Genomic DNA, 55188 nt, shown 5'->3' with positions numbered 1-55188 from the left:
CCCTGGCGGCCGGCGCGGGCGACGTCGCCCTTGCCGGTGTACGAGATCTGCGCGTCGGCGACCCGCGTCGACAGCACGCGGTTGTTCGCGTCGACGTCGGCGGTGCGGACCAGGCCCTTGATCTTGAGGAACTCGTCGCCGCGGTTGAGCGTGACGCGCTTCTGGCCCTGCACCAGCATCGTCCCGTTGGGATAGACTTGCGCCACCGTGACGCTGACTTCACCCGACAGCGAGTTGGTCTGGTCGGCCGCGCCTGTGCCGTTGAAACTACGCCCGCCGCTGAGCGTCGCGTCGCTCTTGTTGAACAGGTTGAGGAAGCCGGTGGTCGGCGGCGTGATGCTGCCCGAGCCATTGCTGTCGAGTTTCGACCCCGACGACTTCGACGCGGCGGTGCGCTCGACCAGCACGATCGTCAGCGGATCGCCGACTTTACGCGCGCGCCAGCCTTCGTACAGCGCGGCATAGCCGTCCTGCGCCTGGAAGATCGAGCCCGTCGCGACGACCGGCACCGGCTGGACCGGCAAGGGCCGCGCGACCGAGAAATCCTCGGGCGGCGCCTTCTTGCCGAACAGGCTGGCATCCACTGGGGACGCGCCGAGCCCGGCGATGAGAAGCGTGCCGACGAGCGCGGCGATAGGGGCGTTACGCATCACAGGTTCTGGTTGACGTATTTGAGCATGTCGTCGGTCGCCGAGATCATCTTCGAATTGACCTCGTACGCGCGCTGCGTCTCGATCATGTCGACCAGTTCCTCGACGACGTTGACGTTCGACGCCTCGAGCATGCCCTGCTTGATGCCGCCGCGCCCGTCCTGGCCGGCGACGCCGACGTTCGCCGCGCCGCTGGCCGCAGTCTCGACGAGGTAATTGTCGCCGGTCGCCTGGAGCCCTGCCCCGTTCGGGAAGCTGGCGACCTGGATCTGGCCGATCTGCGACGCCTCGGTCTGGCCGGGGACCATCGCCGACACGGTGCCGTCGCGGCCGATCGTGATCCCCGTCGTCCCCTCGGGCACGGTGATGCCGGGCTGCACCTGATAGCCTTCGCTGGTGACCAGCAGGCCTTCGGCGGAGCGCGAGAAATTGCCGGCGCGGGTGTAGCCGAGCGTGCCGCCGGGCATCTGCACCTGGAAATAGCCGTCGCCGTCGAGCGCGAGGTCGAGGCTGTTGCCGGTCGTCTGCATCGCGCCCTGCGTGTCGATCCGCGCGGTGCCCTGGATACGGACGCCGGTGCCGAGGTTGAGCCCGGTCGCGTATTTGGTCTCGGCGGTGCTCTGCGTGCCGGGCGTCGTGACGGTCTGGTAGGCGAGCGTCTCGAACGCCGCACGGTCCTTCTTGAAGCCCGTGGTGTTCACGTTGGCGAGATTGTTCGAGATGACGCGCATGCGCATGTCCTGGGCGTCGAGCCCGGTGCGCGCGATATGCATGGCTGCGGATGACATTCGTCTGTTCCTTCTAGCTCGGCAGGCGCATCAGCGATGCACCGCTCTCGTCGATTTCCTTGGCGGATTTCATCATGTTGGCCTGGACTTCGTAGCTGCGCTGGTTCTCGATCATGTCGACCAGCGCCTGCGTCATGTTGACGTTCGATCCCTCGATCGCGCCGCCCTGAACCTTGGCGTCCATGTCCTCGGGCAGCGCCCCGCCGCCGCGCACGCGCAGAAGGTTGTCGAGGCCCTTGACCGTGTCCGACCCCTTGGTGTCGGCGAGCTTGAGCTTGTCGATCACCTGCGTATCCTTCGCATCGCCACCCTGCGGCACGATCGAGATCGTCCCGTCGGCCGAGATCGTCAGCGACTGGTAGGGCGGCAGGGTGATCGGCCCCCCCGAACCGATCACCGGATGCCCGTCGCCGGTCTGCAGCACGCCCGATGGCGCGACCTCCAGGTCACCGCGGCGGGTGTACGCCTCCGATCCGTCCGACGCCTGCACCGCCAGCCACGCAGTGGTGCCGGTGATCGCGACGTCGAGCGGACGCCCGGTCAACTGGATCGCGCCGGGCGATCGATCGGCGTCGGTCACCTCTTCCGAGGTCGGCGCGCGCGCCTCGATCGTCGAGCCGTCGCCCTTCAGGTTGAGCCGGTCGAACACCACGCGATCGGCGCGGAAGCCGGTGGTCGACGCGTTCGCCATGTTGTTGGCGATCGCCGCCTGCGCCGCCATGTGCGCGCGCAGGCCTGTCGCCGCGGTGTAGACCAGCTTGTCCATTCAGAATCCCCTGCTCGCTCTTGCTTAGCTGCGGATGTTGAAGATGGTTTCGGAGATCTGGTTGGCGGTATCCAAGGCCTTCGAGTTCGCCTGGAAGTTGCGCTGTGCCGCGATCAGGTTGACCAGCTCCTCGGTGATGTCGACGTTCGATCCCTCGATCGTCCCCGACATCAGCTTGCCGAAGCCGTTGGTGTCGGCCGAACCGAGCTTCGCCGAGCCGGAAATGCCCGTCGACTGCCAATAGCTGCTGCCGAGCTGTCGCAGGCCTTCGGGGTTCGAGAAGTTCGCCAGCATCACTTGCCCCAGCACTTGCGTGTCGCCGTTCGAGAAGCTCGCATTGACGAGGCCCTTCTCGTCGACCGTCACACCCTGGATCTGGCCGACCGCCTTGCCGTCCTGCGTCCGCGAGGCGACGTTGAACGCGCTCGACAGCTGCGTCGTGCCGCTGCCGAAGGTGAAGGCGATCGCCTGCGGATCGGTCGAGTTCGCGGTGGTGAACTGGTCGAACTTGATCGCGGCGGTCGGCGCGGTCATCTTGCCGGTCGGGTCGAACGTCATCGCCGTCCCGGCGGTGCCGTTCGTCGTCAGCTCCTTGTCGCCGACGAAGCTGTGGACTTCCCAGGTGCTGTTCGCGTTGGTGGTCGTCGGCGCCGAGGTGCGCTTGAAATAGTTAGTCAGCGTCATCGCGTTGCCACTGGCATCGTACACCGTGGTCTGCGCGGACTGGTTGTAGCTCGACGGATCGAACCGGTCGAACGTTGCCGTCGTCGGCAGCGCCGAATTGGCGTTGAGGTTGAGGGTCATCGTAACCGCCGAAGTCGGCACCGGCGTCCCGCTCGTCTCCGGCAGGCGCAGGCTGACCGCGGAATCGGAGCCGGTCGCGACCACCGCGCCCGAGCCGTCGACCGGGAACACCTGCAGATGCGAGCCCTGCGAGTCGACGACATAGCGGTTCGAGTCGACCAGGAAGCCGCCGTTGCGCGTATAGTTGATCGAGGCGGATTCGATGCTCGGCTTGACCGCGAAGAAGCCGTCGCCCGACACCGCGAGATCGAGGCTGTTCGAGGTCTGGATCAGGCTGCCTTGCGCGAACTGCTGGCGATTGGCCTGGACGATCGCGCCCGAGCCGATCTGCTGCGACGGCGCGACCGACACGCTCGACGCGATCACGTCGGCGAATTCGGTGCGACTCTTCTTGAAGCCGTTGGTCGCGACGTTCGCGAGATTGTGCGAGATCGTCGACATCTCGGCTTGCGAGGCCTGAAGACCCGAGAGCGAAGTATAGAAGGACATGGCGATTTAGCTCCTGGAAACTCTGGGTTCAGCCGATCTGGCGGACGGCGCTGGCGGGGATCTCGCCGAGGCCGGGAAGCGTGAGGATGGCGGCGCCGGTGGTGGTCGACACCGACTGGACGGGGGACCAGACCAGGCCGGTCGCGCCGACCGTGGTGCCGGCGTTCTGCGCGGCGACCTGAACCGTGAACGGGCCGTTGCCGGCGTCCGCACCGGCGGCGTCCCTGCCGTCCCAGTCATAGCCGATCGTGCCCTTGGCCTGCTTGCCGAGCGACATGGTCTTCAAGACCGCACCGTTCGCATCACTGATCGTGACGTTGACGTCGGTCGCGGCGCCGGCGAGCTCGACCGAACCGGCGATGCCGCCGGCTGCGCGACCATAGGCGGTGCTGCCCGGGGTCAGGACGGTCTTACCGACATAGCCGAGCGCCTCGCCAGTGCTGGTGACGCCCAGCTTGTCGGCGATCGCCTTCATCGTCGTGTTCATCTCGGAGATGCCCGAGGTGGTCGAGATCTGCGCCATCTGCGCGACCATCTGGGTGTTGTCGACCGGATTGAACGGGTCCTGGTTCTGCATCTGCGCGGTCATCAGCTTCAGGAAGTCGGACTGGCCGAGCGACGTCGACGACTTGGTCGTTGTGGTCGCCGCGGCGGTCGAAGTGCGCGTGATGCCGAGGTTGGACAGCGTGGTATCGAACGATGTTGCCATGATCAGCGGCCTAGCTTGAGGGTATCGATGATGAGCGACTTGGCCGTGTTCATCACCTCGATGTTGTTCTGGTAGCTGCGGGCGGTCTCCATCATGTCGACCATCTCGCGGGTTTCATCGACCGCCGCCTCGAAGATGTTGCCATCCTTGTCGGCCATCGGATTGTCGGGGTCGTAGCGCTTGGTCGGCGCTTCACCGGCGGTGACGACGCGCTCGACGTCGACCGTCGACATACCGCTGGCGGCGTCGAAGCTGGTGCGGAACACCGGCTTCATCGTCTTGTACGCGGTCTCCGCGGAGCCGGTGGTGCCACCGGCATTGGCGAGGTTCGACGCCGTCGTGTTCATCCGGACGAGCTGCGCGGACATTGCGCGGCCGGCGACCTGGAAGATCGTCATGGGCTGGTTGGACACGGCTTACTCCCCCTTCAGCGCGCGGGTGATCTGGCCGATCCGCCCGTTCAGGAACGACAGCGTCGTCTGATACTGGACGGCGTTCTCGGCGAAGGCGGTCTGCTCCTGGCTCAGCTCGACGGTGTTGCCGTCCATCGAGGTCTGCGTCGGGATGCGGTATTTCGTGGCCGCATTGGTGCTGCCGTCGTTCTCGACCGAGGCGAGCGCGGACTGGAAATCGATGTCGCGCGCCTTGAAGCCGGGCGTCGAGGCGTTGGCGATGTTCGACGCCAGCACACCCATGCGCTGCGACCGCACCTCGAGTGCCGCCCCGTGAACTCCGAAAAGCGTGTCGCCTGACACAAGCCCGTCTCCTGGCGCATCATTGCGCAACCGGACACAAGCAATGGGCGTGCCAGTTTTGGTGGCGAGGGTGGGGGATGGTGGTTTGCCGGGCGGTGGCGGGCTGGCGGCAAGGTGAGCGGCAAGAGGTTGCCGGTGTTGCAGGGGTGGGCGGCAAAGAGGTTGCCGGTTGGCGTGTTTGGGGCGGCAACCGAACCACTGCCTCCTGCCTCACTATGTTTCCCCGCGAAGGCGGGGACCCAGTCTGGGCTCCCGCCTTCGCGGGAGAACAAGGAAGCGGGTGCTGCTGCTCACCCACTGCCACCACCCCGGCGAAGGCCGGGGCCCAATTGGAGAGGTCACAGTAACGAAGCGCCCCCTCAGTTAGCCACGTCCCCCAACTGGGCCCCGGCCTTCGCCGGGGTGGCGGTTGAGTGGCCACCGGCATCACCCTTCTTCCCCCCTCCCTCGTGAAGGGAGGGGGGAAGAAGGGTGGGCTACTTGGCGAACTCCGCGGCCTGTAACGAGCCCACCCACCCCTAGCCCCTCCCTTCACGAGGGAGGGGAACAGAAAATTACGCCAATCCGGCACACCCCTTGCATCATCCCACGCACATGATCACGCTCGCCCAACTCCTCGACCCCGCAGCACTCGCCATCGTCGGTGGCGGGACGACGCTCGCCGTCGTCCTCCGCACCCCCCTCCGCGACCTCGGCCGAGCACTCGCCGCCGTGACCACGCTCGGCCGCGGCCGGTTCGATGCCGAGCCTCTCCTTCTCCAGATCACCGCCCTCGCCCGCATCGCCAAGCGCCACGGCGTGATGGCGCTCGATCGCTCGGTCATCACCGACGCCGACGTCGCCGCGGGGATCGCCGCGATCGTCGACGGCGCCTCCGCGACCGACGTCGCGACGCTTGTCCAACATCGCCGCCGCGCCCGCATCGAGCGCCACGTCGCCGCCGCCGACGTCTGGGCCGGCGCCGCCGAGGTCGCGCCGGCGATGGGCATGGTCGGCACGCTGATCGGCCTGGCGCAGATGTTCGCGACGATGAGCGATCCCGGCGCGATCGGCGGCGCGATGGCGGTCGCGCTGCTCGCCACGCTGTACGGCGCGCTGTTTGCCAATTTGCTCTTCATGCCGATCGCCAACCGCCTCCGCGCGCAAGGGCGTAACGAGGCGTTCGAGCGGGCACGGATTGAAGCGCCACTGGTAGCGCTTGCCGAACGCGAGACGCCGCGCGGCTATGTCGCGCCCAGTTCGCCGCCGACGCTGGCCACTGTCGCATGAACGCCAACGAATATCCCGACGCGCCAACCGGCAAGCCGCTCTGGCTGATCACGCTCGCCGACCTCGCCTTGCTGCTGGTCGGCTTCCTCGTGCTCCTGCAAGCCACGCAGCATATCGGCGGCAAGGATCTGGCCAAGGGTATCCGCGAAGGCTTCGGCGCGAACGACACCGAGCCGACGCCGATGCCCGTCGCCGCGGCCGGCATCCTCGATTTTGCACCCGGATCGGCGATCCTGCCGACCACGCCGGGCGCGCTCGTCGCCTGGGCGCGCGAGGCGGCGCGCGATCCCCGCGTCATGCTCACCGTCACCGGATCGACCGACGGGACGGCCGCCGATATCGACCGCGTCACCGGCAGCGCCGCGATTCTCGCCGCCGACCGCGCGCGCACCGTCGCCGCCGCGCTCGCCGCGGTTGCACCGTCTCGCGTCGCGATTGTCACCGCCACCAAGCCCGGCCGCCGTGCCGCCATCGTCTCCGTCGCCTTTGTCGGCGAAGCCCCAAGGACCGCTCAATGATCATCCCGTTCCTGCTCATGGCCGCAAGCTTCCAGGATACCGCCGCGCTCGACGCCTCGGTCGCCGCGTTCACCGGTCGCCCGACCGGCGCCGAGGGCGGCGCGCGCACGCCGGTCGATGCGCGGTTGCGGCTCGCGACCTGCTCGACGGTGTCGCTGTCGTGGCGCTCCGAACAGCATGACGCGGTCGTCGTGTCGTGCGCGGGGCCGGCGTGGCGGATCTTCGTGCCCGTCATCCGCCCGGCCAGTGCGCCTGCCGCAATCGCCGCCTCGTTCGCCCCCGCCGCGAAGGCCCCACCCGTCATCAAGCGCGGCGATCCGATCGTCATCGAGGCCGGCACCGAAGGCTTCTCGATCAGCCGCGAAGGCGTCGCGATGGGCGATGCCGCGCCCGGCGGGCACTTCATGGTCAAGGTCGACGACACCCGCACCCCGGTCCAGGCGATCGCGGTCGACGCCGGTCGCGCGACGCTGCCCGGCTGGTCGAACTAAGCCTGATCGAACTAATTTCAGACGAACAGATTAATTTTGCTAAAGGTTTTGCCGGTGCGGCCGTTTCTCCTGATGTCAGCGCAAACCAGAGGATGCGGACATGGTGGACTCGATCGGCGCGAAGCCGTCAGTAGCAGGAGATCGCTCCGTCGCGCGCATCGCCGCGGCAGCACCGACGACGGTCGTTCAGACGCCGGCTCTGCCCAGGCAGACGTCGGTGGAGCCGGAATCGATCGCGCTCGCCAAGTCGATGGCCGCCTCGCCGCCGATCGATGCGAGCCGCGTCGCCGCGATCAAGAAGGCGATCGCGACGGGCACCTTCCCGATCCTCCCCGCGACCATCGCCGATCGCCTGATGGCGCTTCGCCTGGACTGGAATTCGAATGAAACGGCGTGATGCCCTGATCCGCGTGATCGACGCGCTCCACGCCGAGATCGCCGCGCTGAAGTCGAACGACGTCGCCAGCCTGGAGCGTGCGACCGCGGACAAGCTCGCCGGGATCGAACAGGTCGCGCTGCTCGGCACCGGGCCTGCGGGCACCGAGATCCGCGAGCTGGCCGACGAGGCGAACCGGCTCAACGAGACGTGCCGGATCTACACCAACTTGATGGCGGCAAATGTTCGCCGCCGCCTGCAAACCCTGACCGGCGACGGTGCCGTTGCCGGGTATCGGCCGGGCCTGCGCGCCGCGTACGCTTAAGTAGCGCGCTTACACTTCCCATCTCCGTCATCCTGACGAAAGTCAGGATCCAGGGTAAAAGGGGCGGCGCCACATGGCTCTGGATCCTGACTTTCGTCAGGATGACGGCGCTACGGGAAACAAATACCGGAAACTGGCACGACCCTTGCTCAGCATCCCCTGAACCAGGGGCACCGCACACGGGCATGACCGTCAATCCTATCACTACCGGCCGGATCCAGTCCGCGATCGCGCTTGCGAGCAGCAAGACGGGCGTGGATTTCGACTATCTGCTGGGCCAGGCGAAGCTCGAGAGCGGGCTCAACGCCAATGCCAAGGCCGGCACGTCGAGCGCATCCGGCCTCTATCAGTTCATCGAACAGAGCTGGCTGTCGGTCGTCAAGAAGCACGGCGCGGAGCACGGCATGGCGTGGGCCGCGAACAGCATCGGCCAGTCGTCGAGCGGCCGCCTCTCGGTCGGCGATGCCGGCACCAAGGCGGCGATCCTCGCGCTGCGCAACGATCCCAATGCCGCGTCGCTGATGGCCGCCGAATACGCGTCGGACAACAAGGCCTCGCTCGAAGGCACGCTGAACCGGCCGGCCTCGGGCACCGACCTGTATATGGCGCACTTCATGGGGCTCGGCGGCGCGACCAAGTTCCTCAAGACGATGCAGGCCAATCCGCAGGCGAGCGGCGCCGCGCTCTTCCCCGCCGCGGCGCGCGCGAACCACAACGTCTTCTACGATTCGAACAACCAGCCGCGCACGCTGTCGGCGATCTACGACCGGTTCGCCGACAAGCTCGGCGGTGCCGCCGCCGGGGCAAGCGCGACCGCAACGCCCGCCAACTACGCCGCGCAGGCGCTCGACATGAACGGTAGCACGGTCATCACCGGCAACAACGAAAGCGCGGACGACGCGCTCGCCTGGGCGACTACCGCGATGGGCAGGTTCACCGGCAAGACGACGCAGGCCGCCGCCAACATCCTGCGCCCGACGCCCGATACCGCGCGGCTCGCGTACATGATGCTCGCACGGTTGGGCGGCTAAGCGATGAACCGCATTCTCTCCAACGCCCGCGCTTCGGTCCTGCCGCTCGCGATCCTGCTGCTCGTGCTCGTCATGGTCGTGCCGATCCCGGCGTTCATGCTCGACATCTTCTTCGTGGCGAACATCGCGATCAGCCTGGCCGTGCTGATGGTCGCCTTGAACGCGCAGAAACCGCTCGACTTCTCCGCCTTCCCGACCGTCCTCCTGTTCGCCACCCTGTTCCGCCTCGGCCTCAACGTCGCCTCCACCCGCATCGTGCTGGTCCACGGCCACGAAGGCGAAAGCGCGGCGGGTCACGTGATCGAGGCGTTCGGCACGTTCCTGATCGGCGGCGATTACGTCGTCGGCATCTTCGTCTTCGCGATCCTGATGATCATCAACATGATCGTCGTGACCAAGGGCGCCGGCCGCGTCTCCGAAGTCAGCGCCCGCTTCACGCTCGACGCTTTGCCCGGCAAGCAGATGGCGATCGACGCCGACCTCAACGCGGGCCTCATCACCCCCGACGAAGCCAAGGCGCGCCGCGTCGAAGTCTCGACCGAAGCCGATTTCTACGGCTCGATGGATGGCTCGTCTAAGTTCGTGAAGGGCGATGCGGTCGCGGCCATGCTGATCCTCGCCGCCAACATCATCGGCGGCCTGATCCTCGGCCCCGTCAGCCACGGCATGACGATCGCGGATGCCGCGCACAACTACATCCTGCTCGCGATCGGCGACGCGCTGGTCGCGCAGCTACCGAGCCTGATGCTGTCGATCGCCGCCGCCTCGATCGTCACGCGCGTCACCTCGGACAAGGATCTCGCCGGCCAGATCGGCGGCCAGTTCGGGTCGCCCCGCACCTGGACGCCGGTCGCGGTCATCCTCGCGCTGCTCGGCATCCTGCCCGGCATGCCGCACATGGTGATCCTGCCGGCGGCCGCGATCGCCGGGTTCGCCGCGTGGAAGCTGCGCCAGATCGAGCGCCGCCCCGCCCCCGTTATGGTCGTCCCCGTCGAGACGATCGACCAGTCGAAGATCGGCTGGGAGGAAGTCACCGACGGGATGCAGGTCAATCTCGACATCGGTTACGGCCTGGTCCCGCTCGCCGACGAGCGGCGCGGGTCGCCGCTGATGGGCCGGATCACCGGTGTGCGTCGGCAGCTGTCGAAGGAACTGGGCTTCGTCGTGCCGCAGGTCCGCGTCCGCGACGACATCAACCTCGCGCCATACGTCTACCGCATTCTCGTCAACGGCGTGGTCGTCGGCGAGGACACCGTGTCGCCCGACGAGATGCTCGCGCTCGACACCGGCCAGGCGTTCGGCGACCTGTTCGGCAAGAAGGTCAAGGATCCGACTTTCGGGCTCGACGCGACCTGGGTCGACGCGGGCGACGCCGATGCCGCGACCGGTGCGGGTTATCTCGTGGTCGATCCCGGCACCGTGATAGCGACGCATCTGAACCATCTGCTCGGCCAGAACGCGTCCGACCTGCTCGGCCAGGACGAAGTGCAGGCGCTGCTCGACGGCCTCAAGGAGCGCGCCGCGCAGCTGGTCGCCGCACTCGCACCGCTGCCGATCACGACGCTGACGCAGGTGCTGAAAGGCCTGCTCGCGGAGAACGTGCCGCTCAAGGAATTCCGTCGCATCGCCGGCGCGATCGCGGTCGCGGCGCAGCGTACGCAGGACGCCGAGGAGATCATCGAGACGATCCGTCCCGAACTCGGCGCGCTCATCATCCAGAAACTGTGCGGCGTGCGCGAACCGCTGCGCGTCATGACGTTGGAGGGTCAATTGGAAGGTCTGCTCGGCCAGGCGATGCGCGCCGATCAATCGCGCCGCCACGTCATCGAACCCGATCTCGGCCGCCGCATCGTCGAGGCGCTGCAACGCGCCGCCGAACCGCTGATCGCCGAGGCGAAACCGTTCGCGCTGGTCGTCCAGCCGACCATCCGCATCGCGATCCGCAAGCTGGTGCGGACGTGCCTGCCCGACACTCCGGTGATGTCGTTCTTCGAAGTGCCCGAGGAGAAGGCGGTCGAAGTCGTCGCGGTCATCGGTGCTTCCCAGCCGGCGCAAGCCGGAAACTTCGGGCAACAGGCGCTCGCAGCATGAGCGCGCTCCCGATGCGCGGCGCCTTCGCCGATGCCCAACCCCTCACCTACCGCCCGCACCAACGCCCCGGCGGCGACGCGGACCAGCTTGTCAAACAGCACCTCCCGCTCGTCCGCCGGATCGCGTGGCACGTCCACGGCAGCATGAGCAGCAGCGTCGAGGTCGAGGACCTGATCCAGGTCGGCCTGGTCGCACTGGTCGAGGCCGCCGCGAATTTCGACGAACGCGGGCTTCCGTTCAAGACCTACCTGATCACGCGTTTGCGTGGCAGCATGATCGACGAACTGCGCCGCCAGGCCACGTCAACGCGCGGCGCGATGCGTCGCCGCCGCCAGTACGCCGAGGCGATCTCGACGCTAACCGCCCGCACGGGCAAAGCTCCCGGAGAAGACATGATCGCAGACCATATCGGCGTGACGATCGAGAAACTCCGAACCGACTACGTCACCGCCGACTCGATCCGCTTCGACTCGATCGACGAGCTGTACGCCGACGACCTGCCCTGGTTCGCCGACGACACGCCCGACGCGTTCGAGCAACTCGCCGACAGCGACATGCGCGAGGCGCTTATCGCCGCGATCACCGCGCTCCCCGAACGCGAGGCGCAGGTGATCCAGCTCTATTACGTCGAAGAACTCAACCTCGAGGAGATCGGCGAAGTCTTCGGCGTCGGCTCTGCGCGAGTGTGCCAGATCAAGGCGTCCGCGCATGCGAAACTGAAGAAGGCACTCGCCCGAGCGCTATAGAGCGACTGATGGGCAAAGCTTCAAAGCATGCCCCTTCACGCGCTCCAGCCGCCGTCGATGGTATATACCGCGCCCGTGATGAACCCCGCTTCGTCCGATGCGAGATAGGCGACCAGCCCGGCCACCTCGTCGGGCGTGCCGTGCCGGCGGATTGCAAGCGGCGCCCTGTTCGCCTCTGCATTGGGGCCGTCGGCAGGATTGCGTTCCGTGTCGACCGGTCCCGGCTGCACCAGGTTTGCGGTTATGCCGCGCGCGCCGAGGTCGCGCGCCAGCCCCCGGGTCATGCCAGCAAGCGCCGATTTGCTGGCGGCATAGAGCGTAACGCCCTCGCCGGGCGCACGGTCGGCGACGATGCTGCCGATCGTTATGATGCGTCCTCCGGTAGACATCGCAGCTGCAACTCGCTGCGCGGCGATGAACGGTGCGCGCACGTTGACCGCAAACACTCGGTCGAACGCATCGTCGGCATAGCTCGCGAGCGTGCCGTTTTCCGACATGCCGGCGACGTTCACCAGGATATCGATCGTGCCGTAACGCGCAATCACCGTGTCGATCGCAGCGCGCAACGCGGCGGCATCGCTCACATCGGCCTGAACCGAGACGATCACGCTTCCACCGTCCTCGATCCCGCGAACGAACTGCCGTGCATCCTCGGCACGCGATCGATAGATAACCGCCAGCGACGCGCCATCGGCAGCGAGGCGGCGCGTGATCGCGGCCCTATGCCGCGCGTCCCGCCGATCACCAGGGCGATCTTTCTGCGCAATGCCGTCATCGCTCTTCCCAACCAGCCTATGCTGCGACGCCGGTGGTGGCACGCGCAGAAGAGGGTAAAGTACGCCTGCTCCCCACGTGCAGACCAGCTGCACTGTATTGGGCCACGATAACGCCTTTCCTCGATCGCCCGCAAACATGCAAAAACCCCGGCAGCTTGCGCCACCGGGGTCTTTCCCGCTCGCGCTTCAGGGAAGCGAGGCGGGTCCGACCGGCACCGTCACCCTGCGGGGGGCTGGTGCCGGTGCCGGTCCGGATTAGCCCAGCAGCTTCAGCACGCTCTGCTGGCTCTGGTTCGCCTGGCTCAGCATCGCGGTCGATGCCTGGCTCAGGATCTGTGCCTTAGCGAGCGCGGTGGTCTCTGCCGAGAAGTCGGTATCTTCGATGCGGCTCTTCGCGTCCGACAGGTTGGTCGCATTCGAGGTCAGGTTGTTGACCGCCGACTGCAGCTGGTTCTGCGACGCGCCAAGCGATGCGCGACGGTTCGAGACGAGCGAGATCGCCGTGTCGTAATCCGCGAGCGACCCCTTGGCGACGACCGCGCTCGGCGTCGTCGAGTCGACGACCGAGCCGACACCACCGGTCGGCGGCGTGCCAGCGGTAGCGGCCAGCGTCAGATCGGTGCCCAGGTTGAGATCGATCGAGTCGCTGGCGTTCGCGCCGGCCTGGATCTTCACGACTGCGCCGGTGGTCGGGGCCGTCGCGGCGCCTGCCTTGCCGTCGAACAACTTTACGCCATTGAAGCTCGTGTTGGTCAGTACATTCGAGATCTGCTTGGCGAGCGCATCCTGCTCGGTCTTGATGTTGGCGATGTCGCTGGTCGAATAAGTGCCGTTGCTTTTCTGCACTTCCAGCTCGCGCATGCGCTGCAGGTTGTTGCTGACCTCGTCGAGCGCGCCTTCGGCGGTCTGTGCCATCGAGATGCCGTCGTTCGCGTTGCGGACGCCCTGATTCATACCCTTGATCTGCGACGTCATCGACGACGAAATGGCGAGGCCGGCTGCATCGTCCTTGGCCGAATTGATGCGCTTGCCGGTCGACAGGCGCTCCATCGAAGTCGCGAGCAGGTTCGAAGCCTTGGTCGATGCATTGGTCGCGCGTAGCGCGGAAACGTTCGTGCCGATGACAGTCATTGTGAAACTCCAGTGATCTTCGGCGATCCCCGCCGCCCCCGTGGCGAAGGGCCGTGCCGCCATAAGGAGTAACGGCGCTATCGCATCGAACTTAAGCGCGACCGGCCAAATTCTGCCGCTTTTTCTTATGGTTTACAGTATCTTGCAGGGCAACGCGCTGTGCCGAACGGACGAAACCCCCGACAGCGGATGCTGCCGGGGGCTCTCACGCGCATGATGCATGCGGCGACGTCTATCGGCGCCGTCACCCAAGGGGGGGGCGGTGCCGGCGCCGAAAGCTGGATTAGCCGAGCAGCTTCAGCACGCTCTGCTGGCTCTGGTTCGCCTGGCTCAGCATCGCGGTCGATGCCTGGCTCAGGATCTGTGCCTTGGCGAGCGCGGTCGTTTCAGCCGAGAAATCGGTGTCTTCGATACGGCTCTTGGCGTCCGACAGGTTGGTCGCGTTCGACGTCAGGTTGTTGACCGCCGACTGCAGCTGGTTCTGCGAGGCGCCGAGCGAGGCACGACGGTTCGAGACATTGGCGATGGCCGTGTCGTAATCGGCAAGGCTCGTCGACGACGATGCAGCGGCCGTGGAGCCGGTCACGACAGCACCGACACCACTGGCACCTGTGAGATTCGAGCCCAGATCGAGCGTAATCGCGTCGGTCGCATTGGCGCCCGCCTGGATCGAGACCTTACCAGTGCCAGCGACGTAGTCGCTCGACGCGGCGACTGCAGGATATTGCGGGCTACCTGTGGTGCCAGTGCCGACCACCGCATCCTTGGGGCCAGTACCCTTCTGGCCAGCGCTGCCGTCAAACAGTTTCACCCCGTTGAAGGTGGTGTTGCCGAGAACGTTGGTGATCTGCTTGGCCAGCGCATCCTGCTCGAGCTTGATGTTCGAGATATCGCTCGACGAATAGGTGCCGTTGGTCTTCTGCACTTCCAGCTCGCGCATCCGCTGCAGGTTGTTCGTCACCTCGTCGAGCGCGCCCTCTGCGGTCTGCGCCATCGAGATGCCGTCGTTGGCGTTGCGGATGCCCTGGTTCATGCCCTTGATCTGCGACGTCATCGACGACGAGATGGCGAGGCCGGCGGCGTCGTCCTTGGCCGAATTGATGCGCTTGCCGGTCGACAGGCGCTCCATCGAGGTCGCGAGCAGGCCCGATGCCTTGGTCGAAGCGTTGGTCGCGCGCAGCGCCGAGATGTTGGTACCGATGACAGTCATTGCGAAATCTCCGTGATCTTCGACGATCCGCGCCGCCCCCATGGCGAAGTGCCGATCCGTCAATGTGGGTAACGGCCGGTTCGGGACGGACTTAAGCGAAAAAATGCAGCCGGGGCCGGGCCTCGCACGCGCCCGTACGAGAGCCCGTGCGCGCGTTCGTGTGCGCAAACGCGCGCCAGTGTGCCCGCGGAGACGCGCCCGGAAATAATCTGCCGGGGGCGGCAGGGTTTAACCGCGCGTTTACCACCAATGCTGCATTCCCCGAATCGTTCAGGGGGAACTCCATGCGTTCAATTTTTCCATCGGCTGCAGTCACTTCGCGGAAATACGCGCTTGTTTCGTCATTGCGTGCGCAGGGCTTCGGCGTGGGCTCGTTCGAGACTGCACAGCCCGGCGCGAACGACCTGTTCCTGGTCGCGGATGGCGAGGGCATCACCGCCCCTGCCCGCACCGTGGTGATCGGTTGCGAAGGTCGCGAAGTGACGCCATCGCGTGACGGTGCGCCGGCGCGGATCAGCTTTGCCGCGGAGGACACCGCGGTCGGCAACGGCTTCGCCCGCGCCCTGATCGGTGGCGCCGACATGCCGACCGCCGCCGATCCCGAATCGCTCGCGCTGCTCGCCCTCGCGGAGCGCGTTGCCGCCGCCGACATCACGGTGCTGATCAACGGCCCGACCGGCACCGGCAAGGAAGTTCTCGCCCGCGCCATCCACAATGGCTCGGCGCGCAAGGACAAGCCGTTCATCGCGATCAACTGCGCCGCGCTCCCCGAATCGATGCTTGAGGCGCTGCTGTTTGGTCACCAGAAGGGTGCGTTCACCGGCGCATCCTCGGGTGGCGACGGATTTTTCCGCGCAGCGAACGGCGGAACGATCCTGCTGGACGAGATCGCCGAGATGCCGCTGCAGTTGCAGGCAAAACTGCTCCGCGTGTTGCAGGAGCGCGAGGTCGTGCCGCTGGGCGCCTCGGTGCCGCAGCCGATCGACGTCCGCGTGATCGCGTGTGCCAACCGCGATCTCCACGCCGAAGTCGCCGCCGGCCGGTTCCGCGCCGATCTCTATTACCGCCTCGCCGTGTTCCCGCTCGCGACCAAGTCGCTGGCTGAGCGCCCGCAGGATATCCCCGCGCTCGCCGCGACGCTGATCCTGCGTCATGCCGGCAACCGCAACGTCATTCCCTGGCCGAGCCACGCAGCGATCGAGCAGCTGATGCTGCACGACTGGCCGGGCAACGTCCGCGAGCTGGAGAACGTGATCCAGCGCGCGCTGCTGTTCTGCGGCGGCGATACGATCGAGACGAACCACATCGTGTTCGACCGCCCGGTGACGATGACGTTTCAGCGCACGGCTTCCGTTACACCGATCGCGCCCGTCGCGGTGCCTTCCGAGCCGGAGACGCTCGGCAACATCGTCCAGATGAGCGAGTTCGCCGCAATCCGCGAGACGCTCAAGGCGTGCAACGGCAGCCGGATCGAGACCGCGAAACGCCTTGGCATTTCCGAGCGCACGCTGCGCTACCGCCTCGCCAAGGCGCGCGAGCAGGGCGACGACATCGGCAGCGTCCATAACTGGGCGGCCTCGGCATGAGTGGCATCTCAAGCATCGGTGGCGGCGCGATGAGCGTCGACCGCGTCATGGCGCTTCGCTCGCAGATACTCGAACGCAATCAGGCGCTCTCGCGCGCCGGTGCCACCGGGAACGTCGCGCCGACCGAGACGGTCAAGCCGACCAGCTTTGCGGACACGATGGAAACCGCGCTGAAGGGCGTCAACGAGGGCCAGACCCAGGCCGCCAAGCTCAGCGAAAGCTATGAGCGCGGCGAGACGGTCGACATCGCGAAAGTGATGCTCGCCCGCCAGCAGGCGTCGGTCGGGTTCGAGGCGACGTTGCAGGTCCGCAACAAGCTGCTGTCCGCTTACAAGGATATCATGAGCATGCCGGTCTGACATGAGCACCGCACTCATCCCTTCGCCCGGCGGCACCGAACGGTTCGCCAATCCCCTCCAGCAGATCAAGGGCGCGTTCGCGCAGCCTGCGGTCCGTCGCTCGTTGCCGATGGCGCTGATGGTCGGCCTGATCGCCGCAGCCGCGCTTGCGTGGATGAGCCTGTCGACGCCGACGCAGAAGACGCTGTTCAGCGGCCTGCCCGATTCGGACAAGGCTGCGGTCACGTCCGCGCTGACCACTGCCAACATCAAGAGCCATATCGACGAGGGCACCGGCGCGCTGACCGTCGGCGAGGACGATTACAGTCGCGCCAAGATGCTGCTCGCGGGTCAGGGCCTGCCGAAAGCGGCGCCCGGCGGCTATGCGATCCTCGACCAGTTGCCGATGGGCGTTTCGCGCGCTGTCGAAGGCGAACGCCTCCGCCAGGCACGTGAATCTGAGATGGCGAAGTCGATCGAGGAGATCGACGCGGTCGCGGAGGCACGCGTGCATCTCGCCATGCCGGAAGCGTCGGTGTTCGTCCGCGACAATGCTGCGCCATCGGCGTCGGTGATTCTGAAATTGCAGGGCGGCCGCTCGCTGAGCGACGCGCAGGTCAGCTCGATCATCAACCTCGTCGCCTCGTCGGTGCCGGGGATGAAGCCCGAGGCAGTGACGATCGTCGACCAGATGGGCGCGCTGCTCACCAAGGCCGGCGGCAACGAAGGCGCTGGGGCGGCCAGCGATGCGCGGATCGATATCCAGCGCCGCGTCGAGGACAAGTATCGCACGCAACTGATTGCGTTGCTGACGCCGCTGGTCGGCGCGGGCAATTTCACCGCGGAGGTCCAGGCCGACGTCAATCTCGACGAGAGCCAGGCGACGCGCGAAAGCTATGAGAAGCAGGGCGTGCTCCGCGCCGAGACGGGCAACTGGACCGGCAACCAGAAGGACGGCACGGCTGGTGCTCCGGGCGGTATTCCGGGTGCGCTGAGCAACACGCCGCCCGCCGCGAGCACCTTGTCGACGCCGCAAGCCGCTAACGGCGCGTCGGGCAGTGCGCAGCCGGTCGCTGGCGGCGCGGCACCCAATGCGATGAAGCAGTCCGACCAGTATCAGCGTGCCTACGACCTCGGCCGCGAAGTGTCGGTCACGCGCGCTACGCCGGGTGGGGTCAAGCGTCTCTCGGTCGCCGTCCTCCTGCGCGATCCTGAAAAGGGCCGCCGCACCGCGATGGAGATCAACCAGATCAGCGATCTCGTGAAGAGCGCGGTCGGCTTCGATCAGGCGCGCAACGACAACGTAACGGTCATCAGCCGCAAGTTCGCGGGCGCCGATGCAACCGCGACGAGCGGCCCGGCCTGGTACGACAACGCCTGGCTGCCGGTACTTGCGCGCAACGGCACCGCGATCCTGATCGCGCTGCTCGTGCTGCTGCTCGGCGTCCGCCCGATCGCCAAGGCGCTGATGAAGAAGCGCGAGGATGCCGGCACGCGTCCTGCGCTCGGCCAGCCGATCGGCGTCGCGAACGGCGACGGCATGGCGGTCGCGGCACCGGTGAGCCTCGACCAGCTCGAGAACACGCGCGGCTATGACGACCGGATTGGCGCGGTCCGCGGCTTCACGCGCGACAATCCGACGCGTGCAGCCCTTGCCGTGCGCGACATGATCAAGGCCGACGCCAAGTGAGCGAAGTCGCCATCCGAACCTACACCGGCGTCGAGCGTGCCGCGGTGCTGATGATGCTCGTCGGCGAGGAGGAGGCCGCGGCCATCCTCCAGAAGCTGGAGCCCGAAGAAGTGCGCCAGCTCGGCGCGGCGATGTTCAAGGTCGCCGACGTCAGCGAGCAGGAGGTCGAGGACGTGCTCGACGATTTCGTTGGCCGCGCGCGAGAGCGGACCGCGATCGGTTTCGACCCGCGCCCGCAGATCGAGGCGGTGATGAACCGCGCGCTCGGGCCTGAGAAAGCGGAAAGCGTGCTCGCGCGCATCACGCCGCCCGAGGCCGCCTGCGAACTCGAACTGCTCGACTGGCTCGACGCACCCGAAATCGCCGCGATGATCGAAAAGGAGCATCCGCAGATCGCCGCGGTGCTGATCGCCAATCTCGACGCGTCGATCGGCGGCCAAGTGCTCGAACTGCTGCCCGATGCGGTGCAACCCGACATCCTCCACCGCATCGCGCGGCTGGGACCGATTACGCCCGAGGCAGTCGAGACGTTGAAGATCGTACTCGCCAACCGCACTACCGCGGCGCCCGGCTCGGTCGGCGTCACGCTCGGCGGCACGCGCGAGGCGGCCAAGATCCTGTCGGGCGCGCGCAAGGCAACCGAACAGCGCGTCATGCCGAAACTGTTCAAGATCGACCGCGAAGTGGCGAAGGCGATCGAGGAGGCGATGTTCGTCTTCGACAATCTGCTCGCGCTCGACGACAAGAATCTGGGCACGCTGATCCGCAACGTCGATAGCGAGATCCTGACCAAATCGTTGAAGGGCGTCGACGAGACGATCCGCAACCGCTTCCTCGGCTGCATGTCGGCGCGCGCCGCCGACGGCATCCGCGACGAGATGGAAGCCCGCGGGCCGATGAAGCTGGCCGAAGTGCTCGAAGCGCAGAAGGCGATGATCGCGATCGCGCGCGGCCTTGCGAAGGACGGCACGATCCAGATGGGCGGGGGGGAAGACGATTATGTCTAACGGCTTCACCGCGGGCTTCGCGTCGCGCCACACGACGACGGCCAACATTCTGGCGAGCGCATTCGCCCCGCCCTCGGGGTTCGCGGCTGCGGATATTCGCGAGCGTGCGACGGTGCGGCCCGCGAACTTCGCGTCGCCGAACTTCTCGTCGGAGCCGAGCACGCCACGCCACTTCAGCCCGGCGGACAAGGACGTGAACCCGACCGCCGGCTGGGATCCGCTCGATCCGGTCAGCGAATCGTCGTTCATCGACCCGCTCGCCGACGCGCATGCCGCCGGCTATGCGGAGGGTCTCGCCGCTGCGGCCGCCGCGGCACAGGAAACGGCCACACGCGACGGCGCGCTGCTCGGCGACCTTGCCAGCGCGCTCGGCAACGATCGGATCGACCGCGACCGCGTCGCCGCCCAGCTCCGCCAGACGGTGTTGTTCCTCGTCTCGAAACTCGTCGGCGAAGTCGGCATCGCGCCTGACGTCCTTGCCGGTCGCATCGAGACGGCTGCCGAGCTGCTATCCGACTCCGCCGAATCCGCGCTGCTCCGCGTCCACCCCGACGACGTCGCGCTGCTCGAAGGCCGACTGCCGAAGACGATCTTCGCAGCAGGCGATCCGGGCGTCGCGCGCGGCAGCTTCGTGCTCGAAAGCGCATCGACGATCGTCGAGGACGGTCCGGAACTCTGGCTCGATCAACTCGCGCAGGCGATCGACCGCGTGCCGGTGCCCAAATGCTGAACCGCTTTACCGCCGATTATCTCGAAACCCTCTCCAACGCAGATTTCGTCGCCAAGCCAAAGGTCTCTGGCCGCCTTGCCTCGTTCGACGGCCTGCTCATGGAAGCGGTCGGCCTGACGCTACCCGTCGGCACCGTCTGCCAGGTCGGCGAAGGCGTGGCGAGCGTCGAGGCGGAAGTCATCGGCTTCCGCAACGGCCGCACGTTGATGATGAACCTCGGCGGCGCCGCGGCCCTTCTTCCGCGCGCACCGGTCAAGCCGATCGGTGCGCCGGGAGAGGCCGAAGTCGGGGCAGCCATGCTCGGTCGCGTCGTCGACGGTGCCGGCAAGCCGATCGACGGGCTCGGCCCAATCCGTGGCGCCGGGCGCTGGCCGCTCGCGGGGAAACTCCAGTCGCCGCTCGATCGCGGCCGTGTGCTCGAACCGCTCGACGTCGGCGTCCGCGCGATCAACGGCCTGCTGACGATCGGTCAGGGCCAGCGTGTCGGCATCATGGCGGGCTCGGGCGTCGGCAAGTCGGTGCTGCTCGGCATGATCGTCCGCGCCGCGCAGGCCGACGTGATCGTCATCGGCCTGATCGGCGAGCGTAGCCGCGAAGTCGCCGACTTCCTCGAAACCAAGGTCGCCGGCGCAGCGCGCAAGCGCTCGGTCGTCGTCGCGGTCCCCGCCAACCACTCCCCGGTCCTCCGCATCCGCGGCGCACTCCGGGCCCACGCGATCGCCGAATCTTTCCGCGACGAAGGCAAGAAGGTCCTGCTCATCATGGATTCGCTCACCCGTGTCGCGCACGCCGGTCGCGAGATCGGTCTCGCACTCGGCGAGCCTGCATCCGCGCGCGGCTATCCACCCAGCGCCATCGCGATGCTGCCGAACCTGATCGAGCGCGCTGGCGTCGACGTCCACACCGGCGGCTCGATCACCGCGATCTACACGGTGCTGGCGGATGGCGACGACGGCAACGACCCGGTGGTCGACTCCGCCCGCTCGATCCTCGACGGCCACATCGTCCTCAACCGCCATCTTGCCGAGCGCGGTGTTTATCCGGCGATCGACATCGGCCCGTCGGTCAGCCGCGTGATGACCGACATCGTGCCCGCGCACCACGCCAAGGCTGCGCGGACGCTCCGCCGCCACCTCGCCACCTACGAGGAAAACCGCGATCTCGTGCTGATGGGCGCCTACCGCCACGGCGCCGATCCCGCGATCGACGCGGCGATCGCCTGCCACCCCGCGGTCATGGAATATATCCGCCAGGACGCCGATGAGAACGTGTCGTTGAACGATGCGGTCGCCGAGCTGACCGGCGTGTTCGGCGGCTGAGATGGCGGATGCCCGCAGCAAGACGCTGGCGCGCATCCACCGCGTCCGCACGCTCCAGCTCGGCCTGACCCGCGCCGACGAGGCGCGCGCGCATGACAAGTTCGCCAGCGAACAGGCGTTGTCGGGCCGTATCGCGCTGCTCGCCGAAGCCGTCGCGCCGGTCCACGAAACGCAGGTCGCCGTCTCGCTCGGCGCCGCCGCGCACTACCGCGACCGCCTTCAACAATCCGCCAACGCCGCCGTAGAACGCGTGCAGGCCGCCGAATATCACGTCGAGCGCGCCGCCGAGGCAACCCGGTCCGCTAAGCGCGACCAGAGCGCGGTCGAGAAGCTGCTCGCCCGCGCCGACGCCGATGCGGTGCTCAAAGCGATCCGCGCGATGGAGGAGGCACCCGCCTTCCGGAAGGTTCGGCACGATCCTTGCTGAGTGCGGGGCAGACGCCCGAACGCGAGTGCCCGAATGATCCAGACCGCGACCCTTTCCCGTACCGTTCCCCTCCATCCTCGCGCCTCTGCCGCGAAGAATGGCAGCGATTCGGGCGATTTCACGGGCGCCTTCGAACAGGTCCGTGACGACGCGAAACCCGAACCTTCCGCCGCAGCGCCGGAAGATAAGCCCCGGCAGGACGACGCCGCGACCGGCAACGCCTTGCCGCTGCCGGTCATCGTGCCCGACCCCGCGTTCGTATGGCAGCCGATCGTCGCGACGACTGCGCCAGCTCTGCCAGTTGCACGCATCATTGATGCAACCAGCATGCAACCAACTAGCGTGCAGCGACCGACCTTCGCGCAATCGCAACCGCAGGCCGCCACTCCCGCTCCGATAGAGCCTCAACCACACCTGCCCTCCGCGCCCACCCAAGCTGGCGGCACGCCCGCAACGCAGCTCGCCGCCGCGATCATGGCTGCGATGCCCCCGGCAAAGACGGCCGTGCAGACGCCGGTGGACACGACCGACGCGCCGCGTTGGGCGACGCCCGATACGGCGCCCGTCACCCTCGCCGTCGCGCAACCCGATGTCGTCCAGCCGCAACCCGGCACGGTCGCGTCGGCCGCGATGGTATTCGGCGCAGCGATCCAGGCGGCAACCAAGAGGCGTGAAGAGCCGGATACCCTCGCAGCGCCTTCCGACACGCCGCTGACCCCGATCGGCGCGACCACAACGCATGAGATTAAGGTCGCCGACGCGCAGCAGGCGCCGCTCGACATGCGGCAGGAGCGCTGGCCGCACGCGATGATCGAGCGGATCGAGATGCTCCGCGACGCCGCCGACGCGGTCGACACGCGCATCCGCCTCGTCCCCGATGCACTTGGCGCGATCGACGTTTCGGTGAAGACCGACGGCGATACGGTGCGCGTTCACTTCAATGCCGAGCAGGCCGCGACGCGGACGTTGCTGGCGGACGCGCAGCCACGGCTCGCCGAACTCGCCGAGGCGCGCGGGTTGAAGCTTTCGCAAGGATCGCTCGGCGACAGCGGCGCAGACCAGCAGCAGCGCGCACCCGCGGCGCCACAAACCCCGAATCGCCCCGCGCCGGTCTCGACCGTGATCGCGAACACGCCCGACGACATCCGAATCGCTTGAACCGAAGGACCCTGAAATCATGAGCGACACAAAAGAAACGCCCGACGCCGCCCCGAAGAAAAAGGGCAAGATGAAGACGATCCTGATCGGCGGCGTCGCGCTGCTGGTGCTGGTCGGCGGTGGTGTCGGCGCAGGCGTCTATGCCTCCAGTGCCGGGCTGATCGGCGGCGGCGGTCACGCAGCCGAAGCCGAGGATGGCAAGCCCAAGCTCGTCCCCAAGAGCGAGCAGAAGCATGCGTCCGAAGGCGGCGAAGGCGGCGGTCACGGCGGCGAGGAAGCCGCGCCCGAAAACCACGGGATGAAGCCCCCCGCGGGGCAGGGCGGCGACAAATACGCCTCCACCTACTACCCGCTGGAGAAGGATTTCACCTCGAATCTCCAGGACTCGGTGCACTTCGTCCAGGTCGGCGTCGCGGTCTCCACGCCGTACGACGACACCGTCATCACCAACCTGAAAACCAACGATATCGCGGTCCGCTCGGCGATCCTGATGGCGCTCGGCGACACCACCGAGGAGCAGGTGATGAGCAGCGACGGCAAGCGCCAGCTGCAGGTCCGCCTCGCCAAAGCGATCAACGATACGCTCAAGCAGAAGGAAGGATTCGGCGGCATCGGTAACGTTTACTTTACCAGTTTCGTCGTTCAGTGAGTCATGGTTAACGAGGCCTCAGCAAAGACGCGCGAGCGACGCGACCGGGACCGCTCCGGCGCGCCCAAGGAGGGCGTGCTGCATCAGGGCGTGCTCGGCGGGGCCAAGCTCAATCCGTTCGGCGACCTGCACTCGCTCCAGCATTTGTCGGCGCGGTTCGCGCGCGGTTTGCGCGGCGTGTTCGAGCCGTTGCTGCGCCAGGAAGTGCGCTGCTGGGCCGAGCCGCTGGTGGTCCAGCGCTTCACCGATTACCGGGCGGAACGCAGCGATGCGCTGACCGCGTGGTTGCCGCTGATCATGACGCCGGGGATGGCGCAGGCGCTGTGCATCATGGACGGCAAGTTCGTACTCGAGATGCTCGACATGTTCTTCGGCGGCACCGGTGCCGCGCCGCACACGCTGCCAACGGAGTTCTCGCCGGCCGCCGAGGCGATGGTCGCGCGGATCGGCCAGATGATCGCCGCGCCGCTGAAGACCGCATGGGAGCCGATGGCGCGGTTCGACTTCCTGCCGACCCGCGTCGAGGTGAACCCGGCGATGATCGCCGATCTCGACGGTGAGGACGCGATGATCGTCACGCGCTTCGGCATCGCTGCGGGCGCCGCGAAACCCGTGTTTCTTGACCTCGTCTACCCCGTCTCCGCGCTGAAACCGCATGCGCCGTCGCTGACCGCCAAGGTCGTCGGCAAGTCGGCCGAGCCCGATCCGGCCTGGCGCACCGAGCTGACGCGGGCCGCGATGAACGTGCGCTTCCCAATCCGCTCGGTGCTCGCCGAGCCGGTCGTCAAGCTGACGATGCTGATGGACCTGAAACCGGGCGACGTGATCCCGATCACCATCTCGGGCGACGTGCCGGTGATGGTCGGCAACAACCGGCTCGGCTGCGGCACGGTCGGCACGTCTAACGGCTTCGCCGCCATCCAGCTCACCTCGATTACAAGTTTCGACGAAGGATTTGCAGCATGAACGACATGACCGGAGGCTTCCCCGTAGATGCTGCCGTCGCCGCCAATTTCCGGCTGCTCCAGGATGTCGACGTCAAGCTGACCGTCGAGATCGGCTCGACCAGCCTGACGTTGCGCGAGTTATTGGCGCTCGGCGAGTCGAGCGTGATAGAACTTGATCGCCAGGCCAACGAATTGCTCGACGTCTTCGTCAACGGCACCCTGATCGGCCGCGGCGAAGTCGTCACGGTCGGCGAACGCTTCGGCGTGCGGATGACCGAGCTCGTGTCGCCCGACAAGCGCGGCTGATCCGATGCTCTGGACCTATATCCTCAAGCTCGTGATCCTGCTGCCACTCGTGTGCGGCCTGATGTTCGGCTGCCTGTACCTGTGGCGCAAGTTCGAGAGCCGGATCCCGGGCAAGCCCTCCACGCGGCTGATCGGCGTCAAGGAAACGATGATGATCTCGCCGGGCCTGCGCCTCGCGGTGATCGATTTCGAGGGCCGCCGGCTGCTCGTCTCGGTCGGCCGTGGCGGCGTGCACCTGATCGACAAGGTCGACGCATGAGCGCGGTCGCTCGTCCGACGGTGACGCGGAAGGGCTCGGGCCCTGCCCTGTTCGCCGCATCCTCCGCCAAGCCGTTTTCCCGCGTACGCGGGGATCCAGGAGCCAGGCGCGCGAACGCGTGGCTGTGGATAGGCCTCGCCATTCTACTAGCCCTCTTCCTCGCGATGCCCGCCTTCGCGCAAGGCGTCCCCGCCCCGACCAACCCCGCCGTCGGCGACGCGGTCGATCGCGCGCTCGGCCAGCTTGGCGGCCAGGCGGCGGGCAATACCGGGCAGAGCGGCTCGCTGTCGCTGTCGCTGCAAGTCCTCATCATCATGGGGCTGCTCACGATCCTGCCGGGGATCGTGCTGATGATGACCAGCTTCACGCGGATCATCATCGTGCTCGCGATCCTGCGCCAGGCGCTCGGGCTTCAGCAGACGCCGCCGAACCAGGTGCTGCTCGGGCTGTCGCTGTTCCTCAGTTTCTTCATCATGGCGCCGACGATCAGCCAGATCAACACGACCGCGATCCAGCCCTATGCTGCCGGACAGCTCGCCGGCACGCAGATGATCACGACCGCCGGCGTCCCGCTGCACGCGTTCATGGTCAAGCAGACCCGGATCAAGGACGTCACGATGTTCGCGCAGATCGCCAAGTCCGGCCCGTACGCGACCCCTACCGATATCCCGTTCTCGGTGCTGCTTCCCGCGTTCGTCACGTCCGAGCTTAAGACCGCTTTCCAGATCGGTTTCCTGATCTTCCTGCCGTTCATCGTCATCGATCTCGTCGTTGCGACTGTGCTGATGTCGCTCGGCATGGCGATGCTCAGTCCAACGATCATCTCGATGCCGTTCAAGCTGTTGCTGTTCGTACTGGTCGATGGCTGGGCGCTGACGATGGGCAGCCTCGCCAACTCGTTCGCGACTTGAGAGCATGGACGCGCAATATTTCCTGACCGTCGCCAACCAGACGATGTGGGTGCTGGCGCTCGCCAGCGCGCCGATCCTGATCCCGGCGCTTCTGGCGGGGCTGATCCTGGGGATGATTCAGGCGGCGACATCGATCAACGAGCAGACGCTGTCGTTCGTGCCCAAGCTGGTGGTGGTCGCTGTGTCGATCCTGATCTTCGGGAGCCTGATTCTGGGCTTGCTGAGCGATTTCACGATCGGGATCTTCGAGCGCATTCCGGATCTCGTAAAATGAGCGCACTTGTTGCTCCCCTCCCGCTTGCGGGAGGGGTCGGGGGAGGGGTGTGCCCCACCGACCGGACGCCGGTACGTACGTCGCGCCCTCCCCTGACCCCTCCCGCAAGCGGGAGGGGGATTTTACAGTGCTAGGCTTCGGGCTCAGCATCGAGCCACAGCTCTGGGCGCTCGTGTTCGTGATGATCCGCATTGGTGCGACGTTCATCGCGGCGCCGGTGTTCGGCTCCGTCTCGGTCCCGCTCACCGTGCGCGTCACGCTGTCGGGCGCGATCGGGTTCCTCGTGCTTGCCGCGCATCCGATCGTCCCGCCGCAGAACATCTTTGCGGTCTCCACGATCCTTTCCGCCGCCGCGGAAGCGCTGGTCGGCCTCGCGCTAGGCTTCGTCCTTCAGATCGCGTTCGCCGCACCGATGATCGCGGCCGAAGTGATCGGCGGCGCGATGGGGCTCGGATTCGCCTCCTCGATCGACCCGCAGAACGGCAAGACGTCCCCTGCCCTCGGCCAGTTCTTCTCGATCATGCTGACGCTGCTGTTCCTGTCGGTCGACGGGCACCTGATCCTGATCGACCTGCTGGTGAAGAGCTACGACGTGCTCCCCCCCGGCGCCGCGTGGATCGGCGTCGAACGGCTTAAGGCGATCGCGTTCTTTGGCGGCTATGCGTTCCTCGCCGGGCTGCTGCTCGCGTTGCCAGTGGGTTTCCTGCTGCTCTGCCTCAACATCGTCGTCGGCATGCTGAGCCGCGCTGCGCCATCGCTCAACCTGTTCGCGGTCGGCCTCCCCGCCAGCCTCGCGGTCGGCGTCGTCACGCTCGCGATCGCGTTCCCGACGATGGGCGACTACATGCTCGTCATCGTCCGCGAAGGCCTCGCCGCCACCGAAAACCTGGCACTCGGCTGATGTCGGAGGATTCGGGCGAAAAAACCGAAGCACCAACCGCCAAGCGCAAGAAGGATGCGGTCGAGAAGGGCGACATCCTTAAATCGCGCGATTTCGCGACCGCGCTGAGCATGCTCGCCGGGGTCGCCTGGCTAATCTACGCCGGCCCGACGCTGATCTCGGCGTGCAAGGCGATCATGAGTTCGAGCTTCCAGTTCACGCACGCCGATGTCGAGGACTTCTCCCCCTGGCGTCCGCTGATGAAAGCCGGCGGCAAGCTCGCGCCATCGCTCATAACCCTGTTCATCGTCAGCATCGGCGCCGCGATCTTGAGCCAGGCAGGGCTCGGTTCGCTGGGCTTCAACGGCGGTCTGCTCGCACCCAAATACAGCCGCGTCGATCCAGCGGCTGGACTCAAGCGCATCTTCGGCGCGAACGGCTGGATCGAACTCGGCAAGTCGCTGCTGAAGGTGATCCTGCTCGGCACGATCGGCGGCTGGATGCTGTGGAACGCGGCGCATTCGACGATGGGCCTCGCCTCGTCGGCCGATCTCAACCAGGCGCTGTCGACGCTCGGTGGGATCTTCAAGGGCATCCTGATCGCGATGGCGTTCGGGCTGTGCGCGATCGCCGGGATCGACCTGCCGATCCAGATCATCCGGCGTCTCGGCAAGATGCGGATGTCGAAGCAGGAGGTGAAGGACGAGCACAAGTCGACCGAGGGCAATGGCGAGGCGAAGGGCCAGATGCGCGCGAAGATGCGCGCGATGGCCAGCGGTGGCCTGCGGAAATCGGTCGCGGAGGCGCATGTCGTGCTGACCAACCCGACGCACTTCGCCGTGGCGCTGCGCTACGATCGCGGCAGGGATCAGGTGCCGGTGGTGGTCGCCAAGGGTCGCGGCGCGACCGCGCTGGCGATCCGCGAACTGGCTGGCGAAGACCGCGTGCCGATCCTCGAATATCCGACGCTCGCCCGTGCCGTTTATTACACCAGCAAGGAGGGGCAGGAGGTCCGCGACGACCTCTACACCGCGATCGCGACCGTGCTGGCGTTCGTGTTCGGGCTCAACGCGGCGGCAGGTGGGACCACGCCGGGAGTCCAGCCGTTCGTGACCGTGCCGAAGGATGCGCGGTTCGACGAAAACGGCATGAAACAGGCCTAAACATTCGCGCCGCATGGCCGTTCTAACAGACGAGCGCGCACGTGCAGGGATTTCACGATGGTAACTTCGACCACCAGCACGACCGCCACGCCGACTCCCACACCCACACCAACCGCGCAAAGTGCCGTCAACGACGCGACGCAGGCACTGCTGAAGGGGCTGAGCGCGGGCTCCGGCGTCGATACCGGCACATTGGTCACCTCGCTCGTCTCCGCGCAGTTCGCCGCACGCACTGCCGCATTGAAGACCAAATCCGACACGATCACCGCGCAGATTTCAGGCGTGAGCACGCTCAAGAGCACGATGACCGGCTTTTCGACCGCGCTCGCCAATCTGGTGAAGGGCGGCAGCTTGCAGACTCAGCCGGCCAGTTCGAATGCCGCCGTCCTGACTGCCACCGCAGCGTCGGGCGCAAAATTGTCGGGGCTGTCGTCGAGCATCACGGTGACGCGCCTCGCCACCGGGCAGGTCGCGCGGACGACGACCGCCGTCGCCGCCAAGGATCGCGCGACATCGCTTGGCACCGGCGCGCTGACGCTGACCATCGGCGGCAAAGACACCAAGATCGACGTCGGCGACGGCAGCATCGACGCGGTCGCCGCAGGTATCAACGCGTCTAAGACCGGCGTCACCGCCTCGGTCGTGACCGACGCGAACGGCGGCGCGTATCTCTCGGTCAAGGGCGCGACCGGCAGCGCCAACGCCTTCACGCTTAAGGGAGAGAAGGGCGACGCGCTCGACATCGGCGGCAGCACGGCGACGAAGACCAGCCTCGTCTCCACCGCGCAGAACGCGCAGCTGACCGTCGACGGGATCGCCGTCGAGCGCCCGAGCAACACCGTCAGCGACCTGGTGACCGGCGTGACGCTCCAGCTCAACGGCATATCCACCGTCCCCGTTTCTCTCACCAGCACGCCCCCGACCGACGCGCTGACGCAAGCGGTCAACGATGTCGTCACGACCTATAACGAGGTCCTGAAGACGATCACCGAACAGACCGATCCGATCACCGGCAACCTTCGTGCGGATCCCGCCGCGAAATCGCTGCTGCGGTCGCTGCAGGCCCTGGTATCAAAGCCACTGGTCGGTGGCGCGATCGCCGGGCTTCCGCGATCGCTGTCGGAGATCGGCGTCGCCACCAACACCGACGGGACGCTGCGGGTCGATTCCGCGCTGCTCGCCAAGCAGCTTGCGGCGAACCCCGACACGATCGAGGCGATGTTCGCTCCGTCCGGCACCAATGCGCTCGGCCTGTCCGCGACGCTGACGGCGTTGACCACCAGCGCGACCAGCACGGTGACCGGTCTCGGCGCATCGACCGTGCGCTACACCGCGGCGGAGGCCGATGTCGCCAAGCAGCAGGACAAGGTCACCGACCAGTCCGCGCAGTTGACCACGCGCCTGACGCAGCAATATGCCAGCATGAATTCGCGCGTGTCGGCGTATAAATCGACGCAGACCTTCCTCACCAACCAGATTGCCGCGTGGAACAAGGATTCGTGACCTACGCCAGCACGTTGATGCGCGACCCGTTCGCGACCTATCGCCAGATCGACGCGGTCGGCCAGACCGCTACCGCCGACGGCCCTGCGCTCGTCCAATTGCTCTACAAGGAACTGGTCGCCGCATTGCGCGCCGCCGCCTGGGCCTGCGAAAAGCGCAAGTTCGCGATCAAGAGCGAGCGGATCACGCGCGCCACCGCGATCCTGTTCGCGCTCGAAGCCGGGCTCGACTTCGAGAAAGGCGGGCAAGTCTCGGAAACGCTCGCGCGACTATATGGCGGCGCGCGGAAAACCGTGATCAACGCCTCGCTCGGCCACGACCCACAGCCATTCCGCGACTCTGCCGACATGCTCGACGAGATCGCGCAGGCGTGGCGGACCGCCAGCGCCGCATAAACGCTACCGCTTGAACCAGTGTCGCATGGCGAAATAGGCCACGACACCAACCGCGATCAGCACGCACGCTCCGGCGATCGCATCGAATGCCCACGGCTCCTCGGCATAGGGCAGACCCTTGACGTTCATGCCGTACAGACCGGTCAGGAACGTCAGCGGCAGGAACACCATCGCGGCGATCGAAATGATCAGCGAGCGGTTGTCGATCTGTTCGGCGCGCAGATCCGTCAGCGTCTCGTGGATCAGCGCCGAGCGTTCGCGGATCGATTCCAGCTCCTCCGCCATCCGCGCGGCGCGGTCCGCCGCCGCCGCCAGATGCAGCCGATCGTCGTCAGCGAGCCAGTCGCCGGGTAGCGCGGCGAGCTTCTCGAGCGCGGCGCGTTGCGGACTGAGGAAGCGTTTGTAGCCGATCGCCGCGACGCGCACCTTGCTGACCGCGCGGCGCAGTTCGAACACGCGGTTGGCGTCGAGCTGTTCCTCGCAATCGTCGAGTTCGTCGCCGAGCGTGGCCACGTCGGGATCGAGATCGGTGGTGATCGCGGTGGCGAACGCGGCGATCAGGTCGCCTGGATCGCGCACCTCGTGGCGTTCGACCATCTTCTCTACCTCGGCGACCGCGATCAGCGGCTTCCGCGTGACCGAATAGACGCGGCCCTTCACCGCCCAGATCCGCACCGACGCGAGCAAATCGGACGTGTCGAGCTCCTCCTTCGATCGCCCGCGCAAATTGAGGAACGCGCCATCGCCAACTGCCTCGCAGCGCGGCCGGGTCTCGGTCGCGGTAAGCGCATCGACGACATAGTCGAGCAGCTTGGCCTCGTCGCGCAGCCATGTCTGTGCATGTTCGGCGGTGGTCGACAAATGCACCCAGACGAGGTCGGCGGTGCAGGTGAGCGCTTCCTTGACGTCGACGCGGGTCGCTTTCCCATCGACGATCCGGAATGCGAAACCGCTCATCGTGCCATCTCGACTTCGACCGACAGGCCGGTGCCGGGATTGACGGGCATCGCCTCGCACAGTCGTGCAGCATCAGCGCGGGCGCGGTCGAGGATCGCCGCAGGGGCATCAGCGCCGTGATAGACCCGGTCGGCGCTGGCGAGCGCGCGCGCCTGGCGGAGCGTCAGGTCCTCGGGATCGTCGGACAGCAGAACGAGCGTTATAGCCACGTCGCGCTTTGCAGCGGGCTCGGCTGTCGGGGCCAGCCATGCCTCCACATCGTGTGTCGGCGACAGCGGATCGAGCAGACCGCCCGCCCCCATCGCCGTGGCGAGTGCCCGGCGACGCTCCCCCATATCGGGCCAGCGCTTTCGCAAGGCCCCCCGCGCGGCCTGCAACGCCAGCGCGAGCTTGCCGAGATCGGCGGGGATCAGTGCCTCCAGTCGCTGCCGCAACGCCGCCGCCAAGCCGGCCGACACGCCGCTGGTGCCGATCGCGATGAGCACCGGCGCGCGATCGACGATGGCGGGCAGCGTGAAGTCACACAGCGCCGAACGATCGACCGCGTTGACCAGGATGCCGCGCGCCTTAAGCCGCGCGACCGCGGCCAGCGCTTCCTCCTCGTCGTCGATCGCGACGATCGCGAGCGAAGCGCTAGCATCCTCGCCGACGACGTCCGCCCCCGCACGATCGAGCAACCGCCGCTTCGCATCCGCCGCCTCGCCCTCGCCCAGCAGAATGACCGGGCGCCCTGCCAGCCTCACGAACAGCGGCAGGCTCTGGAGTATCACCGCTTGAGCCATTCCGGCACGCGCTCGGCGGCCAGGATCGTCTCGGGGTGGATGCGGTCGGCGACCACCGCGAACCGGTCGCCGTCGACCAGCACCTCGGGCACCAAAGCGCGGCTGTTGTAGGTCGAGGCCATCGTCGCCCCGTACGCGCCGGCGGTGCGGAAGATGCCGAGATCGCCCGACTTCACCGCGTCGATATCGCGGCCCATCGCGAAGGTGTCGCCGGTCTCGCACACCGGTCCGGCGATGTTGGCGGTCATCCGATCGCCGCTCGGCTCGACCGCGACAAAGTCGTGATACGCGTCGTACATCGCGACGCGCGCGAGGTCGTTCATCGCCGCATCGACGATCACGTACGGGTTCACGACGCCCGGCTTTACCCAGATTACTTCGGTCAGAAGCACACCGGCATTGCCTGCGATCACGCGACCGGGTTCGAACATGAGTTCGACGTCCCAGTCGGCGGTCGCGCGGGCGACCATCGCGCCATAGTCGGCGGGGCTCGGCAGCACGTCGTCGGGCTTGTACGGTACGCCGAGACCCCCGCCGAGATCGACGCGGCTGATCGTGTGCCCCGCCGCGCGCAGTTCCGCGACCAGCTCGCCGATCCGTGCATAGGCGGCCTCGAGCGGCGCGAGGTCGGCGAGCTGGCTGCCGATGTGGATCGCGACGCCGCGCAGGTCGAGGCCGTCATGCTTCGACAGGCGGTCGAACATCGCCACAGCCTGGTCGATCGCGACGCCGAACTTGTTCTCCTTGCGCCCGGTTGAGATTTTCGCGTGCGTGCCGGCATCGACGTCGGGGTTCACGCGCAGCACCGCCGGCGCGCGTTCGCCGCGCGCATGGGCGAGCGCGGCAAGGACTTCGCCCTCCTCCTCCAGCTCCAGATTGAACTGGCCGATCCCGGCGTCGAGCGCCTGCGCCAGTTCGCGCCGCGTCTTGCCGACGCCCGAGAACACGATGTCCGACGCCGGAATACCCGCCGCCAGCGCGCGCTGCATCTCGCCCGCGGAGACGACGTCGGCGCCGTATCCCTCGTCGGCGAGAACGCGCAGCACAGCGACGTTGGGGTTCGCCTTGATCGCATAGGCCAGATGGACGCGCCCGGCGCCCTTCAGCGCGTCGCGAAACACTTGTGCGTGACGGCGGAAGGTGGCGGTCGAATAGACGTAGACGGGCGTGCCGACGGCCTCGGCGATCGCCGGCAGGGCGACGTCCTCGGCGTGCATGACACCGTCACGATAGGCGAAGTGATCCATGATTCAGGTCTTCAATTCGGCGGCGGCAGGTCGAACTCGTCGCTGCGGCGCGGCTGGGACGTGGTGAGCAGCTCGTCGCTGCGCTGCGGGCGTTGCTGCGTGGTGGGGGTCAGCAACTGCTCGGGAGTCGGCGGCGTTTTCGCGCCGTAAGGCGCGATCGGGAGCGTCTTACCCTCCGCCGGAACAAGCCCGTCCGCGGCGCCGCAGCCCGATAGGGCGAGTGCCAAACCCACGATGCCAAAAAGCCGTTTCATGCCGTTTCCCCCCGAGCTGCACGGATCGCAGCGCGCACATTGTCGGGCGCAGTGCCGCCGAAGCTGGTCCGGCTGGCGACCGACGCATCGACCGAGAGCACGCCGTACACGCGTTCGTCGATCCGCGCATCGATTGCCTTCAGGTCCTCGATCGGCAGCGCATCGAGCGCGACTTTGCGCTCCTCGGCCAGTTTGACCGCGCGACCCGTCACATGATGCGCCTCACGGAACGGCAACCCAGCCTCGCGCACTAGCCAGTCGGCCAGATCGGTCGCGGTCGCAAAGCCGCTCTCGGCCAGCCCGCGCATCCGATCGGTGCGGAACGTCGCGCTCTCGACCATCCCGGTCATCGCCGCGATCGACAGCGCGAGCAGGTCGTGTGCCTCGAACACCGGCGGCTTGTCGTCCTGCATGTCCTTCGAATAGGCGAGCGGCAGCCCCTTCATCGTCACCATCAGCGCGGTCATGCACCCGAGGATGCGCCCGGCATGCCCGCGCACCAGCTCGGCCGCATCGGGATTGCGCTTCTGTGGCATGATCGAGCTGCCCGTTGACCATTGATCGCTAAGCGCGACGAAGCCGAACGGCTGCGACGCCCACAGCACGAACTCCTCGGCGAGTCGCGAGAGGTGGAGCGAGGTCTGCGTCGCGGCGGTGAGATACTCGATCGCGAAATCGCGGTCGCTGACGCCGTCGAGCGAATTGGTCATCGGCCCGTCGAACCCGAGCGCCTCGGCGGTCATCGCGCGGTCGATCGGGAAGCCCGTCCCGGCAAGCGCGGCCGACCCGAGCGGCGACCGGTTCATCCTTGCTCGCGCATCCGCAAACCGGCCGACGTCGCGCGAGATCATCGCGTGATACGCCATCAGGTGATGCCCCAGCGTCACCGGCTGCGCCGACTGCAAGTGCGTAAAGCCCGGCATAACGCTCGCCGCATGCTCTTCAGCCCGCGCGAGAAGCGCCGCCTGGAACCCGGCGAGCGCCGCCAGCGCCTGGTCGATCGCATCGCGCACCCACAGCCGAAAATCGGTCGCGACCTGATCGTTGCGCGAGCGCGCGGTGTGCAGCCGCCCCGCAACCGGCCCGATCGCATCGGCCAGCCGCGCCTCGGTCTGCATGTGGATATCCTCAAGGACCAGATCCTCCGCGACGCCGTGCTCGGCATAATGCGCCGCCACCGTGTCAAGGCCTGCCGAGATCGTCGCCGCGTCCTCGGCCGAAACGATGCCCTGCTTGCCGAGCATCGCGACATGCGCCTTCGATCCGGCAATATCCTGCTGCCAGAGCCGCTTGTCGAAGGGAATGGAGGCGTTTATCTCGCGCATGACCGCTGCCGGCCCTTCGGCGAACCGCCCACCCCACATCGAATTGGAACCGTCCATGGTCTTGCGTCCTGTGTTCACTTCGCGCCCAATCGTCTGTCTTGTGGGAATGGGCCTGCTGGTCGCCGGCTGCGATAGGAAATCGCCCGCGCCGGAGCAAGCAAACGTCGTCGCCGCGAACACCGTGTCCGCCGACGAGGTCGCGTCCGGCCCCACGCCGGACGAAGCCACCGGCCCTGCCGCCAGCACCGAAAAGCTCGACCGCAGCCACAAGGGCGAGACCGGCCCGACGGTCGCCTTCACCGCGCCAGACGGCAAGTCGGTCACGCTCGCCTCGTTCAAGGGCAAGCCGTTGCTGCTCAACATGTGGGCGACCTGGTGCGCGCCGTGCGTTGCCGAGATGCCGACACTCGACGCCGCCGCCAAGTCGATGGAGGGCAAGGTTCAGGTGATCGCGGTCAGCCAGGACATGCAGGGCGCGGAGAAGGTGACGCCGTTCTTCGCCGAGAAGAAGTTCACGACGCTCAAGCCGTATCTCGATCCGAAACTCGGTCTCAGCCTCGCCTACCAGGCGAACCTTCCGACCACGATCCTGTACGATTCGGCGGGCAAGGAAGTGTGGCGGATGACCGGCGGGTATGAATGGAACACGCCCGCCGCCGCAAAGCTGATCGCGGAAGCTTCGTAACGCGTTGATCCGGCTCGGGGATCTTGAACAGGGTGTGCCGACCCGCCTTGGTGACGAGCCAAAGGTTGATGGCGAGCCGGCACACCCCTCTAACGCGTCCGGCTGTGCCAAAGGTGTAAACAACATCGAAATGCGATGAACTGAGTACGCCCATATTGGCGGCCGAGCGCATAAGAGTCGTCGTGCGCCGACCTACCAGTAGCGGCTACCGGGCACGCCCTTGAACGGTCCGGCGAGATCGGCGGTGATCCAGCCGCCGTAAAACTCGCCGGGCTGTGGAATGACGCGGTTGCCATCGACGAAGCACCCGTCGAACGGGCCTGCATAGAACGCTATGTGGTCGCGCAGGGCGGCAAACGCGGGCGTCGGCGACGGATAGTTCCAGGCAACATCGCGCAGGACATTGCCCGCAATCTCGACATCGTAATAGGCCGCGTTGCCCTTCCATTCGCAGAAGGATTGCCGCGTGGAACGCCGGAGCGCCGACATCGGGATATCGGAGGGCGGGATGTAATAGCTCGGCGGATGGCTCGTCTCGATCGTGCGGACGCTGTGCCGCGTGTCGGCGAGCGTCACCCCGCGGTGCTCGATCAGGACATGACGATCGCTGCGCTGCGCGATCGCCGGACGCGGATAATCCCAGACGCTTTCCTGGCCCGGTCGCGCGGTATCGGGAACGACCGGCCTCATGCGGTGCGATCCACCTTCCGGGCGAAAGACTGGAGGCGAGGCCGGACGCGGAGGAACGCCCGATACACCCGTTCGAGGCCAGCCAGGACGACCGGGTTGCGCGCTGCCAACCCCAACGGTCGCAGCAGCGGGATGGCGCGCCACATCGCTGCGAAGGCCGCGGCGCCGGACAGCATCCGGTCCTCTTCGCGCGCATGGAACCGTGCCAGCATCGCAGCTCGATCGATCGGACAGCTCGTTTCGCCGTTGCTGGCATCGACGAAATCGATCGCGCCGCGGCGATCGAGGCGGCGCATCAGCGCGATCTCGCGTCGGCATAGCGGACATCCGCCATCGTGCCAGACCGTCAGCCGGGTCATGCCTTGCCCGGGCCGTCGGACCGGTTCCGCTCCCAGATGCGCTCGGCAAGCAGAGTCGCGAAACCCAGCCAGGCTACGAACGGGACCGCAGTGGCCGCCGCGGTACGATCGACCTTGGCCGCGGCCGCGACATAGCCGGCACCGCTGGCGATCATGGCGCCCGATGCGACCGCGCTGGGGCCGAGCGCCTTGCGACGGAAGAACAACTCGGTCCAGCCGCCGACCATCCCCGTATTTAGCAACCAAAGTCCGACCGCGAGGTTGCGCGGCGCGTCGGCGGGGCGGCGCAACAACCGATAGCCGCCGACCGCGAGGCCGGTTTCGAGCACCGGCCATACCGCGCCGAACGCCGCATCGGGCGGCGTATAGGCAGGTTTGTCGAGCCGTTTGTACCAGCGGCGAATACCGGGATGCGACGGGTCGGGCGCGTTGCGGCGCCCGAGCACCGCGCTCGCGCCGAGCACCGCCACGACCACCGCCAGCGCAGCCGGACGGGACAGGCCACCGCGACGTTCGTCCGTGATCGCATCGCTCGGTTTCTGGGTCATGCTCGCCGTCCTCATCCCCGGGCACGCCGCCCGCTGACATCACAGCGAAGCAGCAGCCACGACGTTCCGTGGCCAGCGCGGCGATCGTTACCGTCGCAGCGTCACGGTGCCGCAGCTTGCCCTCTTCCCGTTCGGACTCAATGCGATCTACGCTGCGAACTCTTCCGGCAGGAAGCGGTCGGCGACGATCTCGAAATGGTCGCCGTCGACCAGGACCTGTGGGCTGAGCGGGCGGCAATTGTAGCTCGACGCCATCGCCGCCCCGTACGCGCCGGTCGCATGGAAGACAGCGAGATCGCCGCGGCGAACCCGGTCGATATCGCGGGCGAGCGCGAACACGTCGCCGCTTTCGCAGATCGGTCCGGCAATGTTCGCGACCATGCGTTCGCCGTCCGGCGCGACGGCTTCGAAGCGGTGGAAGGCATCGTACAGCGCTGGTCGAGCCAGGTCGTTCATCGCGGCATCGACGATGACGAAGGGGCGGTCCGCCCCGGGCTTTACCCAGATCACCCGCGTCATCAGGACGCCGGCAAGTCCTGCGACGACCCGCCCAGGCTCGAAGATAAGGTCGACATCCCAGTCGCGCGTCACCCTAGCGACCATGGCGGCATAGGCGTCGAGCGTCGGGACCACGTCGTCGACACGGTAGGGAATGCCGAGGCCGCCGCCGAGATCGACTCGGGTTATGCCGTGGCCCCGCGCGCGCAGGTCGATCACGAGCGAACCGATGCGCTCGTACGCGGCCTCCAGCGGAGCAAGATCGTGGAGCTGGCTGCCGATGTGGAGCGCGACCCCGACCAGATCGAGGCCACCGAGTCGTGACAGGCGATCGTACATTGCGGGCGCATCGGCGATCGCCACGCCGAACTTGTTCTCGCGCCGGCCGGTAGAGATCTTGGCATGCGTGCCGCCATCGACGTCGGGATTGACGCGCAAAACCGCGACCGCCCGCTTGCCACGCGCCTGGGCAAGCGCGGCGAGCACCCGCCCCTCCTCCTCGAGCTCGAGGTTGAACTGCCCTATGCCGGCGTCGAGTGCGTCGGCGAGTTCCCGATCGGTCTTGCCGACGCCGGAGAAGACGATGTCCGATGCGGCGATACCGGCTCCGAGTGCGCGGCGCATCTCTCCGCCCGAGACGATGTCGGCACCGAAGCCGCAGCCGGCCAGCAGATGCAGCACCGCGCTGTTCGGGTTTGCCTTGACCGCGAACGCCGTCCGCGTCCGCGGCAGGATCGACAGCGCGGCTGTGAAACGCCGGGCCGCGTCGCGCAGTGCAGCCGCCGAATAGACGTGGACGGGCGTACCGACGGCTTCGGCTATGGCCGACAACGGCACGCCTTCGGCACACAGGACACCGTCCCGCCGATCGAAATACATCATGATGATCCTGGAGGCTCGAGGTCAGAGATGCGGTTGGTCGAGTCGGCGGCGATAGCGACGGACGCGGACGGCATGGATCACTTCGGCGGTTCGTGCATGACCGCAGCGTTCGGCGCGAAGTGCGATGATGACCCGCTTGCCGTTGATCGCCAGTGTCAGGCCCAGCAATGCGAAGGGGAATACGAACATCGCGCGTGCCGAGCCGTCCATTGCAACCGCGACGCTGCACGCGCCCACGCACAATGCCAAGCCGATCCCCCGCCATAGGATGTCACGCTTCGTCATGCTTCGGTACCGACGGCATGCCACGTCGCGTAGTTGCCGATGACGATCCGCGCTGCATTCCCCAACGCCGACGCCACCTCCGGCCGCCGGCCTTTCGCCATGCCGTGACAGATCACGAGATCGGCTGGCAGGTCGTGCTCCTCCAGCAAGGCGGTGACCATGTCCGCCACCTCGAACGTCGTGCCGATCGCAAGGTTGGTGCAACGGCTCGCCGCAGCTCGAGCGCGACCGATCAGCGCAGGCGATCCGTCGATCCCGCGCCCTTCAATCGCCGTGAAACCGAGCGACCGGGCATGATGCACCGCTTGCAGGAGGAGCGAGCCCGCGCCGCAATCCGCATCGACGATGCGGACCGCGTGGCGACCGTCTTCGCGCAACGTTGCAAGGGCGGCAGCGACGACCGGCCAACGCGGATTGTGGGTCGCGGCTTTCGACCCTGGCGTCGTGGTTTTGGTCGCGATCTTCGGGCTTGGGCCGGGGTGAAGACGGTTCAGGCGAGTTTCTGTGTTCATTGCCATCGCGTCCGTCATGCCGCCCGCGGCAGTGCGCGCTCGTCGCGCCCGACGGGGGCGAACGAAATGACCGGGACCAGCGGCGCGTTGGCGATCTCGACGCTCGCATGATAGATGTCGCGCTCGGCCTGGGCGTAGCTCATCGCCGCGCCGTAGGAGATGAAACGCCCTTCGAGATTGCGCCTGCTGTCCTGCACGAGCCAATGCCCTGCGCGATCCTGGCCGACATAGATGACGAGCCCGGCAGGATCGGGTTCCGATATGGTTTCAGACGACATGTCGCCTCATTGCCTTTCGTATCGCGAGCGTCGTGCCCGCGCTCATGATCTACGAGCCGCGACATAGCGCTGCGAGATCGATCCCCGCGGATCGCATAGCGCGGGCATAGTGTTGCCCTCGCTTCACCGCGTTTCGGATGTATCGAGGTACTTGAGCCTGATAGCTGGGCAGTGGCCTGCTGGTCCTGACGAGGGTTGGCTCAAACCGCCGCGCGTCTCTTGGCGATCGACGCGATAGAGCCTGCCGACTGCGCGTTGCCGAGGGATCGCTACGCCATTGCACGCGCTACGTTTTCCGGCAGGCAATGCCGAAAAGCCAACTTCCAGCGACCTCATTAATGCGCGTCGCCCCGTCGATAGCGAACGCCCATGCCGTACGTGAACTGTCGTCTACGTCGGATTTCAGCTGCGCCCGCGATTGCCGTTGCCGGGTAGCTAAATCAGCAATTCAACCAGATCCTGCTCCAGTCGCCCGGCGTCGCGCAGGACGGTTGCGGCAAGTTCCACGTCCGCCACGACCATAACGTCCCGCAATACCGCATCAACGGCAAGGACGATCGCCGGCCCCAGCCCCGACTGGATCATAGTCGGCCCACCTGTCCAGTTCAGTCGTGATTGGATTCGCGACGTCATGGTTTCTCACGACGGAGTCCACTCCAGATCTTCTCGCCACGAAAACACCTGCTCAGCCGTCGGGCTTCGCAGCGTCACTTGGCGACATACAAACGGGACCGTTCGGACACGTTACCAGCTCGAGCCGGCGCCTATAGGCCGCGCCATGCGAGTGGGTGTGGCAGGACGTCAGCGGAATAGTCGACCTGGAGCACGCGGCGTCGCCGCGGCTGGTCGGCAGGGAGCGATGCGCGGACGATAGGCGTAGCGTAGAACCAGGGCGTGTCGATCGGAAGCGCGGCCAACGCAGTCTCAAGGCGAACGAGCGCAGGTTCGTCCAGCGCCTGCGGGAAGAATTCGGCGCTGTATTGGTCGAGATTAAGATCGAAGGGTTGATCGAGCCTTTCAAACATGTCGATGCGGGTAGCCGAGGCCGCCGCCGCGGTCGACCTGACACCGCTTCTCGACAGCTGCTGCCCGAAAGTTCGCGTTTACTACACGTCCAGACGGTGCACTCTTGAGCGTACCCGAACAGATGATTTTGGAAAACGGGTTGATGGAGGGCGACATAGACATGCCAAGATCTAGCCAAATGATATCGATGGCTCGGTAAAGCCCAGTAGCAGGGTACTTGCGACGGCGCGTGCGTCAGGGCCGAGCGCCTCGTCAGGCAGTTCGCCGGCGCTCCAGAACGACAGGGCGCCGCGAAACCCTAGGGCGAGTTGCCTCGGCAGGCAGTCTAGCGCGTAGGTCCGGCAATTCTCCGGGATGCCCTCGCCCGCTCCCAGCGCGAGCGTCCACAATGCGGTCGAGCGCGCCCAGGCCTGACCCGCCGAACCACCGGTCGTGCCGATCCAGCTCATCACGGCGCGGTTCACACCGGGTTCCTCCAGCATCACCGCGACGGCCGTGTCGACAGCGAGCAGCACGCGGGATGCTGCGTCAGTCGGAAGCCGCGCCTCGGCGAAGCGCCTTGCCATCGTGTCCGTCCGACGTTCGGACAAGGCGTGCATGATCGCCCCCTTGCTTCCGAAATGATTGAACGGCGTGGCGAAGCTGACGCCGGCTTCGGCGGCGAGGTCGCGCATGGAGAAGTCGGCCTTGCCACTCCGCAGCAGTCGTTCCGCCGCGTCGATCACCCGTTGGCGCACGGGCTCACCCCGGATCGCGATGTTCTCCCGTGTCTTGTCCCGTGCCATATCGCTATCTATATCATGATATACAAACCTAGTATAATGGAGTTAGCCCGTGGCAACCATCACCGCCAAGACCTTCCTCATCACCGGCGTGAGTTCCGGCCTCGGCCGCGCGTTTGCCGAGGGTGCGTTGGGCGCCGGCCACCGCGTGATCGGCACCGTGCGGAACGAGGGCGACGCCAATACGTTCGCTGCGCTCGCAGCGCGCCGTGCATATCCCCTGATCCTCGACGTGACCGACTTCGCAGCGATCCCAGCCGCCGTGGCCGAAGCGGAGCGGCACGCCGGTGCGGTCGAAGTGTTGGTGAACAATGCCGGATACGGTCAAGAAGGTGCGTTGGAGGAATCGTCGATGGACGATCTTCAGCGTCAATTTGCGGCCAACGTGTACGGGCCGGTAGCGATGATAAAAGCCGTGCTTCCCGGCATGCGCAAGCGTCGTAGCGGCCACATCGTCAACGTGACCTCGATGGGCGGCTTAATCACGATGCCGGGGATCAGCTTCTACTGCGGTAGCAAGTTCGCGTTGGAAGGCATCTCCGAGGCGCTTGGCAAGGAGGTGGCGGATTTCGGCATTCGGGTGACGGCCTTGGCACCCGGCCAGTTCCGGACGGATTGGGCAGGACGCTCGATGGATCGCACCCCGCGCAGTATTTCCGACTACGACGCCGTGATGGACCCGATCCGGGCCGCGCGCCAGGCCAAGAGCGGCAATCAACCCGGCGATCCGGCCAAGGCCGCACAGGCTTTGCTCGCGATAGTCGATGCCGCGACCCCACCGGTACGCCTGTTCCTGGGCGAGGACGCGCTGGGCGTGGTCCATCAGAAGCTTGATGCGATGAAGGCCGAGATCGCCGCATGGGATGCGCTCTCCCGTTCAACCAGCTTCGCATCGTGACCGCCTGAGCGCCGGTGGGTTAGTCGGAGGCGCTGTTTGAGGATGGAACTTCGGCAGAGCCACCCGCCTCAGCTGTCCGGCACCGTCTTCCGGCAAATGTCGATCACGGTCTCTCGCAGCCAGCGGTGAGCGGGATCGGCGTCCATCCGTGGATGCCAGATCGCCGACACGGCAATCTCGGGGGTAGGAACGGGAAGCGGGAACGTGCAAATTCCTTCCGCACCCGGTGCTTTGCGACGAAAACCCAAACCGGGCACGAGCGCGATCAGGTCCGACTGCCTGGCGATCCGCAAGGCGTCGGAAAAGCCCGGCACGACCACCATCGTGTCGCGGCTCAGCCCCAGGTCGGCCAGCGCGGCATCGACCGGGCCGGTGAACGCGCCACGGCGGGACGCGGCGACATGCCGGCAGGCTGCGTAGCGCTCTGGCGTGATCGCGCCCGAGAGCAGCGGATGCCCCGTTCTCGCCGCCCCGACAAACCGGTCGCGGAAGATGAGCCGCGTGCGCATTTCGGGCGCGGAAACGCCGATTACGCCGACTTCTAGGTCGATCTGCCCCGCGCGTAGCGGCTCTGCGTTCTTATCGGGCTTCGGCGCGAAGCGCAGGCGGACACGGGGCGCCGCCGATGCGATGCCGGCCACCAACGGACCGCAGAACATCTCGACGAAACCCTCGCTCGCGCGGATGGTGAAGACGCGGTCGAGTTCCGCCATGTCGATCTCGCCAGTTGACGGCTTGAGGACCGTTCGAACGTCGCGCACGAGTGCGTGAACGACATCGCGCAGCTCGATCGCCCGCGGCGTTGGCACCAGGCCACGTCCTGCTCTAACGAGGAGCTGATCGCCAGTAGCGTTGCGAAGCCGCGTCAAGGTCCGGCTCATCGCCGACGCGCTCAGTCCCAGCTTTCGCGCGGCCCCGGTCACGCTCCCCTCGGACAGAAGTGCGTCGAGTGCATCAAGCAGGTTCAAATCGAGGTCGGTCATGCTGCAACCATGCGTGATCCATCTGCGCCACGATAGGCGCCTGGTGCAATTATACTGTGCATCCACTGCGTCTGGCGCATTCATCGTGGCCGAGTAGATATCGCGCCGACACACTTCGGAGCATCCCATGACCCAAGACATCTCCAATCCCGGCACAATCCTGCTGATCGGCGCATCGCGCGGCCTGGGTCTCGGTTTGGCCGGTGAGTTCGCGAAGCGCGGATGGCATGTCGTGGCAACCGTGCGCGCGGGCGCCCGAACCGAACTGCACGATCTGGCCGAGGCACATCCCGATCGTATCGAGATCGAGACCGTCGATATCGCGCAACCGCAACAGATCACTGCGCTGCGCGACCGTCTCGCCAGCAGGGTGTTCGACCTGCTGTTCGTCAACGCCGGCACTGCGAACATGGAGGACGAAATCGCCGGCGAGATCGCGACCGAGGAATATACGCGCGTGCTCGTGACAAATGCGCTCGGTCCCATGCGCGTGATCGAAGCCTGCCGGAATCTGGTCGCAGCCGACGGGCTGATCGGGGTCATGTCCTCGGGCCAGGGCAGCATCACCAATAACACCAACGGCCGTCACGAGGTCTATCGCAGCAGCAAGGCGGCGCTCAATCAACTCGTACGGAGCTACGCCGCGCGCCATGCAGAAGATCGCCACGCGCTGGTGCTGATGGCACCCGGTTGGATACGAACCCGGCTCGGCGGGCCGAAGGCGCCGTTTGGCGTAGACGATAGCATGCCCCTGATCGTGGACGTGCTGCTCGGCCGTCAGGGCAAGCCGGGTCTCGCCTTCCTCGATCGCGACGGGAACACGGTGCCATGGTGACCGAGCCAACAACGACGCTGATCGGCATCGAGGAACACTTCCTGACGCCGGCGATCGAACACGCATGGCATGCAATCGGGCTGGAGGCGGCCGATCCGAGCGTCGGCTACCATCAAGGCGCGTTCGGACGGCGTCTCGTCGACCTCGCAGACGAAAGACTCGCGCTGATGGACGAAACCGGCCTCGACGTTCAGGTGCTGTCGTTGACCACCCCCGCGCTGCACGATCTGGGCTCGGAAAGCATGGAGTTGGCACGGCGCACCAACGACGCCTTGGCCGATGCGGTCGCACAGCACCCGACCAGGTTCCAGGCGATGGCGACCCTGCCGGTGTCCATGCCTGACGAAGCCGCGATCGAGCTTGAGCGCTGCGTTTCGACGCTAGGCTTCAAGGGCACGATGTTGTGCGGCCGGGTTGGCATGCGCCACCTCGACGACCAGGCATTCGCGCCCGTTCTCGATTGTGCAGCAGCACTGGGCGTGCCCGTGCTGCTGCACCCCCGCACACCACCAGCGCCGGTACGCGAGGCCTATTACTCCGGCTTCTCGCCGATCGTGGACGCCGCCTTCGCGACCGTGGGACTGGGCTGGCACTATGATGCCGGCATCCAGTTCCTACGCCTCGTCCTGGCGGGCACATTCGATCGCTTGCCGAACCTTCAGGTGATCCTCGGCCATTGGGGTGAACTTGTCCTCTTCTATGCGGAGCGGCTGGCGGTCATGGACCGCGTCGCGGACCTGTCCAACCCGATCGCGCACTACCTGCGACACAACCTGTACGTGACCGCCAGCGGCATGTTCCTGCCCCACTATCTGGAGCGAGCGATGGCGGTCGTCGGCTCGGACCGGCTGCTGTTCTCGACGGACTATCCTTACCAATACCGCGAAGGCGGCGACGCACGTCGCTTCCTTGCAGGCTGCGGTCTGACCGATGCTGACAAGGCGGCGTTCGCGCATGGCAACTGGCTCCGGCTGACGGGCGATGCGGCTGCATTACGTTCCTGATGCCACCCATCGCGCAGACCAAGGATCACGACCCTGTGGCCGATTTCTAGGTGCCCTGAGCCGGGTGTTCGCCCGCATGATCGCCCATCGCGCAACGGTCGTCTCGACAGAGAAGCTTGCAGATGATCTCTTATCGATAACGGTCGAGGCAACCGGATTTAAGCGTGACGTGGATACCCGGCGAGAAAGTAGCAATCGCGACGCACTTGGTATTCGAAACGCACGCGTACACACCATTCGAAAGAGATGGGGACCTGGACCGACTCCGAACCTAAGGCTTCCTGCGTAGTTCCGGGCCAGGATGCGCCTGACCGCGCTCAGTAAGGGCCAGTGACACCTGCGACGTTCTTGGTGCCTTTCAGCGGTTCTGATTGCTTGCCGGGGTATCGAGGTCTGGGCGCTAGCCGACCGACAACGGTCTGGTTACGAATACCCATAAGCGGGCGCTCGCAAGCTATCTACTGAACCTGTCCGGCAGTCCTTGTTCTTACGCTCTGACCGTCTGCGATCATCGTTTAAATATCCGCTCAAACGAACAAAAGGTGTCGAGGGGGCGCTTAGCCACCCTTGCGCCGGAGCAGGCATTCGACCCCTCTCGTGAGGCTACATCATAGCTTCATTATAGTGGCGTCACGCGTCCGAAACAAAGGTGACGCTCAGCCGTCATCGAGGATGCGCATAACGCCCCGGACAAATCGGTTACAATCCGATCCACTACAGGGGTTCATGTTCATGCGTACCATCACCATGCTGCGGGCGACCGCGGCATCGCTGGTCATTCTGGCCCCTGCATCCGTCGCTCATGCCCAGTCGACGCCCCTGACGGAATCGACGCTCAGAGAAACCGACGATGCCACGAACGCAGGCGATGAGATCCTGGTCACCGGACGCCTGGGCACGGTAGCGCAGAAGAAGGTCGATGCGAGCTATTCGATCACCACGATCAGCGAGAAGGACCTGCGCGAGCGCGCAATCGGCAACCTGGCGGAGGCGATGCAGCAGATTCCGGGCGTCTGGGCGGATTCCTCGGGCGGCGTCGGGGCGAACAACACCCGCGTCCGCGGCATCCCGCGCGGCGGCTACGAATCGCTTGCGGTGTACGAGGACGGCCTGCCGATCCAGCACGATCCCGGCATCAACTGGATCAACGTCGACCAGTTCCTGCGCATCGACGAGACCTATTCGGGGATCGAGGCGGTTCGCGGTGGCCCCTCCTCGATCTTCGCCGCCAACGCACCCGGTGGCCTCGTCAATTTCATCCCGCGCAGGGGTACGCCGCAACTGAGCGGCCTGCTCAAGCTGACGACGTCCGATTACGGCCAGATCCGCGGCGACGCGTGGCTCGGCGGGCCGATCGCGGACGGCTGGCGCTTCTCGGTCGGCGGCTATTACAACAAGGACCAGGGCATCCGCGATCCGGGGCCGGCCGCGAACAACGGCGGCCAGGGTCGCGTGCTGATCTCGAAGGACTTTGCGCGAGGGAGCATCTCGTTCGGCGTGAAGTACATGGAGGATAATAACTTCTTCTTCGACGCCATCCCGCTGGTGCGCAACGGCGACGACCTGAAGCCGCTCGCGCCGTTCAACGGCCATGACGACACGCTGACCGGACCGCAGGACGGTCGCGTCCAGATCAAGACGCCCGACGGCATCCGCAAGGCGCAGTTCAACCTGTTCAACCAGACCAGCGACCTGCAGTTCACGCTGAAGGGCAATACCGAGTTCGACGATGGAACGACGATCAGCGGCGGGTTCCGCTATCGCGACTCCACCACCGATCGCAATGCGCGCGGATTGAACAGCCTCAACACGCAGGCTGCGCAATTGTCCTCGGTCCGCGCCAACGCGGTCAAGGCGTTCGCAGGCCGCGGCGCTACCGACGTGCGGCTGGTCTATAACGACGACGGCAGCGCGTACGGCGCCAATGCGAACGGCAACGGCCTGGTCGGGGTCAACACCTTCCAGTCGATCCAGAACCCGATCAAGGAGACGATGGGCCTGATCGAACTCGGTCACGTGTACGAGACCGGGATCGGTCGCCACGACGTGAAGCTCGGGCTGTACGGCACCACCGCCGACTGGGCGCACGATCGGAACGACGGCGTCGGCCTGACCGAGGTCGCGCCGAATGCGCGCCTGCTCGATATCGTCGCAGTCAACGCGGGCGGTCAGGTCGTCGGGCGCGTCACCGACACGGGCATCCAGCGGTACGAGGCCCGGTTCGCGCATTCCTATGGCGGGTATGAGGACGTCGCGTTCTACATCTCCGACGAATGGCAGATCACGCCGAAACTGCGCGTCGATGGCGGCTTTCGCTACGAGACGATCTGGATCCACGGCTATTCGGAAGGCGTGAAGAGCTTCAATCTCGGCAATCCCGATACGCTGGCCGACGACAACGTCCTCTACGGCTCAGACGTGTTCAACCGCTTCGACCCGAAGTTCAGCGACCACAGCTACACGATCGGTGCCAACTGGCAATTCATGCCCGAAGCCGGCATCTTCGGCCGCTACACCAGCACCTACCGCCTGCCGCAGATCGGCCAGTACCGCGACAACGTGCTGCCGACCGGCATCCGCAGCCAGTCGATCGAACAGGCCGAGGCGGGCGTGAAATTCCAGATGCCCTGGGGCAGTCTGTACGCCACGCTGTTCTACAATTCGTTCAAGGACGTGCAGTTCACCAACACGTATATCGACCCGGCATCGCTGCGGATCGTCCAGGAGATCAACTATGGCGACGTCAGCACGACCGGCGTCGAGCTTGAGGCGAACCTGAAGCCGGTGCGCTGGTTCGACGTCTCGGCGACCGCGACGTACCAGGAGCCGAAGTTCAAGAACTATACCTACAACACGATCGTCGCCGGGGCGCCCGTCACGACGTCGTTCGACGGCAACCGCCCGTCGAGCATGCCGAAGGTAATGGCGAGCATCCGGCCGCGCGTATCGTTGATCGGCGGACGTCTGCGCGTGCTGGGCGAATGGCGGTATGAGGGCGACAAGTTCAACGACGATTCCAACCTCGTGAAGCTGCCGGCGTTCTCGGTGTTCAATGCCTCCGCGGAGCTGGACGTGACTCAGAACGTCACCGTGCAGGTGAAGGGCACCAACTTGTCGAACGCGCTTGGGTTGGGCCAGGGCGGCGGGCAGCAGTTGGTGCCGGGCGCGGCGGACGGTGCGGTGATTCTGGCGCGACCGATCTTCGGCCGCGCGGTGCAGGGTTCGGTGTTGTTCAAATTCTGATCGGGAGAGTAGCTGTGAAGCGATCGATCGTGGCGGGGCTGAGCCTTGGCCTTCTCACCCAAACGGCAGTGGCGCGCGATACCGCGCCGCCGCTGCGGATCAACGACGTGGCGGTGATCGGCACGCATAACAGCTACAAGCAGCCGATGTCGGCCGCGACGATGGCGAAGGTGCGTGCGGTCGATCCGGCGATGGCGGATGCGCTCGATTACGCGCACCGCAGCCTGACCGAGCAGCTCGACGCCGGTGCGCGGCAACTCGAGATCGACGTGAACTACGATCCGCAGGGCGGCCATTACGCGCGCGGTTCGAACGATCCGAAGCTCAAGCGGGCGGGCTTCAAGGTGCTGCACATCACCGGCATCGACAACGCATCGAGCTGCGTCCTGCTGACCGAATGCCTGACGATCATCCGCGACTGGTCGGCGAAGCATCCGCGGCATGTGCCGATCCTGCTGATGTTCAACGCGAAGGACGAGCAGAACGCGGCGCGTGGCGGGATCGATGCGCTGCCGTTCGACGCGGCGGCGTATGATGCGCTCGATGCGGAGATCCGGTCTGTGATGGCAGCCAGCAAGGTGATCGTGCCTGACGACGTGCAGGGCCGCTATCCGACGCTGCGGGAGGCGGTGCTCGCGGACAACTGGCCGTTGCTGGAACGCTCGCGTGGGAAATTCCTGTTCGCGCTGGACGAGCCCCCCGCCAAGGTCGCGGTATATCGTGGCAAGCGGCGCTCGCTCGAAGGCCGCGTGTTCTTCATCAACACCGACGAAGCCTCGCCCGCCGCCGCGTATCTGACGCTCAACGACCCGGTCCGCGATGCCGATCGCATCCGCCACGATGTCGCCGCCGGGTTCATCGTTCGCACGCGTGCCGATGCCAACACACGCGAAGCCCGTGCGAACGATACCGTCCCTCGCGACACAGCGCTCGCGGGCGGCGCGCAGTTCGTATCGACCGATTATCTCTGGCCCGATCCGCGGCTACCCGGCGGCTATCACGTCGCTCTGCCCGGTGGCGTGGTCGCTCGCTGCAACCCCGTGCGCCGTCGGAAGGGCTGCGGCGATCTCGACAAGGGTGGCAAGTGATGCGGACGCTCGCCCTCATCGCCGTGCTGGCTCTGGCGACCGGCGCGACCGCGTCGACGGATTATCTGCGGAACCAGCCGATGCCGGACCTGATGAAGGTTCTCCCCGCGCCGCCTAAACCCGGATCGCCGCAGGATCTCGACGATCGCGCGACGTTCCGCGAAACCAGGGCGCTGCTCGGCACCCCGCGTGGCGACATGGCGACGCGCGACGTGACCGACGATCGCTTCACCGTTTTCGCGTGCGCGATCGGCCGCAAGCTTGACGCGAAATCGTCCCCCGCCCTCACCCGCATCTTCGCGCGGATGGGCGACCAAAGCATGGTCGGCCGCGCCAAGGATGGCTTTGCCGTCAAGCGTCCGTATCTGAAGGACGATCTGCCGATCTGCGAACCGAAGACCGAGCATCTCGCAAGCAATGGCGATTACCCCTCAGGCCACACGACTTCGGGCTGGTCCGCCGCGCTGATCCTCGCCGAACTGATGCCCGACCGCGCTACGCAGATCCTGCGGCGCGGACGTCAATATGGGGAAAGCCGCTACATCTGTGGATCGCACAGTCGAAGTGCGGTCGAGGCGGGGTACATGGCGGGATCGGTGCTAGTCGCGATGCTGCATGGCTCTGCCGAGTTCCGACGCGACATGGAGGCGGCACGAGCCGAACTCCTGCATGGGGAGAGCTCGGCGCCCGACACGGCGCAATGCACCATCGAGGCTGACGCCGCGTAGCAGAGACATACCGCCCCTCCTCGTACGTATGGCAGCACGCCGTCCGCGCCGTTGCCGGCGCGGACGTGGAGTTCAGAAACTGGTCGTCACGCCGAAGGTGAAGATGCGGCCGCTCCGGGTGTAGACGAGCGTCCGGTCGGTCGAGAGATCGGTGAACTGCTCGATCGGCCGGTTGGTGACGTTGATCCCCTCGACGACGAAGCGCAGGTTCTTGACCGGGCTGTAGCGGACCTGGAAATCGACGTTGTTGGTCGGGCGGATGCCGTCGCCGACATTGGCATTGCCGCCTGCCCCGGTCAGATACCGGCTGCGATAGGCAGTCGAGACCCGCGCACCGAAGCGTTCGGTCTCGAAGTACAGCGTCGCGTTGGCCGCCCATTTCGACAGATTGTAGAGCGGGATGCTCTTGACGACACCGTTGTAGACCGCGGTCTGGTCGCCATCGATCCAGGTGCCGTTCGCGACGATGCCGAACCCGTCGAACGGCGCAGGCAGGAAGGTGAAGTCGTGCTGGAACGCCGCCTCGATACCCTTGATGCTGGCCCCGTCCCCGTTGATCGGACGCGTGTAATTGTACGGCGTCGTACCATCCTGGCCAGGCAGCAGCAGCGAGACCGGAAAGCCCGTCGCGCTGTAAGGAACCTGCGACGTCTCCGACGTGATGAAGCTGTTGAGGTCCTTCCAGAAGAACCCGACCGACGCGAAGCCGTTGCGATCCATATAATATTCGAGACCGGCCTCCGCCGAAGTCGACCGGAACGGCTGGAGATTGGGGTTGCCGACGGAGACGGACCCGCCGAACGGCGCCACGGTCAGCGTCCCCGCCGCGGCAAGTTGAGGGAGGCCGGGGCGATTGACGTTGCGGCTGGCGGATGCACGCGCGATCAGCTTCGGCGTGATGTCGAGTGCGACGTTGAGCGCGGGCAACCAATCGTCGTTGCTGGTCCCGACCGTCACCGGTTGAAGCGTGGTCACGCCGTTGGTCGCAGTGGCCAGCGACCCGCTCGAGACCAGGTCGGTGTGATAGTAGCGGACGCCTGCATTACCGCGCAGCCGCATCGACCCGATATCGGTGTCGAGATCGAGCTGCGTGAAGCCCGCCCAGGTCTTTTCCCGAATGCGAAAGTCGCTGCCCGCGGTCAGGTTGGCGGCGGTCAAATCCCGGTTGTTGCCGAGCAGCGCGTAGATCCCGGCAATGTCGCCGCCGATATACGGGAGCAGACTATCGCGGTTGATGACGTATTTCAGCGCGTCGGGTATCGCGCGATCGCTGGTCGCCGCGGTGCCGTAGAAGATGTTGGTGAGATACTGATACCCGCTGTTGGTGAAGCGCTTATACTCGCCGCCGACCTCCAGCTTCAGGATCGGCGTGAGATCGTAGACCGCCTGGAGCTGACCGTTGAGATAGTCGCTCTTGATCATGTTCTCCTGCGTGACCAGCCGCTGGACGTTCCAGTTTGCGGGGTTGGTGAGGTCGAAGCCATAGGTGTTCACCGGGATCGTCGGCTGCATGTCGAAACTGAACGCGGTGTTGCGCGCCTGCAGGAAGATCTTGTCGAACGTCGGCTGGACGAAATTCGACTTCTGGTAACCGCCCAGCGCGGTCAGCTTCAGCCGATCGCCGACGTCCCAGCTCACATTCGCCACCGCCTGATAGAAGTCGGTCTGGTTCTCGACGCGGTGATGCTCGCTGCGCTGATCGATGCCGGTATAGCTGGCGGCGACGAGCGAATTGCCCTGGATCGTCGCTGACCGGATCACCTGCGTACCACTGACGTTGCCGGTCAGCGCGTTGTATCCGCCCGCCGCGATCGCCCAGTCGTCGCGCTTGTCGGCGAGGTGTCCGTAGAGCAGGTCGACATCGATCTTGAAATTATCACCGGGATGATATTGCAGCGCGCTGGTGACGCCGATCCGTTCGCGATCGGTGTACCATGTCGACGGCGATTGCGCCTGAGGGGCGAAGATCGTGCCGCCGCGCAGCAGCGCCCGCGTCGGCGCGTCGATCTCTGGGCCGATGTTGTTCGCGCCGTAGGTGACTTTGCCCCAGTTCCAGTTGCGATAGCCATATTCGTTGTTGCGAACCTTCGAATAGGCGACCGAGACGAGCGCACCGAAATCGCCCTGGCGCTGCGAGAACAGGCCGACGAGCCGCGGGGTGACGCCGCTGGTCTGGTCGTTGGTCTGGGCCTTCGCAGACAGCACGATCTTTTGGCCGGCATAGTCGAACGGCTTGGCGGTGAAGAGCTGCACCGTGCCGGCGATGCCGCCCTCGTCCTGGTTGGCGGCATAGCTCTTCTGGACGCTCACGCGGTTGAAGAGCTCGGAGGCGAACAGGCTGAAATCGAAGCCGCGGCTGCGGCTGACGTTGCCGCGATTGTCCATGCCGGAGGCGGTGTTGCCGAGCACCTCCATGCCGTTGAGCTGCGTGCGCGTGAAATCGGGGCCCAGACCGCGCAGGGCGATCTGGCGGCCCTCGCCCGTGTCGCGCGTGATCGCGACACCGGGCACGCGTTGCAGCGCCTCGGCGAGGTTCATGTCTGGAAATGCGGCGATGTCGGACGCGACGATATTGTCCTCGGTCCCGACCGCGCGACGCTTCAGGTCTTGGGCGGCCAGCAAGCTACTACGATAGCCGTTGACGACGATGTCGTCAGTGGCCGCCGGCGTTTCGCGCGCGATCGTGGTCGCCTGAACCGCAGCCGCCGCGACGACTGGTACGCGTGTGCCGAGCGTGATCGGCACCGGCTGTGCCTGGTCGCGGCGGAGGATCGTCACGCCGTTGCTCTCGACTGGACGTAGCCCCGTCCCGCGTAGCAGCATGGCGAGTGCTGCCGATGTGGTAAGCCGGCCGCTGGCCCCCCTGGTCCGCTGCCCCCGAATAAGTGCGGGCGCGGCGATGACTTGCATGCCGGTGACGCTCGAATAGGCCGAGAGCGCCCGAGCGAGATCGCCCGCAGGAATGGTGAATATCCGTACGCCCGTCGATTGCGCATCCGCAACCGTCGGTGCGGATAGAGCGAACGCTACCAAGGCCAGTGCCGACGTTCCGTGAAACCGCGTCATCATATTCCCCCGTCTTGGCGCCATCAGACGCCACCCGTTGGGAAGACGGTAAAGGCCGCCAAATCCGGACAGTGTTTTTCGTCAGTCCGCAGTTTTAAGCGTCAACGCCCCCTGCCGCTCGACAACCGTGAAGCCGAACCCGCTGCCGATGGCCTTCAACAGCTGGTGCGGATGATCCGTGCGGAACCGACCGAACACAGTCGTCGACGCCAGCGGTTCCGTCGGACGTGCGATCCGGCCCCCCCCCTGGCGGTCGAGGATCTCGACCAGATCGTCGAGGCGCATGCCCGCCGTGTCGATCCAACCTTTACGCCAGTCCGGCAACACCGTATCGAACTTCGTCGGCGCTGCCGCAACGCCGCCGCGTACGGCGCTGCGGTACCCGGCCCGGACCACGACGCCGCGCGGCGTCCCGACCGGATCGAAGCCGACCGCGCCGCGATAGACCGCCAGCGCAACCTGTGTCCGGGTCAGGTCGAGGTCGAACGCGGTGCCGAGGACGCGTGTCTCGCTGGCGCCGGCGCGCACGACGAAGGGGCGCGCCACGTCGTGCCGCACGTCGAAGAACGCCTGTCCCGCGAGTAGCTCGGCACTGCGCTGCCCGTCGCCATAGACAATTCGAAGCCGCGTCGCGCCATTGAGTGCGACAGTCGAGCCGTCCGCCAGTGTTACGTTCGAGCGTTCCCCGGCACGGGTGGCGAACATGCGCGTCGCAACCCGCGGCGCGGTCGGTGTCCCGACGAACCCGTCACTGGCCATGAACAGCAGGACGATGGCGACCGGGGCGGTCGCGACGGCCGCGGTGGCCGATCGCCGCCGACGCCTGAGGGACCGGACCTGCTCGTCCGACAGTCGGCCGCATCGCGTCGCCGCAGTTTGCAGTGCATCGGCAAGCGCGGCTTCGCTCACCGGTGTTGCACCACCCGCTGCGGTCATGCACCCGCCTCCATCGTGAAGCCGCGCTTGGCCAGCGCGCCGCGGAGGTCCTGAAAGGCGCGGACGACGTGCTTCTCCACCGCCGCCATGCTCATGTCCAAACTCTTGGCGATCGTGTCTGTCCTAAGTCCGTCGAGCCGTTTGCGCAGGAAAATCTCGCGCCGTAGTGGCGGCATACGCTCGAGCGCGTCCGCCATGATCACCACGGCACGACGGAAGGCCAGCACTCTGTCGGCCGTCGGTTGCTGGCAGACGATCGCGTCATCCAGCTCGACATGTGCGGAGCGCCGCGCGGCGCGGTGATGATCGAGCAGCAGGTTGCGCGCGATCGCAAAACACAGCGCCTTCATGTCGTTGACCCGCGCGGTCGCCTGGTACGCGAACAGCCGCAGATAGGTCTCCTGCACCACGTCGTCGCCATCGGCATGGTGATCCAATCGGCTTTGCACGAACCGACGCAACGCCCCCGCCAGCGCCGCGTCCGGATATTCCAGCGTCAGGGCATGCGCAGGCGACGGCTCTTCGCCGAGAGATCCTCTGCTGCTCACCAAGCCCCCATGTGCCGTTCTGGAGCGTCTTATGAGGCGATCGTGAAGGCAGCATGACAGCACCGGGATGGTTCCGCATGATCGGACTTGGCGTCCAGATCGTCAGGCTGGTTGCGGACCAGGCTGCTTGGGATCCACGACGAATTTGGCGATCGTCGCAATCGTGCCACCCGGCCGATCGACCTGATCCACGGCCTTCACTTCGGCGAGCCAGCGATCCGGCGTCACGGTGAAGAGCTGATAGCCACGCTGGTTGTTGAGCAGGCTGACGTTCGGATTATT

Annotated in this window: 63 protein-coding genes (2 of these 63 running past the window's edge); 33 read left to right on the top strand and 30 right to left on the bottom strand. The window is 66.2% G+C overall.

Features of this window, described 5'->3' with window-relative positions; all coding sequences use genetic code 11:
• The 7 genes in view from AC59GX_RS00525 to AC59GX_RS00495 are tightly spaced (at most 28 nt apart) and all read right to left on the bottom strand, a layout consistent with a single transcriptional unit that may run on beyond the window.
• Window positions 1–650: the 5' portion of a flagellar basal body L-ring protein FlgH gene (locus AC59GX_RS00525; protein ID WP_426282795.1), read on the bottom strand. The gene continues 40 nt to the left of window position 1, outside the view; the window shows 650 of its 690 coding nt (coding positions 1–650); the start codon lies at window positions 648–650; its stop codon lies off the left edge, out of view.
• Window positions 650–1438 carry a flagellar basal-body rod protein FlgG gene (gene flgG / locus AC59GX_RS00520; protein WP_056061573.1) on the bottom strand — a complete coding sequence of 263 codons (789 nt, stop codon included), beginning with the start codon at window positions 1436–1438 and terminating at the stop codon, window positions 650–652. The genes AC59GX_RS00525 and flgG overlap by 1 nt, the downstream gene beginning before the upstream one ends.
• 13 nt (window positions 1439–1451) lie before the next feature.
• Window positions 1452–2204 (bottom strand): flagellar basal-body rod protein FlgF, encoded by a 753-nt coding sequence (gene flgF, locus AC59GX_RS00515; protein WP_120299608.1) that lies wholly within the window; start codon window positions 2202–2204, stop codon window positions 1452–1454.
• A gap of 24 nt (window positions 2205–2228) precedes the next feature.
• Entirely contained in the window at window positions 2229–3497 is a 1269-nt protein-coding gene (locus tag AC59GX_RS00510; protein ID WP_056061578.1) for a flagellar hook protein FlgE, read from the bottom strand.
• Between the two features lie 28 nt (window positions 3498–3525).
• Window positions 3526–4206, bottom strand: a complete 681-nt coding sequence (locus AC59GX_RS00505) for a flagellar hook assembly protein FlgD (RefSeq protein WP_426282797.1) — start codon at window positions 4204–4206, stop codon at window positions 3526–3528.
• 2 nt (window positions 4207–4208) lie between these two features.
• Window positions 4209–4604 (bottom strand): flagellar basal body rod protein FlgC, encoded by a 396-nt coding sequence (gene flgC, locus AC59GX_RS00500; RefSeq protein ID WP_107952494.1) that lies wholly within the window; start codon window positions 4602–4604, stop codon window positions 4209–4211.
• 18 nt (window positions 4605–4622) lie between these two features.
• On the bottom strand, window positions 4623–4961 hold the full coding sequence (locus AC59GX_RS00495; protein ID WP_279628692.1) for a flagellar basal body rod protein FlgB: 339 nt from the start codon (window positions 4959–4961) through the stop codon (window positions 4623–4625).
• 594 nt (window positions 4962–5555) lie between these two features.
• Between AC59GX_RS00495 and AC59GX_RS00490 the strand changes: the two genes are divergently transcribed.
• From AC59GX_RS00490 to fliA, 8 genes are all read left to right on the top strand, one after another.
• On the top strand, window positions 5556–6230 hold the full coding sequence (locus tag AC59GX_RS00490; protein ID WP_426282798.1) for a motility protein A: 675 nt from the start codon (window positions 5556–5558) through the stop codon (window positions 6228–6230).
• Window positions 6227–6748, top strand: coding sequence for a hypothetical protein (locus AC59GX_RS00485; protein WP_426282799.1), 522 nt, complete (start codon window positions 6227–6229; stop codon window positions 6746–6748). The genes AC59GX_RS00490 and AC59GX_RS00485 overlap by 4 nt, the downstream gene beginning before the upstream one ends.
• On the top strand, window positions 6745–7239 hold the full coding sequence (locus tag AC59GX_RS00480) for a flagella basal body P-ring formation protein FlgA (protein WP_426282800.1): 495 nt from the start codon (window positions 6745–6747) through the stop codon (window positions 7237–7239). The genes AC59GX_RS00485 and AC59GX_RS00480 overlap by 4 nt, the downstream gene beginning before the upstream one ends.
• A 100-nt stretch (window positions 7240–7339) precedes the next feature.
• Window positions 7340–7636: a flagellar biosynthesis anti-sigma factor FlgM gene (gene flgM, locus AC59GX_RS00475; RefSeq protein WP_426282801.1), complete on the top strand. Its 297-nt coding sequence runs from the start codon at window positions 7340–7342 to the stop codon at window positions 7634–7636.
• Window positions 7623–7940: a hypothetical protein gene (locus AC59GX_RS00470; protein ID WP_055881695.1), complete on the top strand. Its 318-nt coding sequence runs from the start codon at window positions 7623–7625 to the stop codon at window positions 7938–7940. Before flgM ends, AC59GX_RS00470 begins: the two co-directional genes overlap by 14 nt.
• 185 nt (window positions 7941–8125) lie before the next feature.
• Complete coding sequence (locus tag AC59GX_RS00465) at window positions 8126–8971, top strand: lytic transglycosylase domain-containing protein (protein WP_426282802.1); 846 nt, start codon at window positions 8126–8128, stop codon at window positions 8969–8971.
• 3 nt (window positions 8972–8974) lie between these two features.
• Complete coding sequence (gene flhA, locus AC59GX_RS00460; protein ID WP_426282803.1) at window positions 8975–11062, top strand: flagellar biosynthesis protein FlhA; 2088 nt, start codon at window positions 8975–8977, stop codon at window positions 11060–11062.
• Entirely contained in the window at window positions 11059–11808 is a 750-nt protein-coding gene (gene fliA / locus AC59GX_RS00455; protein ID WP_426282804.1) for an RNA polymerase sigma factor FliA, read from the top strand. Before flhA ends, fliA begins: the two co-directional genes overlap by 4 nt.
• 35 nt (window positions 11809–11843) lie before the next feature.
• Here the strand turns inward: fliA and AC59GX_RS00450 are convergent, their stop codons facing one another.
• The 3 genes from AC59GX_RS00450 to AC59GX_RS00440 form a co-directional block, all read right to left on the bottom strand.
• Complete coding sequence (locus AC59GX_RS00450) at window positions 11844–12626, bottom strand: SDR family NAD(P)-dependent oxidoreductase (protein ID WP_497300568.1); 783 nt, start codon at window positions 12624–12626, stop codon at window positions 11844–11846.
• Between the two features lie 213 nt (window positions 12627–12839).
• Complete coding sequence (locus tag AC59GX_RS00445) at window positions 12840–13715, bottom strand: flagellin N-terminal helical domain-containing protein (RefSeq protein ID WP_426282806.1); 876 nt, start codon at window positions 13713–13715, stop codon at window positions 12840–12842.
• 283 nt (window positions 13716–13998) lie between these two features.
• The gene (locus AC59GX_RS00440) at window positions 13999–14925 is read right to left on the bottom strand and encodes a flagellin N-terminal helical domain-containing protein (RefSeq protein ID WP_426282807.1); all 927 of its coding nucleotides are present in this window, start codon (window positions 14923–14925) and stop codon (window positions 13999–14001) included.
• A gap of 284 nt (window positions 14926–15209) precedes the next feature.
• Between AC59GX_RS00440 and AC59GX_RS00435 the strand changes: the two genes are divergently transcribed.
• The 18 genes from AC59GX_RS00435 to AC59GX_RS00350 all read left to right on the top strand — a co-directional run bounded on the left by AC59GX_RS00435 (window position 15210) and on the right by AC59GX_RS00350 (window position 30467).
• Window positions 15210–16511: a sigma-54 interaction domain-containing protein gene (locus tag AC59GX_RS00435; protein ID WP_426282808.1), complete on the top strand. Its 1302-nt coding sequence runs from the start codon at window positions 15210–15212 to the stop codon at window positions 16509–16511.
• Window positions 16508–16870, top strand: coding sequence for a flagellar hook-basal body complex protein FliE (fliE, locus tag AC59GX_RS00430; RefSeq protein WP_426282809.1), 363 nt, complete (start codon window positions 16508–16510; stop codon window positions 16868–16870). The genes AC59GX_RS00435 and fliE overlap by 4 nt, the downstream gene beginning before the upstream one ends.
• 1 nt (window position 16871) lies before the next feature.
• Window positions 16872–18539 (top strand): flagellar basal-body MS-ring/collar protein FliF, encoded by a 1668-nt coding sequence (fliF, locus tag AC59GX_RS00425; RefSeq protein ID WP_426282810.1) that lies wholly within the window; start codon window positions 16872–16874, stop codon window positions 18537–18539.
• On the top strand, window positions 18536–19546 hold the full coding sequence (gene fliG, locus AC59GX_RS00420) for a flagellar motor switch protein FliG (RefSeq protein WP_426282811.1): 1011 nt from the start codon (window positions 18536–18538) through the stop codon (window positions 19544–19546). The genes fliF and fliG overlap by 4 nt, the downstream gene beginning before the upstream one ends.
• Window positions 19539–20276, top strand: a complete 738-nt coding sequence (locus AC59GX_RS00415; RefSeq protein WP_497300566.1) for a FliH/SctL family protein — start codon at window positions 19539–19541, stop codon at window positions 20274–20276. Before fliG ends, AC59GX_RS00415 begins: the two co-directional genes overlap by 8 nt.
• The gene (locus tag AC59GX_RS00410) at window positions 20270–21595 is read left to right on the top strand and encodes a FliI/YscN family ATPase (RefSeq protein WP_426282813.1); all 1326 of its coding nucleotides are present in this window, start codon (window positions 20270–20272) and stop codon (window positions 21593–21595) included. Before AC59GX_RS00415 ends, AC59GX_RS00410 begins: the two co-directional genes overlap by 7 nt.
• A gap of 1 nt (window position 21596) precedes the next feature.
• Window positions 21597–22022: a hypothetical protein gene (locus tag AC59GX_RS00405; RefSeq protein WP_426282814.1), complete on the top strand. Its 426-nt coding sequence runs from the start codon at window positions 21597–21599 to the stop codon at window positions 22020–22022.
• Window positions 22023–22055: 33 nt separating this feature from the next.
• Window positions 22056–23180 carry a flagellar hook-length control protein FliK gene (locus AC59GX_RS00400; protein WP_426282815.1) on the top strand — a complete coding sequence of 375 codons (1125 nt, stop codon included), beginning with the start codon at window positions 22056–22058 and terminating at the stop codon, window positions 23178–23180.
• A 19-nt stretch (window positions 23181–23199) separates the two neighbouring features.
• Window positions 23200–23829, top strand: coding sequence for a flagellar basal body-associated FliL family protein (locus tag AC59GX_RS00395; protein WP_426282816.1), 630 nt, complete (start codon window positions 23200–23202; stop codon window positions 23827–23829).
• Window positions 23830–23832: 3 nt separating this feature from the next.
• Window positions 23833–24795, top strand: a complete 963-nt coding sequence (locus tag AC59GX_RS00390) for a flagellar motor switch protein FliM (RefSeq protein WP_426282818.1) — start codon at window positions 23833–23835, stop codon at window positions 24793–24795.
• Entirely contained in the window at window positions 24792–25082 is a 291-nt protein-coding gene (gene fliN, locus AC59GX_RS00385; protein WP_056054132.1) for a flagellar motor switch protein FliN, read from the top strand. Before AC59GX_RS00390 ends, fliN begins: the two co-directional genes overlap by 4 nt.
• 4 nt (window positions 25083–25086) lie before the next feature.
• Entirely contained in the window at window positions 25087–25341 is a 255-nt protein-coding gene (locus AC59GX_RS00380) for a flagellar biosynthetic protein FliO (RefSeq protein ID WP_056054129.1), read from the top strand.
• On the top strand, window positions 25338–26252 hold the full coding sequence (fliP, locus tag AC59GX_RS00375) for a flagellar type III secretion system pore protein FliP (protein WP_426282819.1): 915 nt from the start codon (window positions 25338–25340) through the stop codon (window positions 26250–26252). The genes AC59GX_RS00380 and fliP overlap by 4 nt, the downstream gene beginning before the upstream one ends.
• A 4-nt stretch (window positions 26253–26256) precedes the next feature.
• Window positions 26257–26526, top strand: coding sequence for a flagellar biosynthesis protein FliQ (gene fliQ, locus AC59GX_RS00370; protein ID WP_055874447.1), 270 nt, complete (start codon window positions 26257–26259; stop codon window positions 26524–26526).
• Between the two features lie 127 nt (window positions 26527–26653).
• On the top strand, window positions 26654–27427 hold the full coding sequence (gene fliR, locus AC59GX_RS00365; protein ID WP_426282820.1) for a flagellar biosynthetic protein FliR: 774 nt from the start codon (window positions 26654–26656) through the stop codon (window positions 27425–27427).
• Window positions 27427–28569: a flagellar type III secretion system protein FlhB gene (flhB, locus tag AC59GX_RS00360; protein WP_426282821.1), complete on the top strand. Its 1143-nt coding sequence runs from the start codon at window positions 27427–27429 to the stop codon at window positions 28567–28569. The genes fliR and flhB overlap by 1 nt, the downstream gene beginning before the upstream one ends.
• Window positions 28570–28626: 57 nt before the next feature.
• The gene (gene fliD / locus AC59GX_RS00355) at window positions 28627–30072 is read left to right on the top strand and encodes a flagellar filament capping protein FliD (RefSeq protein WP_426282822.1); all 1446 of its coding nucleotides are present in this window, start codon (window positions 28627–28629) and stop codon (window positions 30070–30072) included.
• Window positions 30069–30467 carry a flagellar export chaperone FliS gene (locus AC59GX_RS00350; RefSeq protein WP_082441390.1) on the top strand — a complete coding sequence of 133 codons (399 nt, stop codon included), beginning with the start codon at window positions 30069–30071 and terminating at the stop codon, window positions 30465–30467. The genes fliD and AC59GX_RS00350 overlap by 4 nt, the downstream gene beginning before the upstream one ends.
• 3 nt (window positions 30468–30470) lie before the next feature.
• On the opposite strand, the gene AC59GX_RS00345 is transcribed toward AC59GX_RS00350, so the two are convergent.
• Genes AC59GX_RS00345 through argH form a run of 5 tightly spaced genes read right to left on the bottom strand, consistent with a single transcriptional unit; the run spans window position 30471 to window position 35071 of the window.
• Entirely contained in the window at window positions 30471–31424 is a 954-nt protein-coding gene (locus tag AC59GX_RS00345) for a zinc transporter ZntB (RefSeq protein ID WP_426282824.1), read from the bottom strand.
• Complete coding sequence (locus AC59GX_RS00340; RefSeq protein ID WP_426282825.1) at window positions 31421–32194, bottom strand: precorrin-2 dehydrogenase/sirohydrochlorin ferrochelatase family protein; 774 nt, start codon at window positions 32192–32194, stop codon at window positions 31421–31423. Before AC59GX_RS00340 ends, AC59GX_RS00345 begins: the two co-directional genes overlap by 4 nt.
• A complete protein-coding gene (gene lysA, locus AC59GX_RS00335; RefSeq protein ID WP_192975319.1) occupies window positions 32191–33453 on the bottom strand; it encodes a diaminopimelate decarboxylase in 1263 nt (420 codons plus the stop codon). Before lysA (AC59GX_RS00335) ends, AC59GX_RS00340 begins: the two co-directional genes overlap by 4 nt.
• Before the next feature lie 11 nt (window positions 33454–33464).
• Window positions 33465–33707, bottom strand: coding sequence for a hypothetical protein (locus AC59GX_RS00330; RefSeq protein ID WP_056061645.1), 243 nt, complete (start codon window positions 33705–33707; stop codon window positions 33465–33467).
• Window positions 33704–35071, bottom strand: a complete 1368-nt coding sequence (argH, locus tag AC59GX_RS00325; RefSeq protein WP_426282925.1) for an argininosuccinate lyase — start codon at window positions 35069–35071, stop codon at window positions 33704–33706. Before argH ends, AC59GX_RS00330 begins: the two co-directional genes overlap by 4 nt.
• Window positions 35072–35138: 67 nt before the next feature.
• On the opposite strand from argH, the gene AC59GX_RS00320 reads away from it, so the two are divergent.
• On the top strand, window positions 35139–35717 hold the full coding sequence (locus AC59GX_RS00320) for a TlpA family protein disulfide reductase (RefSeq protein ID WP_426282826.1): 579 nt from the start codon (window positions 35139–35141) through the stop codon (window positions 35715–35717).
• A gap of 192 nt (window positions 35718–35909) precedes the next feature.
• Here AC59GX_RS00320 and AC59GX_RS00315 read toward each other — a convergent pair whose 3' ends face one another.
• From AC59GX_RS00315 to AC59GX_RS00270, 10 genes are all read right to left on the bottom strand, one after another.
• Complete coding sequence (locus tag AC59GX_RS00315; protein WP_426282827.1) at window positions 35910–36407, bottom strand: DUF427 domain-containing protein; 498 nt, start codon at window positions 36405–36407, stop codon at window positions 35910–35912.
• Window positions 36404–36766: a thiol-disulfide oxidoreductase DCC family protein gene (locus AC59GX_RS00310; protein ID WP_426282828.1), complete on the bottom strand. Its 363-nt coding sequence runs from the start codon at window positions 36764–36766 to the stop codon at window positions 36404–36406. Before AC59GX_RS00310 ends, AC59GX_RS00315 begins: the two co-directional genes overlap by 4 nt.
• Window positions 36763–37314, bottom strand: coding sequence for a TspO/MBR family protein (locus tag AC59GX_RS00305; RefSeq protein ID WP_426282829.1), 552 nt, complete (start codon window positions 37312–37314; stop codon window positions 36763–36765). The genes AC59GX_RS00310 and AC59GX_RS00305 overlap by 4 nt, the downstream gene beginning before the upstream one ends.
• Window positions 37315–37461: 147 nt before the next feature.
• Window positions 37462–38694, bottom strand: coding sequence for a diaminopimelate decarboxylase (gene lysA, locus AC59GX_RS00300; RefSeq protein ID WP_426282830.1), 1233 nt, complete (start codon window positions 38692–38694; stop codon window positions 37462–37464).
• Between the two features lie 21 nt (window positions 38695–38715).
• On the bottom strand, window positions 38716–38979 hold the full coding sequence (locus AC59GX_RS00295; protein ID WP_426282831.1) for a hypothetical protein: 264 nt from the start codon (window positions 38977–38979) through the stop codon (window positions 38716–38718).
• Entirely contained in the window at window positions 38976–39491 is a 516-nt protein-coding gene (locus AC59GX_RS00290) for a methyltransferase domain-containing protein (protein WP_497300558.1), read from the bottom strand. Before AC59GX_RS00290 ends, AC59GX_RS00295 begins: the two co-directional genes overlap by 4 nt.
• A gap of 14 nt (window positions 39492–39505) precedes the next feature.
• On the bottom strand, window positions 39506–39769 hold the full coding sequence (locus tag AC59GX_RS00285; RefSeq protein WP_426282833.1) for a hypothetical protein: 264 nt from the start codon (window positions 39767–39769) through the stop codon (window positions 39506–39508).
• 435 nt (window positions 39770–40204) lie between these two features.
• Window positions 40205–40354 (bottom strand): hypothetical protein, encoded by a 150-nt coding sequence (locus tag AC59GX_RS00280; RefSeq protein ID WP_426282834.1) that lies wholly within the window; start codon window positions 40352–40354, stop codon window positions 40205–40207.
• A gap of 179 nt (window positions 40355–40533) precedes the next feature.
• Complete coding sequence (locus tag AC59GX_RS00275) at window positions 40534–40794, bottom strand: hypothetical protein (RefSeq protein ID WP_426282835.1); 261 nt, start codon at window positions 40792–40794, stop codon at window positions 40534–40536.
• A gap of 171 nt (window positions 40795–40965) precedes the next feature.
• On the bottom strand, window positions 40966–41580 hold the full coding sequence (locus tag AC59GX_RS00270) for a TetR/AcrR family transcriptional regulator (RefSeq protein WP_426282836.1): 615 nt from the start codon (window positions 41578–41580) through the stop codon (window positions 40966–40968).
• Between the two features lie 49 nt (window positions 41581–41629).
• On the opposite strand from AC59GX_RS00270, the gene AC59GX_RS00265 reads away from it, so the two are divergent.
• On the top strand, window positions 41630–42475 hold the full coding sequence (locus tag AC59GX_RS00265) for an oxidoreductase (RefSeq protein WP_426282837.1): 846 nt from the start codon (window positions 41630–41632) through the stop codon (window positions 42473–42475).
• 68 nt (window positions 42476–42543) lie between these two features.
• Here AC59GX_RS00265 and AC59GX_RS00260 read toward each other — a convergent pair whose 3' ends face one another.
• Complete coding sequence (locus tag AC59GX_RS00260) at window positions 42544–43458, bottom strand: LysR family transcriptional regulator (RefSeq protein ID WP_426282838.1); 915 nt, start codon at window positions 43456–43458, stop codon at window positions 42544–42546.
• A gap of 127 nt (window positions 43459–43585) precedes the next feature.
• Here AC59GX_RS00260 and AC59GX_RS00255 point away from each other — a divergent pair, with 127 nt between their 5' ends.
• The 5 genes from AC59GX_RS00255 to AC59GX_RS00235 all read left to right on the top strand — a co-directional run bounded on the left by AC59GX_RS00255 (window position 43586) and on the right by AC59GX_RS00235 (window position 50356).
• Window positions 43586–44293 (top strand): SDR family oxidoreductase, encoded by a 708-nt coding sequence (locus tag AC59GX_RS00255; protein ID WP_426282839.1) that lies wholly within the window; start codon window positions 43586–43588, stop codon window positions 44291–44293.
• A complete protein-coding gene (locus AC59GX_RS00250) occupies window positions 44290–45297 on the top strand; it encodes an amidohydrolase family protein (RefSeq protein WP_497300554.1) in 1008 nt (335 codons plus the stop codon). The genes AC59GX_RS00255 and AC59GX_RS00250 overlap by 4 nt, the downstream gene beginning before the upstream one ends.
• Before the next feature lie 732 nt (window positions 45298–46029).
• A complete protein-coding gene (locus tag AC59GX_RS00245) occupies window positions 46030–48540 on the top strand; it encodes a TonB-dependent receptor (RefSeq protein ID WP_497300553.1) in 2511 nt (836 codons plus the stop codon).
• A gap of 14 nt (window positions 48541–48554) precedes the next feature.
• Window positions 48555–49628: a Ca2+-dependent phosphoinositide-specific phospholipase C gene (locus AC59GX_RS00240; protein WP_497300551.1), complete on the top strand. Its 1074-nt coding sequence runs from the start codon at window positions 48555–48557 to the stop codon at window positions 49626–49628.
• Entirely contained in the window at window positions 49628–50356 is a 729-nt protein-coding gene (locus AC59GX_RS00235) for an acid phosphatase (protein WP_426282844.1), read from the top strand. The genes AC59GX_RS00240 and AC59GX_RS00235 overlap by 1 nt, the downstream gene beginning before the upstream one ends.
• Window positions 50357–50428: 72 nt before the next feature.
• On the opposite strand, the gene AC59GX_RS00230 is transcribed toward AC59GX_RS00235, so the two are convergent.
• The 4 genes from AC59GX_RS00230 to AC59GX_RS00215 all read right to left on the bottom strand — a co-directional run.
• Entirely contained in the window at window positions 50429–53422 is a 2994-nt protein-coding gene (locus AC59GX_RS00230; RefSeq protein WP_497300550.1) for a TonB-dependent receptor, read from the bottom strand.
• 81 nt (window positions 53423–53503) lie between these two features.
• Window positions 53504–54358 (bottom strand): FecR family protein, encoded by an 855-nt coding sequence (locus AC59GX_RS00225; protein WP_426282847.1) that lies wholly within the window; start codon window positions 54356–54358, stop codon window positions 53504–53506.
• Entirely contained in the window at window positions 54355–54906 is a 552-nt protein-coding gene (locus AC59GX_RS00220; RefSeq protein WP_426282849.1) for an RNA polymerase sigma factor, read from the bottom strand. Before AC59GX_RS00220 ends, AC59GX_RS00225 begins: the two co-directional genes overlap by 4 nt.
• Before the next feature lie 102 nt (window positions 54907–55008).
• On the bottom strand, window positions 55009–55188 hold the 3' end of the coding sequence (locus AC59GX_RS00215) for an alkaline phosphatase D family protein (protein WP_426282851.1). 1374 nt of this gene lie beyond the right edge of the window; 180 of the gene's 1554 nt are visible here — the last part of the coding sequence; the start codon falls outside the window, past its right edge — the gene reads right to left on this strand; the stop codon is at window positions 55009–55011.

The organism is Sphingomonas sp. 320_CC, assembly GCF_059691795.1.
This window is presented reverse-complemented; position numbering and strand designations above follow the sequence as displayed.

Coding starts and splice junctions, on each gene's coding strand:
- flgG (WP_056061573.1), bottom strand. CDS start 1,438: ATGTCATCCGCAGCCATGCATATCGCGCGCACCGGGCTCGACGCCCAG.
- flgF (WP_120299608.1), bottom strand. CDS start 2,204: ATGGACAAGCTGGTCTACACCGCGGCGACAGGCCTGCGCGCGCACATG.
- AC59GX_RS00510 (WP_056061578.1), bottom strand. CDS start 3,497: ATGTCCTTCTATACTTCGCTCTCGGGTCTTCAGGCCTCGCAAGCCGAG.
- AC59GX_RS00505 (WP_426282797.1), bottom strand. CDS start 4,206: ATGGCAACATCGTTCGATACCACGCTGTCCAACCTCGGCATCACGCGC.
- flgC (WP_107952494.1), bottom strand. CDS start 4,604: ATGACGATCTTCCAGGTCGCCGGCCGCGCAATGTCCGCGCAGCTCGTC.
- AC59GX_RS00490 (WP_426282798.1), top strand. CDS start 5,556: ATGATCACGCTCGCCCAACTCCTCGACCCCGCAGCACTCGCCATCGTC.
- AC59GX_RS00485 (WP_426282799.1), top strand. CDS start 6,227: ATGAACGCCAACGAATATCCCGACGCGCCAACCGGCAAGCCGCTCTGG.
- AC59GX_RS00480 (WP_426282800.1), top strand. CDS start 6,745: ATGATCATCCCGTTCCTGCTCATGGCCGCAAGCTTCCAGGATACCGCC.
- flgM (WP_426282801.1), top strand. CDS start 7,340: ATGGTGGACTCGATCGGCGCGAAGCCGTCAGTAGCAGGAGATCGCTCC.
- AC59GX_RS00470 (WP_055881695.1), top strand. CDS start 7,623: ATGAAACGGCGTGATGCCCTGATCCGCGTGATCGACGCGCTCCACGCC.
- AC59GX_RS00465 (WP_426282802.1), top strand. CDS start 8,126: ATGACCGTCAATCCTATCACTACCGGCCGGATCCAGTCCGCGATCGCG.
- flhA (WP_426282803.1), top strand. CDS start 8,975: ATGAACCGCATTCTCTCCAACGCCCGCGCTTCGGTCCTGCCGCTCGCG.
- fliA (WP_426282804.1), top strand. CDS start 11,059: ATGAGCGCGCTCCCGATGCGCGGCGCCTTCGCCGATGCCCAACCCCTC.
- AC59GX_RS00445 (WP_426282806.1), bottom strand. CDS start 13,715: ATGACTGTCATCGGCACGAACGTTTCCGCGCTACGCGCGACCAATGCA.
- AC59GX_RS00440 (WP_426282807.1), bottom strand. CDS start 14,925: ATGACTGTCATCGGTACCAACATCTCGGCGCTGCGCGCGACCAACGCT.
- AC59GX_RS00435 (WP_426282808.1), top strand. CDS start 15,210: ATGCGTTCAATTTTTCCATCGGCTGCAGTCACTTCGCGGAAATACGCG.
- fliE (WP_426282809.1), top strand. CDS start 16,508: ATGAGTGGCATCTCAAGCATCGGTGGCGGCGCGATGAGCGTCGACCGC.
- fliF (WP_426282810.1), top strand. CDS start 16,872: ATGAGCACCGCACTCATCCCTTCGCCCGGCGGCACCGAACGGTTCGCC.
- AC59GX_RS00415 (WP_497300566.1), top strand. CDS start 19,539: ATGTCTAACGGCTTCACCGCGGGCTTCGCGTCGCGCCACACGACGACG.
- AC59GX_RS00410 (WP_426282813.1), top strand. CDS start 20,270: ATGCTGAACCGCTTTACCGCCGATTATCTCGAAACCCTCTCCAACGCA.
- AC59GX_RS00405 (WP_426282814.1), top strand. CDS start 21,597: ATGGCGGATGCCCGCAGCAAGACGCTGGCGCGCATCCACCGCGTCCGC.
- AC59GX_RS00400 (WP_426282815.1), top strand. CDS start 22,056: ATGATCCAGACCGCGACCCTTTCCCGTACCGTTCCCCTCCATCCTCGC.
- AC59GX_RS00395 (WP_426282816.1), top strand. CDS start 23,200: ATGAGCGACACAAAAGAAACGCCCGACGCCGCCCCGAAGAAAAAGGGC.
- AC59GX_RS00390 (WP_426282818.1), top strand. CDS start 23,833: ATGGTTAACGAGGCCTCAGCAAAGACGCGCGAGCGACGCGACCGGGAC.
- fliN (WP_056054132.1), top strand. CDS start 24,792: ATGAACGACATGACCGGAGGCTTCCCCGTAGATGCTGCCGTCGCCGCC.
- AC59GX_RS00380 (WP_056054129.1), top strand. CDS start 25,087: ATGCTCTGGACCTATATCCTCAAGCTCGTGATCCTGCTGCCACTCGTG.
- fliP (WP_426282819.1), top strand. CDS start 25,338: ATGAGCGCGGTCGCTCGTCCGACGGTGACGCGGAAGGGCTCGGGCCCT.
- fliQ (WP_055874447.1), top strand. CDS start 26,257: ATGGACGCGCAATATTTCCTGACCGTCGCCAACCAGACGATGTGGGTG.
- flhB (WP_426282821.1), top strand. CDS start 27,427: ATGTCGGAGGATTCGGGCGAAAAAACCGAAGCACCAACCGCCAAGCGC.
- fliD (WP_426282822.1), top strand. CDS start 28,627: ATGGTAACTTCGACCACCAGCACGACCGCCACGCCGACTCCCACACCC.
- AC59GX_RS00345 (WP_426282824.1), bottom strand. CDS start 31,424: ATGAGCGGTTTCGCATTCCGGATCGTCGATGGGAAAGCGACCCGCGTC.
- lysA (WP_192975319.1), bottom strand. CDS start 33,453: ATGGATCACTTCGCCTATCGTGACGGTGTCATGCACGCCGAGGACGTC.
- AC59GX_RS00330 (WP_056061645.1), bottom strand. CDS start 33,707: ATGAAACGGCTTTTTGGCATCGTGGGTTTGGCACTCGCCCTATCGGGC.
- argH (WP_426282925.1), bottom strand. CDS start 35,071: ATGTGGGGTGGGCGGTTCGCCGAAGGGCCGGCAGCGGTCATGCGCGAG.
- AC59GX_RS00320 (WP_426282826.1), top strand. CDS start 35,139: ATGGGCCTGCTGGTCGCCGGCTGCGATAGGAAATCGCCCGCGCCGGAG.
- AC59GX_RS00315 (WP_426282827.1), bottom strand. CDS start 36,407: ATGAGGCCGGTCGTTCCCGATACCGCGCGACCGGGCCAGGAAAGCGTC.
- AC59GX_RS00310 (WP_426282828.1), bottom strand. CDS start 36,766: ATGACCCGGCTGACGGTCTGGCACGATGGCGGATGTCCGCTATGCCGA.
- AC59GX_RS00305 (WP_426282829.1), bottom strand. CDS start 37,314: ATGACCCAGAAACCGAGCGATGCGATCACGGACGAACGTCGCGGTGGC.
- lysA (WP_426282830.1), bottom strand. CDS start 38,694: ATGATGTATTTCGATCGGCGGGACGGTGTCCTGTGTGCCGAAGGCGTG.
- AC59GX_RS00295 (WP_426282831.1), bottom strand. CDS start 38,979: ATGACGAAGCGTGACATCCTATGGCGGGGGATCGGCTTGGCATTGTGC.
- AC59GX_RS00290 (WP_497300558.1), bottom strand. CDS start 39,491: ATGAACACAGAAACTCGCCTGAACCGTCTTCACCCCGGCCCAAGCCCG.
- AC59GX_RS00285 (WP_426282833.1), bottom strand. CDS start 39,769: ATGTCGTCTGAAACCATATCGGAACCCGATCCTGCCGGGCTCGTCATC.
- AC59GX_RS00280 (WP_426282834.1), bottom strand. CDS start 40,354: ATGATCCAGTCGGGGCTGGGGCCGGCGATCGTCCTTGCCGTTGATGCG.
- AC59GX_RS00275 (WP_426282835.1), bottom strand. CDS start 40,794: ATGTTTGAAAGGCTCGATCAACCCTTCGATCTTAATCTCGACCAATAC.
- AC59GX_RS00270 (WP_426282836.1), bottom strand. CDS start 41,580: ATGGCACGGGACAAGACACGGGAGAACATCGCGATCCGGGGTGAGCCC.
- AC59GX_RS00260 (WP_426282838.1), bottom strand. CDS start 43,458: ATGACCGACCTCGATTTGAACCTGCTTGATGCACTCGACGCACTTCTG.
- AC59GX_RS00255 (WP_426282839.1), top strand. CDS start 43,586: ATGACCCAAGACATCTCCAATCCCGGCACAATCCTGCTGATCGGCGCA.
- AC59GX_RS00245 (WP_497300553.1), top strand. CDS start 46,030: ATGCGTACCATCACCATGCTGCGGGCGACCGCGGCATCGCTGGTCATT.
- AC59GX_RS00235 (WP_426282844.1), top strand. CDS start 49,628: ATGCGGACGCTCGCCCTCATCGCCGTGCTGGCTCTGGCGACCGGCGCG.
- AC59GX_RS00230 (WP_497300550.1), bottom strand. CDS start 53,422: ATGACGCGGTTTCACGGAACGTCGGCACTGGCCTTGGTAGCGTTCGCT.
- AC59GX_RS00225 (WP_426282847.1), bottom strand. CDS start 54,358: ATGACCGCAGCGGGTGGTGCAACACCGGTGAGCGAAGCCGCGCTTGCC.